This is a genomic window from Desulfovibrio sp. (assembly GCF_019424165.1).
Taxonomy (GTDB): domain Bacteria; phylum Desulfobacterota; class Desulfovibrionia; order Desulfovibrionales; family Desulfovibrionaceae; genus Desulfovibrio.
This window is the reverse complement of record NZ_JAHZAA010000006.1, coordinates 1-44,385: the sequence shown is the minus strand read 5'-3', so window position 1 is coordinate 44,385 and position 44,385 is coordinate 1. Positions and strand designations below refer to the sequence as shown.

The window sequence follows — 44,385 nt, the reverse complement described above, 5'->3', positions numbered from 1 at the left end:
ACCGGGGTGGCCGCTTATGGGGTTGCCCGCGCTGCCGGGCATGCCGCCGGGATGGCCCCCGGCGTGGTGCATGTGCTTGCTCATTATGCTTCGCCCTACCTTGCCAGCTTTTCGCGCAGCAGGGTTTCTGTAAAATAGGTGACGATCATGTCCGCCCCGGCACGCTTCAGCCCCATGAGGGATTCAAGCATGACGGCCCGTTCGTCTATCCAGCCGTTAAGCCCGGCAGCGCGTATCATCGAGTATTCGCCGCTGACCTGGTAGGCGCAGAGCGGCACGTCCACATGATCGCGCACAAGGCGGATGATGTCGGCGTATGGCCCGGCGGGCTTGACGATGAGGGCATCCGCGCCTTCTTCAAGGTCGGCATAGGCTTCACGCAAGGCTTCGCGCAGGTTGGCCGGGTCCATCTGATAGGATTTGCGGTCGCCGCTGGAAGGCGCGCTTTCGGCGGCTTCGCGAAAAGGCCCGTAATAGGCCGAGGCGTATTTGACCGCATAGGACATGAGCGGCAGCCGGGAAAAACCGGCCTGGTCCAGTGCTTCGCGGATGGCGGCTACGCGCCCGTCCATCATGTCCGAAGGGGCAACCATGTCGGCCCCGGCTCTGGCGTGGCTTACGGCTGTCTGCGCCAGCAGGGGCAGGGTAGCGTCGTTACGGATCACTCCTTCGGGCGTAAGGATGCCGCAGTGGCCGTGGCTCATGTATTCGCACAGGCATACGTCCGTCATGACAAAAAGTTTGGGCCAGCGGCGCTTGAGCAGCCGCAGGGCCTCCTGCACGATGCCGTCATCGGCGTAGGCGCCGCAGGCTTTTTCGTCCTTGGCGGCGGGAATGCCGAAAAGAATGACCGAGTGCAGGCCCGTATCCACGGCCTGCTCCACCTGTTTTTCCAACTGGCTGAGGCTCAGTTGATACTGGCCGGGCATGGAGCTGATTTCTTTGCGAAAACCGGCGTCTTCGGTTTCAACCACAAAATAGGGCTGAATAAGGTCTTCCACAAGCAGGGGCGCGGTTTCGCGCACCAGGGTACGAAGCTCGGGGGTGGCGCGCAGGCGGCGGCCGCGATGGAACGGAGTCATGGCTCTATCCTTGTTTTTCAGGCCAGGCTGCCTCTATCATAGCGAGAATGCATATAACATATGGCAGATGATGCGAAAGAGGCCCCTTTGTGAACAAGGAGCCTCCTCACAAAAGAAACTACTTCAGGCCGATTTCTTCATCAGTCAGATAGCAGGCCGGGTCCTGTGCCCATATGTCATCATAATAGGCTTCGGCGCGGGCGCGGAAGTTGCCGCCACAGATGTTCAGGAACTGACACTTGGCACAGCGGCCCTTGACGTGGGCTTTCTTGTCTTTGAGCATGTGCAGCAGTTCGATGGAGGGGTCGTCCCATATCTGCGAGAACGGGCGCTCCAGCACGTTGCCGAGCACATGGTTCCGCCAGAACTGGTCGGCGTGAACCTTTCCGTCCCAGGAAATACAGCCTATGCCCCGGCCGGAGCTGTTACCTTCATTGTACTGAAGCAGCTCAAAAACCTCTTCCGCACGCTTGGGATCTTCGCGCTTGAGGCGCATCCATACATAGGGGCCGTCGGCGTGGTTATCAACAGTGAGGATTTCCTTGCCCTTTCCGGCGTCGAACAGGGCGCGGGTTTCATCCATGATGAGGTCCAGCACCTGGCGGGTTTCCGCATGGTCCAGATCTTCCTTGATAAGCTCGGAGCCGCGGCCGGAGTACACGAGATGGTAAAAACAGGCGCGGGGAATTTCCATGTCCTTGAGCAGGCGGAAAATACCGGGAATTTCACCCGCATTGCGCTTGTTGATGGTGAGGCGCAGCCCCACCTTGAGGCCTTCGGCCTGGCAGTTGGCGATGCCTTGCAGCGCCTTGCGGAACGCGCCGGGTACGGCGCGGAACTTGTCGTGTATTTCTTCCATGCCGTCCAGGGAAATACCCACGTAGGAAAGGCCCACGGCCTTGAGTTCGCGTGCTTTTTCCTTGGTGATCAGGGTTCCGTTGGTGGAAATGACGGCCCGCATGCCCCGGGACGTAGCGTGACTGGCCAGTTCAACAAGGTCTTTGCGCACCAGCGGTTCGCCGCCGGAGAAAAGCATGACCGGAGCGCCGTAGGCGGCCAGATCGTCGATCATGGCCTTGGCCTGCTGGGTATTGATGTCATCCGTGCCGTCCACCTCAATGGCGTGGGCGTAGCAGTGCACGCACTTGAGGTTGCAGCGCTGGGTCATGTTCCAGACCACCACAGGCTTCTTGTCCTTGGAAAACTGCAGCAGGTGGGAGGGCAGCTTGCCCGACTCACGGCCATAACGCAGGGCGTCCGAAGGCTCCACCTGACCACAGTACAGCTTGGAAATGCCAATCATCACACAATCCTTATTGTTCGATACATTTTTTCAGCGCGGCAAAGGCCTCGTCCAGCCCTTCAGGCTGGCTGCCGCCTGCCTGGGCCAGGTCGGGCCTGCCGCCGCCCGAGCCGCCGCAAGGTGCGGCCACGGTCTTGATAAGGGCGGGCGCCGTGAATCTGCCGTGCAGGTCCTTGGAAACATAAACAAGCATGCCGACCTTGCCTTCTTCCACCGTGGCAAGGCAGGCCACCGCATTTTCAGAAAGCCGCGAGCGCACGTCGTCCATAACCTCGCGCAGCGCCTTGACCGGTACATTGTCCAGCCGGGCTGCCAGCAGGCGCACTCCGTTGACCTCAACGGCCCGCGCGGCCAGTTCCGCGCCGGAGGCAGGGGCAGCCGCCGCTTTTTCCGACGCCTTGCGCAGCTTTTTCACTTCGCCGTGCAGGGCCTGCACGCGTTCGGCAAGCTGGCCGGGCTTGGACTTGAGCAGGCCAGCAAGGCTGCCCAGTTCGGCGCGCTGTTCCACAGCATGACCGTAAGCGTTCCAGCCTGTGACGGCCTCAATGCGCCGCATGCCTGCGGCCACGCCGCTTTCGCTCACAATAAAGAAGGCTCCGGCTTCGCCCGTGCGGGTCAAATGTGTGCCGCCGCACAGTTCAACGGACTCAGGATCGCACATTTCTGCGCCTGCGACTGTGAGCACGCGCACAGTCGTGCCATATTTTTCGTTAAAAAGGGCAATGGCCCCGGCAGCCACGGCATCCGCCATGGGCATTTCCCTGGCGGAAACCTCAAGGTCGGCCAGAATGGCGGCATTGACCTGCCGTTCCACGGCGGCCAGCTCTTCAGGTGTGAGAGCTGCGATGTGGGAAAAGTCAAAGCGCAGGCGGCGGCCGTCAACCAGCGAACCCGCCTGTTTGACGTGGGGGCCGAGCACACGGCGCAGGGCCGCGTGCAGCAGGTGGGTGCAGGTGTGGTTGCGGGCCGTGGCCTTGCGTTCGTCAGGGTCCACAGCCAGGCGCACTTCCTTGCCCTGGAGTATTTCGCCCCGGACAACCTCGATTTCATGCACCAGCAACTGGGGCGCGGGCTTGTGGGTGGTAAGCACCCGGGCCTCGCCGGAGGTGGCGCTCATGAGGCCCGTATCGCCCGTCTGGCCGCCGCCTTCGCCGTAAAAAGGCGTGGCTTCGGTCACGGCATAGCCGTTTTCGCCTTCGCCGAGCACGTCCACGGGCTGGCCCGCAGCATCCAGCAGAATGGTCACAGGGCTTTGGGCCGTAAGGCCTTCATAGCCCACAAAGCTGCTTTCGGCGCCGCCGTCCGCCAGGGATTTGAAGGGGCTTTCTCCGTCTTCACCCTGACCCAGCAGGCCGCCTTTCTTCTGGTGGTCGCGGGCGCGTTTGCGTTGCTCCTGCATGTACTTTTCAAAGCCTTCGGCATCGGCATGAAAACCGCGCTTTTCGGCAACGTCGGTAACGATGTCCAGAGGAAAGCCGTAAGTGTCGTACAGCTTGAAGCAGAAGTCGCCGGGAATCAGCGTAATGTCACGTGCCTTGAGGGCGGCCAGTTCTTCTTCGAGCAGATCCAGTCCTTTCTTGAGTGTGAGGGAGAAGCGCTGCTCTTCCTCAAACACGGCCCGGTCGATGAAGTCCGCACTTTCCACCAGTTCGGGGTAGGCATCGCCCATAACTTCGGTGACCTTGCGGGCAACCTTGTGCATGAACGGCTCATGCACGCCCATGAGCGTGGCAAAACGCAGGGCGCGGCGGATAAGACGGCGCAGCACATAGCCGCGGTTTTCATTGGAGGGCAGCACGCCGCCCGCAATAAGAAAGGCCGCGGCGCGGCTGTGGTCGGCAATGACGCGCAGGGCCGTATCCACATCATTGGTGTCCGGGGCGCTGAAGCTGTACGTTACGCCCGCAAGCCCGGCCGCATACTGGATAATATCCTGAAAAAGATCGCAGTCGAAGTTGGAGCGTTTGCCCTGGGCCACGGCGGCCATGCGCTCAAGGCCCATGCCCGTGTCTATGTTGGGTCTGGCAAGCAGGGTGCGTGTGCCGTCGGCGCTCTGGTCAAACTGGGTGAACACGAGGTTCCATATTTCAAGAAAGCGGTCGCAGTCGCAGTTGCCGATGCCGCAGTCCGGGCCACAGGACATGTCTGCGCCCTGGTCCACATAGATTTCGGAGCACGGCCCGCAGGGGCCGGTGTCGCCCATGGTCCAGAAATTGTCTTTTTCGCCCATGCGCACAATACGTTCAGCGGGCAGCCCGGCAATTTCGGCCCACAGTTCGGCGGCTTCATCGTCCTCGCGAAAAACCGTGACCCACAGTTTTTCTTTGGGCAGCTCCAGTTCTTTGGTCACAAAATCCCAGGCCCATGTGATGGCTTCGCGCTTGAAATAGTCGCCAAAGGCAAAGTTGCCGAGCATTTCAAAAAACGTGTGGTGGCGCGCCGTGCGCCCGACGTTTTCAAGGTCGTTGTGCTTGCCCGAAACCCGCAGGCACTTCTGGCAGGTGGTGGCGCGGCTGTAGGAGCGTTTTTCCTCGCCGAGAAAGAGTTTTTTGAATTGCACCATGCCTGAGTTGGCAAAGAGCAGCGAAGGGTCGTTGGGCGGAATGATCGGCCCGGAAGCGACAATTTCGTGCTGGTGACGGTGAAAAAAGTCGAGGTAGCGGCGGCGTATTTCTTTGGCGGTGAGCATACTGGCTCCTGATGAGGGCTGCGCGGTACGGGCCGTGCCTTCAGGCGGCGGCCTTTCTGGTCATTGAGGGTACTTTCACGGCACAGGCCCGGCAACCGCATGCTTGCGCAGCGGCTGCCGGGCCTGCCGGAAAACGTCAGTCTTCGAGAACGGGGTCCTGGCTTTCCGCAATATCTTCGGCGGTGGGAGTAAATTCCTGGGGGTGAAGGCCCAGAAACTCCACAACCTTGGCTTCGATCTGATTGCGCAGGTCAATGTTTTCGTCCAGCAGGGCGCGCACTTTTTCGCGGCCCTGGCCCAGTTTTTCGGCGCCAAAGGCGAACCATGAGCCGCTCTGGTCGATGATCTTGGCCTCGATGCCGAGGTCAAGCAGTTCGCCCGCGCGTGAAATGCCCTGGCCGTACAGAATGTCGAAAATGGCGCTACGGAAGGGCGGTGCCACCTTGTTTTTCACCACCTTGACCCTGGTGCGCGAGCCGAATGACTCTTCCTTGTCCTTGAGGGTCTGGATGCGGCGGATGTCCAGGCGCACGGAAGAGTAGAACTTGAGCGCGTTGCCGCCCGTGGTGGTTTCGGGGCTGCCGTAGCCCGTAACGCCGATCTTCATGCGTATCTGGTTGATAAAGATGACCGAAGTGCGCGACTTGTGGATAGTACCCGTGAGGCGGCGCATGGCGTGCGACATGAGGCGGGCATGGCCGCCCACCTGGGTTTCGCCCATATCGCCTTCCAGTTCGGCCTGGGGAATGAGTGCCGCCACGGAGTCCACCACCACAAGGTCCACAGCGCCGGAGCGGACCAGCATGTCCGCGATGTCCAGAGCCTGTTCGCCGTAGTCGGGTTGCGAGATCAGCAGTTCATCCGTGTTGACGCCCAGCCGTCTGGCGTAAGACACGTCCAGGGCGTGCTCCGCGTCAACAAAGGCGCAGGTGCCGCCCAAACGCTGGCATTCTGCAATGATGTGCAGGGTGAGGGTGGTTTTGCCCGATGATTCGGGACCAAAAATTTCAGAGATGCGCCCGCGCGGGATGCCCCCCACGCCAAGGGCCAGATCAAGGCCGATGGAACCGGTGGGGATAACAGGTATATTCACATGGGCATCGTCAGAAAGTTTCATGACGGCGCCCTTGCCGTATTTGCGTTCAATAGTGGCAAGGGCTGTGCCCAGGGCTTCAGCGCGCGCTTCTTCAGGGCTGAGGGCCGGTTTTCTGGCCATGATTTTATGCTCCGGGTAAAGATATCTTCAAGCGCATCATTATAGCAAAGGGCGGGGGGCAAGGCAAATGCGCGGAGCCTCGGCCCATGGCCCTGTGAACGTGATATGGGGCTGATATTGTTTTGCGCTGCGGTAAAAGGCGGGCCTCCAGCCGCGGCATGCAAAATTTTTTGCCGGAAGCGGGCGCGCCTCCCTGGTCGCGCCAGGCCGCCGCTGGCGCATCCTGCGCTCTGACGCCGACCCTGCGCCAACGTGTCTGCCGCAGATATAATTTTCAATTAAAAATCCGCAGACGGTGCGTGCCGGTGGCGTGCACATTGCCTTTTGTGGCGCGGGTTGTTTTCTTTGCGGCCTGTTGAATGTAATTACTGATAGATGCTCTGGCAAGAAAATTCCCTTGCCCGCCTCTTGCATAGTACGCCTTGTCTGGCATACAAGCGCGGCATGAGCACACCTGATATTATTGCGCTGTTTTCCGGCGGTCTGGACAGTATCCTGGCGGCCAAGGTTCTGGAGCGGCAAGGCCTTTCTGTGCGTTGCCTGCACTTTATCACGCCTTTTTTCGGTTCGGCCAAGGCAGTGCCTTACTGGCACAATGTTTACGGGCTGGACATAGTCAGCCGTGACGTGAGCGAAGCCTTTGCGGCCATGCTGCGGCAGCGTCCGGAGCACGGCTTCGGCAAGGTCATGAACCCCTGTGTGGACTGCAAGATACTTCTGTTGCGCGAAGCGCGGAAATATATGGAATCCGTGGGCGCAGCCGGTCTTGCCACGGGCGAGGTACTGGGCCAGCGGCCCATGTCGCAGCGGCGGGACACCCTGCATCTTATCATGCGTGATGCGGGCGTGGCCGGTATTTTGCTGCGTCCTCTTTCCGCCACTCACTTGCCGCCCACCCAGATGGAAGAAAGCGGCCTTGTGGACCGCACGCGGCTTTTAAGCTTTTCGGGCCGGGGAAGGCGAGACCAGCTTGACCTGGCGGCGGAACTGGGTATTACGGAAATTCCCACTCCCGGAGGCGGCTGCCGCCTGACGGAAAAGGAAAATGCCCGCCGTTACTGGACGGTGCTGACCCTGCTGCCCGAAGCTTCGGGCGAGGATTTCGCCCTTGCCAATCTGGGCCGCCAGTTCTGGCATCATGAAGACGGGCGGCATTACTGGCTGTGCATCGGGCGCAACAGCGCAGACAACGACAAGCTGGCCGCCGCGGTGCGCCCCGGTGACCTGCTGCTGCGCCTGCGCGATCTGGCAGGGCCGATGGCTCTGGCGCGTTGCGGTGCGGAATGGCCGCGTCCTGTGCTTGAAAGCGCTGCGGCGCATGTGGCTTCCTATGCGCCCAAGGCCTTGGCCCATGGCGGGGCAGTGGCTGTGCGGGCGCGCCAGGGAATGGAGGATGAATCCGCGGTTGATCTGGACGTGCTGCCGCAGCGGCTGGGCGAGGCTTGGGGCGAAACGCCCTGGGACGATGTGAAGGCCGTCATCAGGGCAGAAGCCAGGGAAAGGTTTGCAGCAATGCCGCATGGGCGCGTAACAGACCGGGATGCTGCTGAAAATCAGGATCCTTCATAGATGTGACATCTGTCGGCAAAGGTTGGGAGACGTCTTTACAAAGACTTCGCTTGAAGATATAGGGGTCCATTGCGTTAATAGTTTGTGTTTGCGCCCCCAGCGGCGTCCGCCGGAGGATTACATGGATCACAAGGATTTGGAATATTTCCGTAAACTTCTTTCGGGTATGCTTGAAGAAGCCCAGCAAAAGGGCGACAGCACCATTGAAGAGCTGACTGACAGTAACGAAGTGTTCGCTGACCCTGCCGACAGGGCCACTGCCGAATCCGATCGCGCTTTTACCCTGCGTATTCGTGACCGGGAGCGACGGCTTATCCGCAAGATTCAGGCCGCATTGACCCGTATAGATGATGGAACCTATGGCATCTGCGAAGATTGCGGCGATGATATCAGCATTCCGCGCCTCAAGGCCCGCCCTGTGACCAGGCTTTGCATCAACTGCAAGGCCAAGCAGGAAGAGGACGAACACCTCAGGGGAGACTAGGCAGCCCGAAAGCAGGCCCGCCGCCCCCGTATCCGGGTTTGTCCGGCGCGTCCCGCGGGGCGCTTTGCGCGGGAATGCGGCCGGATGCGGCCTGCCGTGATATGTGTTTGCCGCTCGTGTGTACGAGTAGCGTTTGCCTTCCGGGCCGCGCCACGAAAATGGCGCGGCCCGGATTGGCCCGGGCAGGACTGCGCGCCGTGCATGCGCGCGAAATTCACGTCAGGCCGGGGCGGCACACAGGGCCGTCCACTGAGGCCGCGCGCCATTTACGCCGTTATTTTTCTGCTTTACTTTCCCGCTCTTTTTTTGTTCCGTTTGCGGTATGCGGCGCAGGGCCGTCCTTCCGTTCCGGACACAGCAACGTTCCCGCCCCTGGCGGGTTTTTTATATTTATGGACGCTCATCTTTTTCGACGTTTTTGTGAGGACCTGACGCCCCGGCTCGCCGGGGCGCGGGTAGAAAAATTGCAGGAACCTTTTCCGGGTTTTCTTGTGCTTACCTGGTATGGCGGCGGCAGCAAACGTCAGATATGCCTGCGTTACGCCCGCAAAGAACCGTTCTGTTTTTCCGGTTCGAGCCGCATCAGCGCGGGCAAGGCTCCTTCAGCCCAGATCATGCGCCTGCGTAAATATGCGGTGGGCCGCCGCATAAACGCCTGCGTGGTCAGGTTTTGCGAGAGGCGGTTGTGGCTTTTGCTGGCCGGGGGCGAAGTCGCGCAGGCCGGTGCGCCCGCAGAAAGTACGGGGCAGCCGGATGGCGCGTCGCGCCTGACCTGGCTGCTGCTGGACCTGCGGGAGGGGGCTTCGCTGCATTTTCTTGCTCACGACGAGGCCCCGGAAGAAGAGGCCCCAGCCTGGCCGGAACCGGCGCAACTGGCGCAGGCGCGGCAGAACTGGCGTGATTGGCCCGTGCTCACCCCGGCTTTGCGCCGCACACTGGCCTTTCTGGAAGAACCGGAGCAATGGGCTTTGCTTGAAGACCTGCGGGCCGGGGGCGGCGACGTATTCTGTTACGGGCCGGGTGCGCAGGAGTCTCCGGCCGTGCAGGAAGCGCCCGCTGCCCGCGCAAACGCCACAGACTGGTCAGGAGCTTCAGGGCGTGCCGTGCAGTCCATACGGGCCATCAGCGCATGGCCTCTGGCATTGGAGCAGCAGGCAGCCCTGCTGAACCCTGACGAGCTGCATTCGGGTACGCCCATAGTGGAAGAGTGCGGCGCGGATGTGCTTCGTATGGTCGAGCGGGCCGGACAGGACCTTGTGCTGTCGCGTCTTGCGGGTGACAGGGCCAGAGAGGCGGCCCTGCCTCTGGACAGGCGCGGGCGCAAGCTGACAAAACTGCTGGATAAGCTCATTGAAGAAGAAAAGCGTCTCAGGGGCATGACCGAACTTCAGGCCGATGCCCTGGCCTTGCAGGCCCACCTGTGGCAATGGCCCGCTGAATACCGGGCGGCTTCCGTTCTGGTGGATGCAGGCCCTCACGGCCCGTCGCGCGAAATACGGCTGGACCCGCGCCGGAGTGTGCGTGAGGAAATGGCGCGGTTTTTTCATACGGCGCGGCGCGGCTGGCGGGGGCTGGAACATCTTGTCCTGCGGCGCAGGGCGCTTGAGGATGAACTGGCAGCCATACATCTTGCCCGGCGCGACAGCCTGCTGGGTGTGGGGGCAACGCCCGATGAGGCCGGAGCCGCGGGCGGCCTGTCCCCCAGGGGGGCGGCTGGCGGGGGCATGCACACAGCCCTGCCCAAAAATGTGCAGCTTTTTATCAGCAGCGACGGCTTTGCCCTGCTGCGCGGGCGTGATGCCCGGGGCAACCTTGCGGTCCGCAAACTGGCCGCACCGCATGATATCTGGCTGCATGCGGAAAACGGCCCAGGATCTCACGTTATTATACGCCGCGCGCACGGCGGGCAGGAGGTTCCGGCGCGTACCCTGGACGAAGCAGGTGCTCTGGCTGCCAATAAAAGCTGGCAAAAAGACGCGGCCCGGGCCGGAATCCAGTATGCGGAAGTGCGCCACGTCAAGCCCATGCGTAATGCACCTGCGGGTACAGTGCGCATAGACAGGGTGCTGGCCTCGCGGGAGGTCCCGGTGGACGCCACGCTGGAAGAAAAACTGCTGCCGGAATAGAGCGCTCCTGTGCGTGCTGTGAGATATGCGTTGCCCGGTGAAAAACGGCAGCATGATAGCGCCTGGTACGCCGGTGGGGCGGCAGGCAAGTAAAGATGCCCCGCGTTGCGACGGAAGCTGCGTAACTTCCTGCGCAGTAACGGCTGAAGCTGCGTCTGCGTCTCTCGCGGCCGTTTGCCCGTGTTGCCGGCAGAGCACCTGCGAGGTGACAGTGCTTCAGGGCAGAGTCATGCTGAACCAGTGCCGTACTTGATGGCTGCGGCCACTGCCGGCCATCTTCGTACCAGCAGGCTCATTCCAGCATCTTGAATAAAGGTTTTCTTGACCGGAGTGGTGGGGCTTTTGCAAGAGAGTCCCTCCCCACAAAAGCATTTCAAAATGACCTTGCCCTCACACAGAAGGCCGCTTCGTGGGAAGCGGCCTTCTGTGTATTCCGGCGCGGATGCCGGCTGCGATGAGGCGGGTTTATTTGCCCAGCACTTCAACCGTGGCCATGGCTATCTGCAATTCTTCATTGGTGGGAATGATCAGCACGGGGACGGAGCTGTCGGGCGTGGAAATGGTACGCGCGCCGGCTTTACGGGTGCCGTTTTCCTTGGCGTCGATTTTGATGCCGAGGTTTTCAAGTCCGGCGCACACTTCGGCGCGCACGATATCGTCATTTTCGCCGATGCCGGCGGTAAAGACCAGGGCATCCACCTTGCCGTCCAGCAGGAAGTAGTAAGAGCCAAGGGTCTTCTTGATGCTGCGGACCAGCATGTTGAGGGCCAGGGCGGCGCGTTCGTTGCCCTTTTCCACTTCGGCATGCACGTCGCGCATGTCGGTGTGGCCGCACAGGCCGAGCAGCCCGGACTGCTTGTTCATCAGGGTGTCCACCTGCTCGGGGGTGAGGCCCTTCTTTTCCATGACAAAAGGCACAATGGCGGGGTCAATGCTGCCGCAGCGAGTACCCATGATGAGGCCTTCAAGGGGGGTCAGCCCCATGCTGGTGTCAAAGCATTTGCCGTTGCGCACGCAGCTCATGGACGAGCCGTTGCCAAGGTGCATGGTGATGGAACGCAGTTCGCTCAGGGGCTTGCCGAGGTACTTGGCGGTAGCGCCCGCGATGTACTTGTGCGACGTGCCGTGGAAGCCGTAGCGGCGGATGCGCAGGTCTTCATACAGCTCATAGGGCAGGGCGTACATGAAAGCTTCTTTGGGCATGCCCATGCCGAATTCCGTATCAAACACCGCCACGTTGGGTACACCGGGGAAGAGCTTTTCAGCCACTTCAATACCCATAAGGTTGGCGGGGTTGTGCAGGGGGCCAAGCACGGCGCATTCGCGCACGATGCCTTTCACGTGTTCGTCCACCAGCACGGGATCGCTGACGGCTTCGCCGCCATGCAGCACACGGTGACCGATGCCTGCAATTTCGCTCTTGTCCTTGATGACGCCTTTTTCAGCATCGGTGAGCAGGCCGATGACCATTTCCATCGCCTGCACATGGGTGGGAAAGTGCGCGGTCTGGACGATTTTTTCTTCTTTGTCCGTATCAGGGGCGATCTTGTGGGTCAGACGCCCTTCGCTCTGTCCGATGCGTTCGGCAAGGCCGGAGCAGAGAACGGCGTGGGTGTCCATTTCCAGCAGTTGGTACTTGCAGGACGAAGAGCCCGCGTTGATGACCAGGATTTTCATGTGTCTTCCTTTCCTTGTTAACGAAATGTGGGGAGGGCCGTCCCCTCCCCAGGATAGCTGTTTCGCGGTGTCAGCCGTGGTGGCTCTAGCCCCCGGCGGCCCTTTCTGCCGCGGCCTGAACTGCCGTGATGGCTACGGTGTTCACGATATCGGGTACGGTGCAGCCGCGCGACAGGTCGTTGACGGGCTTGTTCAGCCCCTGAAGCACCGGCCCGATGGCTACGGCTCCGGCGGCACGCTGCACGGCCTTGTAGGTGTTGTTGCCCGTGTTCAGGTCAGGGAAGATGAAGACCGTGGCCTTGCCGGCCACCTTGCTGTCGGGCATTTTTGTTTTGGCCACGCTGGGGTCGATGGCGGCATCGTACTGCAGGGGGCCTTCAAGGGCCAGGTCGGGGGCCATTTCTTTGGCAATCCTTGTGGCTTCCACAACAATGTCCACGTCCGCGCCCTTGCCGGACGTGCCGGTGGAGTACGAGAGCATGGCCACGCGCGGTTCAATGCCGAAAACTTCGGCCGTATGGGCCGATGCAATGGCGATTTCCGCAAGCTGCTGGGCCGTGGGGTTGGGGTTGACGGCGCAGTCGCCGAAAACCAGCACACGGTCCTTGAGGCACATAAGAAATACCGAAGACACCACCGAGAAGCCGGGCTTGGTCTTCACAAATTCAAAGGCCGGGCGAATGGTGTGGGCCGTGGTGTTGACCGCGCCGGAAACCATGCCGTCGGCATCGTCCTGCTTGACCATCATAGTGGCGTAGTACGTCGAATCCGCCATGGTGTCGCGGGCCTGCTCGGGCGTGATGCCCTTCTTTTTGCGCAATTCGTAATAGGTATTGGCGTATTCGTCAAACTTGGGCGAATTGACCGGGTCGATAAGGGTGGCCTTTTCCAGGTCAAGGCCGAGGGTGCTGGCCTTGGTGCGGATTTCATCCACATCGCCCAGCAGGGTGATCTCGGCCACGCTGCGGCGCAGCAGAATGTCGGTGGCGCGCAGGATGCGCTCTTCAGTGCCTTCAGCCAGCACGATGCGCATCTTGCTGGCCTTGGCCCGCTCTATCAGTTCAAACTCAAACATCATGGGCGTAATGCGCGAGCTGCGCTTGCTCACGATGCGGTTGGCAATATCCTTGCCGTTGACGTGCTGCTCAAAAAGGCCCAGCACGGTGTTGATCTTGCGCAGGTTGCCCGGCTCAATGGGAGCGATAAGTTCCTGCAAGGCCAGCATGGTATTGTAGGTGTGGCCCTTGGTCAGCAGGATGGGCAGGGGAGATGCCGTCCAGCCCTGAATAAATTCGCACACTTCCTTGGCAGGGCGGATGCCGCCGGTCAGCAGCACACCGGCTATGTCCGGCGTGGAGGAAGACAGGCGCGAGGCGATGGCGGCCAGCAGCACGTCGGCGCGGTCGCCGGGGGTGACGATAAGCTGATCCTTGGCAATATAGTGCAGCACATTGTTCACGTGCATGGCCGCGATAAGATAGTCGTCCACCAGGGCGTCCAGGCGGTCTTCGCCAAAAAGAACTTCGGCGTCCAGGCCTTTTTTCACGTCGCCCATGGTGGGCTGGCCGATGGTCGGCTCGTTGGGGACGGAGTAAATGAGGGCCTTGCGGTCTTCGGTGCTGAAATGGGTGCGCAGTTCGTCAAGCTCTGTCTGGGTGAGGTTGCGGCGGTTGATGATGGTGGCCACAACGTCCAGGGAATAGGGGGCCAGGCTGTCCATGGTGATCTGGAGAGATTCACGGATGTCTTCGGCCGTGGATTTTTGCCCGCTGGTCACAAGAATGACGGGCGTACCCAGGTTTGCGGCGATTTCGGCGTTAAGCTCGAATTCAAACACCGGATCCTTGCCCAGAAAGTCCGTACCCACGCACAGCACGAAATCGTAGGTTTCCAGCAGGTTTTTGTACTTCTGGATGATGTTTTCCATGAGCAGGTTGCGCGAACCCTGATTGATGATCTGGCGCGCTTCGCGCTGGGTGTAGGCGAAGGTGTCGGCGTAGTCGGAGTTGATCTTGAAATATTCAAGCATCAGGTTGATGTCCGGATCGCGGTCGTCCCATAGCGGTTCATTGATGATGGGACGGAAAAAAGCCACTTTACGCATGCTGCGGCTGAGTAGCTGCATGGCTCCCAGGGCAATGGCGCTTTTGCCCGTCATGGGGCCGGTGGCCGTGATATAAAGTCCGTTGTACATATGCTTCCCCTGATTTTTTCCGGGCAGGCTGGCAGGATAACGCGAAAAGGGCGCAGGCCTTCACCCGCGCCCCGGCCTCAGTTTATGGCAACAACCGCGCCCGCCGCCTGAAGCCCCCCGGAGAGGAGGCTTGCCTGGTGGCGGGCGCGGTATTCATTCGTCAGTTCCCTACTTGGTTTCGCTGGCGTCCGGGTAGGGGAGGTCGGCCAACTGCTTCAGCATGGCGTAGCGTTCGGCGTAGGCGTCAGCCAGTTCCGCGCGCAGCTCCTTGGAAGCTTCGGGATCGGTTTTTTCCAGCGAGGCAAAGCGGGTTTCGCCGCCCAGGAATTCCTGGATGTCCACAGTGGGCGCCTTGCAGTCGAGCTGGAAGGGGTTTTTCTTTTCCTTGGCCAGTTCGGGATGGTAGCGGTACAGGGGCCAGTAGCCGGTCTGCACGGCCAGCTTGGATTCTTCCTGGCTCTTGCCCATGCCCTTGCGCAGGCCCTGGTTGATGCAGGGAGCGTAAGCGATGATGAGCGAGGGACCCTTGTAGGCTTCAGCTTCGCGGAAGGCCTTGAGGGTCTGCTGCTTGTCGGCGCCCATAGCGATGGAGGCCACGTACACATAGCCGTAGGTCATGGCCATGCGACCGAGGTCTTTTTTGCCGGTGCGCTTGCCCGCAGCCGCAAACTGGGCCACAGCGCCAAGGGGCGTGGCCTTGGAGGACTGGCCGCCGGTGTTGGAGTACACTTCGGTATCCATCAGCAGGATGTTGATGTCGTCGCCGGTGGCCAGCACGTGGTCCAGGCCGCCGTAACCGATGTCGTAGCCCCAGCCGTCGCCGCCGAAGATCCACACGCTCTTCTTGGTGAAGAGGTCGTCCATGTGCCAGATTTCATGAGCCAGCGGGCTTTCAAAGGAATCAAGGTTGGCAAGCACCATGTCGCCGTACTTGCGGGAGCCTTCGGCGTCGTCCTTGTTGGCGAGCCAGCCTTCCATGGCTTCCTTGAGTTCGGAAGAGATGCCTTCTTCTTTCAGGGCTTCTTCAATCTTCATGGCCAGCAGGTTGCGGCGCTGATCGTAGGCAAGGCCCATGCCGCAGCCGTATTCGGCGGCGTCTTCAAACAGGGAGTTGCCCCAGGCCGGACCGAAGCCGTCCTTGTTGGTGCAGTAAGGCGTGGTGGGCGAAGAAGCACCCCAGATGGAGGAGCAGCCCGTGGCGTTGGCCACGATCATGCGTTCGCCAAAGAGCTGGGTGAGCACCTTGACGTAGGGGGTTTCGCCGCAACCGGCGCAGGCGCCGGAGAACTCGTGCAGGGGCTGCTGCAACTGCGAACCCTTCACGGTGTCGCGGGCCAGCAGCTTGTCCTTGAGGCTCACATGGGCTTCGGCAAAGGCAAGGTTGGCCTTCTGGTCGTCCATCTGGGTTTCAAGGGGCTTCATGATCAGAGCCTTGTTCTTGGCCGGGCATACATCAGCGCAGGAGCCGCAGCCCAGGCAGTCTTCAGGGTAGACCTGAATGCGGAACTTGAGGCCCTTGAGCTCTTTGCCCATGGCGTCCTTGGTGGCAAAGGCGGCCGGTGCGCCTTCAAGCTCTTCTTCGGTCGCCAGCACGGGCCGGATGGCGGCGTGGGGGCAGACGAAGGAGCACTGGCAGCACTGAATGCAGTTTTCCACCTGCCATTCGGGAATGGCAATGGCCACGCCGCGCTTTTCGCAGGCGGCAGTGCCGAGCGGCATGAAGCCGGCCGGATCCATTGCGGACACGGGCAGTTTGTCGCCCTGCTGGGCCAGGATGGGACGCACCACGCTGCGGATGTAATCATCGTCGTCGCAGTGGCACACTTCAGCGCCTTCGGTGGCATTGGCCCAGGTGGCGGGGTATTTGATTTCTTCAAGGGCATCCATGCCCTTGTCCACGGCGGCGATGTTCATGTTGACGATCTTGTCGCCCTTGCTGCCGTAGGTTTTCTTGATGGATTCCTTGAGCAGGGCCACGGCCTTGTCAAAATCAAGCACGTTGGCCAGCTTGAAGAAGGCCGTCTGCATGATCATGTTGATGCGGCCGCCAAGGCCCACGTCCTGGGCCACCTTCACGGCGTCCACGTTGTAGAACTTGAGCTTCTTGCGGGCGATGGTGCGCTTCATGGAGGCAGGCAGGTGCTTTTCAAGGTCGGCCAGCGACCAGTTGGAGTTCAGCACAAAGGTGCCGCCTTCCTTGATGCCTTCAAGAATGTCGTACTGGGTCACATAGGCCGACTTGTGACAGGCGACGTAGTCGGCGCTGGTGATGAGGTAGGACGAAGTGATGGGGGCCTTGCCGAAGCGCAGGTGCGACACGGTGAAGCCGCCGGACTTTTTGGAGTCATAGGCAAAGTAGGCCTGGGCGTAGAGATCGGTGTTGTCGCCGATGATCTTGATGGCCTGCTTGTTGGCGCCCACGGTGCCGTCGGCGCCGAGGCCGAAGAACTTGCACTGCACGGTGCCGGCGGGCACGGTGTCGATTTCTTCTTCCACTTCAAGGGAAAGATTGGTCACGTCGTCGGTGATGCCCACGGTGAAGTGGTTTTTGGGCTGGAGGCCCAGCATGTTGTCGTACACGGCCTTGGCCATGCCCGGGGTGAAGTCCTTGGAGCCGAGGCCGTAGCGACCGGCCACAATGGTGGGAGCTTCGCCCTTTTCAAGGAAGGCGGTGCACACGTCCTGATACAGGGGATCGCCCAGGGAGCCACTTTCCTTGGTGCGGTCAAGCACGGTGATGCAGGTGGTGGTGGCGGGCAGGGCGCGCAGCAGGTGCTCGGCGGAGAACGGACGGTACAGGCGCACTTTCACAAGACCCACGCGCTGGCCCTGGCTGTTCAGGTAGTTGACCGTTTCTTCGGCCACTTCACAGGAAGAACCTATGGAAATAACAACGCGGTCGGCTTCGGGGTGGCCCACATAGTCGAACAGGCGGTATTTGCGGCCGGTGATGGACTCAACCTTCTTCATGTTTTCAAGCACGATGCCGGGTACGGCGTCGTAGAAGAGGTTGGAGGCTTCGCGGTTCTGGAAGTAAATGTCGGGGTTCTGGGCGGTGCCGCGAATGTGCGGATGTTCGGGATTCATTGCGGTGGCGCGGAATTCGTCCACCTTGTCCCAGTTCACCAGGCCGCGGATGTCTTCGTAGTCGATGGTTTCGATTTTTTGCACTTCATGCGAGGTGCGGAAACCGTCGAAAAAGTGGCAGAAAGGCAGGCTGGAGTCGATGGCCGAAAGGTGAGCCACCAGGGCCAGGTCCATACATTCCTGCACAGAGGCCGAGGCGAGGAAACAGAAGCCCGTCTGACGGGCGGCCATGACGTCCTGATGGTCACCAAAAATGGACAGGGCGTGAGAGGCCAGGGCGCGGGCAGACACGTGAAAAACGCCGGGGAGCAGTTCGCCGGCGATTTTGTACATGTTGGGGATCATCAGAAGCAGGCCCTGGGAAGCCGTGTAGGTAGAGGTCAGGGCGCCGGCGGAAAGCATGCCGTGCACAGCGCCGGCGGCACCGGCCTCGGACTGCATTTCACGCACGATCACTTTCTGGCCGAGCAGGTTCTTCATGCCCTTGGCAGCCATCTGGTCCATCACCTCGCCCATGACGGACGAGGGCGTAATGGGGTAAATGGCCGCCGTTTCCGACAGAGCGTAGGCAATATGCGTCGTCGCGTTATTGCCGTCCATGGTTTTCATGTGAGCCATCTGTTCCTCCTTGGCGCCCTGGGGCGCACAAATAGTATTTCCAAATTTCTGCATGGCCGGTCCGGCCGGGGTAGGTCCCGCACGAAAAAAGCGGTGCGGGCGCGACGTGTTCAGGGAACATAAGGTTTACGCTGAAGAAAGCGTTTGGATTAAAAATACCGCATCAGGTCATGGGCGTCCATAAAAGAATACTGCTGTGGAGGCTCCTGGGCGGCATCTGAAACCGCGATTTTTCGTTGCAGAGAATCCTTACCATAAAACTGGTTGTTTGAACAGTTAAATAAGGCCTGGCTGCAAAATTTTTTCGGGCAGGTCGATGGGAATATTTTATCAGATATTCCCGGTACATCACGTATTTTAGGGGGCAGATGCATTTTTTACGCCGAAAAAATGTGGAAAAGGCGACAGTAATCCCGCCGCTTTTTTTGCTGTTCCCACATGCAGAACGCATCGGCGGATCGTGCCCATCCGCTTTGCGGTACGAACTATAACGCATATCTTTATTTATTGCAGCCCCTGTGAGTGCCTTTTTACGACAATTGCCGGAGAGAAGGTAAAAATATCTGGATGACCATATTTATTCCGAATGGTTATGAACCATGCGGGAACCGCCGCGCGGCAAAATCAGGGTGTAATCAATACCCATTATGGGGCCTTTGCCGCTTGACAACAGGCAGCCCTCCCCGTAGGGGTCATTTTACAAATAGTAACTGATGCGCCTGCACAGCAATGCTGCGGACAGGCGAAAGGGCAGCGCGCTTTATGCGCGCCATGCTCGTGTTGGCGTGCCGGATTTACGGTAGCAGGATTTTGTCGCCCAAATTTCGGCAATGTAAAATATGATATATTATCTGTAATTTATAGATAGCTAATGTTTCCAGGAGGAATCATGTTCTGGAAAAATCTTTCCATCGGAAAGAAACTGTGTTTTGGCTTCGGCATCAGCCTGGCAGGCATCATCTGTTTTGCCGTGGTTGCCTGGTATGCGACCAATCTGGTCATGACCATGGCGGACAGCGCTTTGCAAAAACAGAGCAACGCCCTGGTTTTTGCCATGCGCGAGGCCGATCACCTGCACTGGAAGGAGCGGGTCAGCAGTTTTGTCGCCATGCCGCCCGCGGATGGCAAGCTTGACGTGCAGAAAGACGGTCACAAATGCCTTTTCGGGCAGTGGTTTTATAACGGCGGGCGTGAAGAGGTGGAAGCCATTTTGCCCGGCACGTCCAGCTATTTTAAAAGTATGGAAGCCGATCACCTGGACCTGCACCGCAGCGCTTCGGATATTGAGCGGCTTGTGCAGGCCGGTGACCTGCAGGGAGCCAGAGCGCATTTTAATGCCGTTACGCTGGCCAAATCGTCGGCGGTTGTGGAAACCCTCGGGCAGTTGCGCAAAATGGTGCTGCATGCCGCCGAAGCTGACAGGGAAAGCTACAGGCAGATCATGGCCCGTGAGGAATATGTGGTTATCGCCCTGCTGCTGGCAGTGCTGGCGGGCATGCTTGTTTCCGGCGTAGCCATTACGCGGTCCATCCGCAATCCGTTGCGCGGCCTTGTGGACAAATCGGCCGAAGTGGTGGCGGGAAATCTGGATGTGGACCTGCGCTTGCGGCGTCAGGATGAAATCGGCGCGCTGTCGCGTGCCTTGGGCGCCTTGCTGGACAACCTCAAGCTCAAGCTGGCCGAAAACGAGAAAAAATCCGAAGAAGCGCAGGCCAGTGCTGAGCACACCCGCAATGCCCTGAAGGATGCAGAGGAAAAAGAAGCGCGCATTGCCAGCCTGCTGAGCGATATGAACGCCATCGCCACGCAGGCCGATGTTATTGCCGCAGACCTTGCCGACCACTCCGCCACCCTGGCCCAGCGCGTGGAAACGGTCTACCGGGGCAGCGAAGACCAGCATAATCTCATGCGCAGCAGCCTTGATGACCTGGAGCAGCTCGCCTCCGCCGCCGGTGAAATTGCCGCCAGCGCGGAACATTCGGCCCACGGCGCGCGCAGCTCCAAGGAGCATGCCGGAAGCGGCGTGGATGTGGTGACCCGCTGCGCCCAGGCCATCAGCCGGGTCAACGATCTTGCGGCCAAGCAGAACGGGCAGGTTGCCGAGCTGGGCGAAATGGCCCAGGGCATTACCGGCATCATGAGTGTTATTACCGATATTGCGGACCAGACCAACCTGCTGGCCCTGAACGCCGCCATTGAGGCGGCCCGCGCAGGCGATGCCGGACGCGGTTTTTCCGTGGTTGCCGATGAGGTGAGAAAGCTGGCAGAAAAAACGGTCACCGCCACGCAGGCCGTGGGTGCCAAAATCACCGGCATTCAGGAATCCATCCATGCCAGCGTGTCCTTTATGGGGCAAACCAGCGACGCTGTGCATGAATCCAATGATCTTGCGCAGCAGTCCGGAACGGCGCTTTCGCAGATTCTGGATCTGGCCGCCGCCAACGTGGACAGCGCCGCGGGCATGGCCGTGGCCGCGCAGCAGCAGAGCGATACTGTGGTACATGTGGCCCAGGGCATGAAAAACGTGCAGGACATCGCTGAATCCAGCCGTGCGGCCATGAGTGAAGCCGACAGCCAGGTACGGGCCGTGGCCAAGATGGCCGGCGAGCTGCGTGAACTGATCGACAGGCTCAAAAGCAGAGCCTAATTTTTAAAAACAGCATGCTTTTGTAACCGCCCTGCCGCCGGAAAACGTCTTTTCCGGTGGCAGGGCGGTTTTGCCATATGCGGCTCCGCAAGTGTGTATTGTGCTGCCGCCACGATGCTTGCCGTACTGGGCGCATCGCGCCCCCTGCGGAGGCCGCGCGTTTTTCTGGCGGATTGCGTTTGCGAATCTTTTTTTATATCTCCCGTCTGGTTGCTAAAGCTACTCGGAGAAATTACCGAAAAGATTGTTGCGAGCGCTGACATTGTATATGCGTTTGCTGTTGAAAAAAAATGATGCCCGTTAACCAATGGAGCCTTTATGTTCGCCTGGTACCGATCCTTGCGCATGACACCCAAGATTGTAATTCCCGTGGCGCTTGCCCTTGTTGTGTGCCTGGGACTGCTGACCTGGCAGATTCAGGCGCGAAGCAGCGCCGCCATTGAAGATGTTGCCCGTCGTGAACTGGTCGCTCTCGGCGGGGCCGAGGGAAACTCCATGGCCCGGTTTCTGAACATGGCTGTTGACGAGGCGTCGGCCCTGGCTGCCGCCCTGGGGCAGAGTGTGGCCGAAAACGAAGCGCCCACCAGACAGGGCGTTATTGCCATGATCAAGGGCATGCTTATGGGCAATCCCGATATTTTCGGGGTGGGCATTATCTGGGAGCCCAACCTGTTCGACAACCGCGACATGCTCTATGCGGGCGCGCCGGGCAGTGACGATAAGGGGCGCTTCATGCCCTATCTTTCCAGAGGGGCCGACCTTGTGGAACTTGGCGGGCAGGTCGGCGAGCCTTACTATGTCATCCCCCGTAAAACCCGGCAGACCTACGTTTCCGATCCCATTCCTTTCAAGGTCAATGGTCAGGACGTGTTCATGTCCACGGTGGCCTGTCCCATACTGCGCGGCAATGACCTGCTTGGTGTGGTGCTGGTGGATATTTCTCTTGCCCAACTGCAACAGATGGTGGCGGCGATCAGCCTGTACGGCAGCGGCTATGCTTCGCTCGTCAGCGAGCAGGGAACTATTCTGGCGCACCGTGAAGAAGGCCTGATCGGCAAAAGCATCTTTGACCTTGGCATTGTCAGGCAAAAAGGGGCGGTCACGGATGCATTTGCCGCCGGCAAGCCGTATATGGAAGACGTGAGCGACGCGCAGGGCGTGCTGCTGCGTTATTTTCATCCCGTTGATTTCAGGGGTGGCAGCCAGCACTGGTACCTCAGCGTGACCGTGCCGCAACACGAAGTGCTGGCGCAAGCCAGGGATATCAGCCGCATTACCGTCATTATCTCGGCCATAACCCTGCTGGTGCTGCTCGGCATAAGCTACCTTGTCATACGCAGCGCGTTGCGCCCGGTGAACTATCTGGCGGAAACAGCCGGAATCATCGCCGGAGGCAAGCTGGAGCAGAATATTGAAGACAGCCGCTTCGGCGGTGAAATGAAGGCGCTCAGCACCGCGTTGAAAAAAATGATCGCCTCTTTGCTGGAGGGTATAAGCAAGGCTGAAGCCCTTACCGGGGCCGCGCGCGAAGAATCGGAAAAGGCCCGCGTAGCCATGCTGGAGGCCGAGGATGCCCGCAGGGCTGCTGAAAGCGCCCGCCGGGACGGCATGCTGGCTGCGGCGGGGCAGCTTGAAGGGGTTGTGTCGGTGCTTTCATCAGCCTCCACAGAGCTTTCGGCCCAGATCGAGCAGTCGGACCGGGGGGCGGCGGAATCCGCCCAGCGCCTTGCCGAAGCGGCCACGGCCATGAACGAGATGAACTCCACCGTGCAGGAGGTGGCCCGCAATGCCAGCCAGGCTTCAGAGGCCTCGGCGGAAACCAGAAGAAGGGCGCTGGCGGGGGCGCATATAGTGGAGCAGTCATTGCAGAGCATACAGCAGGTGCATGAGGTTTCAGGCGCGTTGCGACAGGATATGGCGCTTCTGAACACGCATGCCCAGGACATCAGCCGGATCATGAGCGTCATTTCCGACATTGCTGACCAGACCAACCTTCTGGCGCTTAATGCGGCCATTGAGGCTGCCCGTGCAGGCGACGCCGGGCGCGGATTCGCCGTGGTGGCCGACGAGGTGCGCAAACTGGCGGAAAAAACCATGTCCTCCACCACTGATGTGGGCAATGCCATCAGGGCCATTCAGGAAAGCACCGCAAAAAGCATGTCCGGTATGGATGAGGCCGTGCGGCAGGTGGAGCAGGCGACGGATTATGCCGGTCAGTCCGGCCAGGCCTTGAGCGCAATCGTCGGCACGGTGGAAGCCACGGCGGACCAGGTAAACGCCATTGCCACGGCCAGTGAGGAGCAGTCTGCCGCCAGTGAAGAGATCAATCAGACCATCGTGCAGATCAACAGCATGTCACGGCAGATGGCCGAAGCCATGGCCGAGGCCGCCAAGGCTGTTGTCGACCTTGCGGCCCAGGCCCAGGCGCTGGACAGCCTTATTGATGATATGAAGCGCGGCTGACGCCCTGAACAGGCAACTTCTGCCATGCCGCCCCTGTAGTCCGCAATACCAATGAAACCGGCCGGATTTTCCCGTATACGTCAGGAAAGTCCGGCCGGTTGATTTTGCCCTAAAAGCGCTTTTAGCCTTGCGGGCGCAGGGGGCTGCGGCAGCTCCGTTGGCCCGGCCACGGTACGGGGCCGTACGTCAAGTATACCAACTGGTAGGGCCGCGGGGGGCGCCATTCCGGCAGTGACAGCCGTACGCTGTACGCCTGACCGCTCTTCGGCGCGCGGGTTTGAGCCGCGCGTACCCCTCGAAGGAGGCCTTATTGCGGGGTTTCGGCTCCGTCGGCCGCGCCCTGGTCAGCATTTTTATTGGCCGCGTGAATGGCGGTTCCGATTTCGCGGGCCAGGGCTTCTGTAAACAGGGTGGGCGCTCCGGCATCCATACGCACCTGCCCGGGCAACAGCACGGCTATACGCATCTGACTGTTGGAAAGGGCATTACGGCTGGAAATGTTCTTGAGTTTGGCCCTGCTTGGCCTTTGGGCGCTGGGAACGCGGCGCTGCACCAGCAGCACGTCGGCCATGACCGCGGCGGCGCCACTGCCTTTGAGTGCAGATGGCGTGTCGTAGCCTGCGTCAACCATCTGCCTCAGGTGCGCCGGTTCTGTATTTCCGGCAGACAGCACCGTAAGCTGCACAATGTATCCGGCTTCACTGGGATTGCCCACAATGGTGAACCCGCTGCGCTGTAGCCAGGATTCAGTTTGCGCGCGCAAACCGAAAACACGGTTGGTATTGTCACGCACGCTTACATAGACAGTGTCCGCGATTGTATCATCGTCTTGTGCTTCCTGCAGCTTGCCCGAACGCAGCACTTCCAGCTTGTCCGGGTCAGCGGCCTGACGCACGCAGGCCGCAAGCGGCACAAGGGTCAGGCAAAGCAGCAGTGCAATAAAACGCAGTTTTTTCAAAGTCATAAAAACCTCGGTCCTTGCCGCCAGGGGCGCGGCTGGTATTGAATGCGAAAGCGTGGGGCTTTCGCCATGTCTGTTCCCGGCATTTGCATTTTTCGGGCCAGTGAACAAATCTGTAAAAATATTTCCGCGCGGCAGGGCTGCTGCACGCATGGGCGCGGTCTGCTGTAAATCCTCTGGATGTGGTATGTTTTAGGAGGATTTCAGATGGCTGTGGGCAACGGTGCCTCGCTCTTTAGTATATGTGTTGCAGACAATGTTTCAGAATAGCCAGAATGACCGGTATGTTTTGCCCGGTTGCAAGGCATCACTTCTGCTACAGCGCAGCGTGAGCATATGGGGGGAGCGGTCGCTTTTCGTCCGGCAGAAGGGGGAGCCGGGCGGGCTTTGGGCTGTAGCTGAAGTAAAAGCAATGTCCGCTGCGGCATCCTGGCTGGACGGCGGGCTTGTCAGGGCTTTACGGCCTTGACTATTTCACTGCTCAGCTTGTCCTCCAGGGCGGGAAGAATATCGTCGCGCCCCATGTTGGCGCCTTCAGCGCTGACGCTTACCGTGTACATCTCCTGAGGCTGCTTGCCGTTACGGCCTGCGCCCACGCGGGCGCGCATGCCCCAGATGTTGCTTGTGCCGCCATCAAGCATGCTGACGCCAAGGCCCAGCAACAGGCCGCCGCCAACGCCCCAGGCCGCGCCGCGTCCGCCGCCGGTAGCACCGCCCACAAGCGCGCCCAGCATGGCGCCGGTAGCGGTATGCCCCAGGGCTCTGCCAGCATCGGGTGGCGTGCTGCGCGAACCCAGAGGAACGACCTCGTCCACTGCAACGCGCAGCAGCAGGTCAGACCCCTTGGCCGAATCCGCGGGCACAAGTTCCCGTTCGCTTTGCAGGTAGGCTGTAAGCATTGACTGAAGGTCGGCATTGAATGTGGGGCTGCCGCCGCTCACGTCCACAAAAACGCTTTGCCCTGGGCTTGCCTTGATGGCGGGTAGCGGTCCGGGCCTGGCTTCGGCCTGGCTGGAGCGCGGGTCAGCGGGCGATCCGGGGGGAAAGTCCGGGTTGCCGGACGCATCCGGGCCGGTATTGTGACGCGACGAGCAGCCCGCAGCCAGCAGGCAGAGCATGGTCAGGCAGATTGCCGCCACAAGGCGGTATGGTATTGGACATATGCGCATATATCCCTCATTTTGACTGGAAATTACTATGATACTACCGCAAGTGACGCATCCCTGTCCAGTTGGGCCTGTTATGCTGTCATGGTTGTGGAATTGATGTGTCATCTGCCCAATAATCCAATATATTTTTCTTCTGCGCCTGCCTGGCGGCCATACGTTGTGGCGGGTATTTTTTTGCTCTTGCCGGTTCCGGGCAGCAGCCCCGGCCTGACGGCCCGCACTTGACGCCTTCGGGTTTTATCGTATCTTGCCGTTACATAAAGGGCGCGCAGGACATTTTTGGCGCAGCCGGAAAGCCAATTGAGGGCAGCATGGGCAAACAGTTGATAATAGTGGAATCACCGGCCAAGGTTAAGACCATCAAGAAATTTCTGGGACCGGCATATATGGTGCAGGCCAGTGTGGGCCATGTACGCGACTTGCCCGCCAAAACGCTTGGCGTGGACGAAGAGCACGATTTCGCACCGCATTATGAAGTTATAGAAAATAAAAAAAATGTGGTCAGCGACCTGCGCGCGGCCGCATCCAAGGCCGAAACCGTATATCTGGCCCCTGACCCCGACCGCGAAGGCGAGGCCATTGCCTGGCATGTGGCTGAGCTGATCCGCGACAAGGCCAAGGATATCAAGCGTATCCAGTTTAACGAAATTACGGCCAAGGCCGTCAAGGAAGCATTGGCTCACCCGCGAGAGCTTGATGCCGACCTTTTCGACGCCCAGCAGGCCCGCCGTATTCTGGACAGGCTGGTGGGCTACAAGATTTCACCCCTGCTGTGGAAGACCATCAAGCGGGGCATATCCGCAGGCCGGGTACAGTCCGTTGCCCTGCGCCTGATTGTGGAGCGCGAGGAAGAGCGCGAGGTCTTCAAGCCAGAGGAATACTGGCTGTTCAAGGCACTGCTTTCGGGCGAAGTGCCGCCTCCATTTAAGGCCGATCTGGTCAAGGTCAACGGTAAAAAGGCCGTCATCGGCAATGCCGAAGAGGCACAGACCCTTGAGGCCGCCCTCAAGGGGCAGCCCTTTGTGGTGGAAAATGTGGAGCAGAAGGAGCGCGAGCGTGCGCCCCAGCCCCCTTTCATCACCTCCACCTTGCAGCAGGCGGCCAACCAGCGTCTTTCCTATTCGGCCAAGCGCACAATGAATATTGCCCAGCGCCTTTATGAAGGCGTGGAACTGGGCGACCGCGGCCTTACCGCCCTCATCACTTATATGCGTACGGACTCCACGCGCATTGCCGACGAGGCCCGGGACGCGGCCAAGAAATTTATTGGCGAGCACTTCGGCAAGGACTACCTGCCCAAGCGCGCCCGCGTGTACAAGACCAAGGGCAGCGCCCAGGACGCCCACGAAGCCATACGCCCCGTGGATGTGTCCATCACGCCCGATGAGGTCAAGCAGCACCTGCCCCCTGACCAGTATAATCTTTACCGGCTTGTCTGGTCGCGCTTTGTGGCTTCGCAGATGGCCGGAGCGCGCTTTCACGACACCACGGTCACCATTGCCTGTGCTCACAGCCAGTGGCGCGCCAAGGGCGAGCGCCTGCTTTTCCCCGGCTTTATGGCGGCCCTGCCCCGTGCCGGAGAAGACGCCGATTCCGATCTGCCGCCTGTGGAGGTCGGGCAGACTCTCAAGCTGGAAAAGATGGACAAGGAACAAAAGTTCACCCAGCCCCCGCCGCGATACAGCGAAGCCAGCCTGGTGCGCGAGCTTGAAGAACGCGGCATCGGGCGTCCGTCCACATATGCGGCCATTATTTCCACATTGCAGGACAGGGAATATGTAAGCCTGGCCGAAAGGCACTTTGTGCCTACAGATCTCGGCCGTGTGGTTTGCGGCCAACTGACCGAGCATTTTTCGCGGCTGATGGACGTGGGTTTTACCGCCCAGATGGAAGAGGGGCTGGACAAGGTGGCCGAGGGCAAGGAGCACTGGGTAGAGCTTTTGCGCGCCTTTGCCGATGATTTCAACCCCACCCTTACGGCCGCTGCCAAAAACATGCAGAGCGTCAAGGGCGGCATTCCCGCCGATCTGGCCTGCCCGGAATGCGGCAAGCCGCTCATGATCAAGTTCGGCAAGGCCGGTGCGTTTCTGGCCTGTTCCGGCTATCCTGACTGCAACTTCACCAGTAACTTCTCCCGTAACGAGGAGGGCAAGGTGGAGGCCGTGGCTGCCGAAAAGCCGCAGTATGAGAAGGTGGGGCAGTGCCCCAAGTGCGGGCGCGATCTTGTCATCAAAAAAGCCCGCACGGGCAGCAGCTTTATCGCCTGCACGGGCTATCCCGAATGCAGGCATGCGGCCCCTCTGTCCACGGGCGTACCCTGTCCGCGTTGCGAAAAAGGGCAGTTGGTGGAAAAAAGCACCAAGCGCGGCAAGATATTCTATTCCTGCGACCAGTATCCGCAGTGCGATTTCGCCTTGTGGGACAGGCCCGTACCCGGCCCCTGCCCGCGCTGCAACTCGCCCTACCTGGTGGAAAAGAAAAGCCGGGACGGCCTGAAGGTCATATGCCCGGTCAAGGGCTGCGGCTATGTGAAGGAGGAAGGTCATGAACAGGAGTGACGAATCTGGCGGCGGCCCCGCCAGCACCGGCCCGGCAGGGACCAGCCCCGCGAGCGCCGGTTCTGCTGATGCTGCCGGCTGCGGCGGCATGAGCGCCCCCTGGCCCGATACGCTGGAAGCCCGCGTGGCCCGCTTGCTGGGGGAAGGGGAAAGCGTGGTGCTGGTAACCGTTATCAGCCGCACAGGCTCGGCCCCCCGTGATGCCGGAACCCGCGCCCTGTATACGCAGGCCGGGCCGGAAGGCACGGTGGGCGGTGGTCTGCTTGAAGCCCGGGCCATGGAGGCCGCGGCCCAGAGCCTGTTCATGGGACGTTCGGCTCGGGTAAGCTGCGATCTCAGCGGTTTTACTCCTGACAGCGACATGATTTGCGGCGGCGGCATGGAAGTGCTGTGTGAAGTGCTGCTGCCGGAACAGGCAGACCTGTTCAGGCTGGCTGCCCTGGCCCTGAACGAAGGCGTGGGTGGCGTGTGGGTGGTGGACGTGAGCCATGAAGCGCCCTCGCGCAGCCTTTGCCTCGACAGTCTGCCCCAGGGCGGCGCGCTGGCCGCTGGCGCGAGCCTGAACACGGCATCAGCGCGTGAGCTGGCCGCCCGGCGCAAGGGCCGCGCCGGACTGGTGGAAAAAGGGGAGTTCAGCGTTTATGTGGAGCCTTTGGCCGCCCCCACAATACTGCTGCTTTGCGGGGGCGGGCATGTTTCGCTTGAGGTGGCACGCCTGGCGCATGCTTGCGGCTTTATTGTCGACGTTGCGGACGACAGGCCGGAATTTTCCAATCCACAGCGCTTTCCCATGGCGCGGCGTTGCTATGTGCTGCCGGAATATGAAAACCTGGTGAGCGCCTGCGGCATCGGCCGCCATCATTATGTCGCCATCATCACGCGCGGGCATGGCTTTGACCGCGAAACCCTGGCTCAGGCGCTGACAAGCCACGCCCAGTATATAGGCATGATCGGCAGCAGGACCAAGCGCGACCAGATTTATGCGCTGCTGCGCAGCCAGGGGGTTCCCGCCGCCGAGCTGGCCGCCGTATGCTGCCCCATCGGCCTGACCATCGAGGCCGAAACGCCGCAGCAGATAGCGGTATCCATTGTTGCCGAACTGCTGGCCGCACAGGCGGGAACGCTGAAACGGCTGCGCTTTGAGGAATAGATCTTCTTTGCCCCCTTGCCCGTAGCGCAAGCGGCTTTTTGCCGTATCCGGCGCGCCGCGTGTCAAGGCATGCGGGCGTCGTTTATGTCTTTTCCTGCTTGTCGCGCTGTCAGGCGGCCTGGCCGGACAGCAGTATTTTGCCTTTGCACGGGCCGTTCTTCGATTTTTTTCTGGTTTTTCTACATCAAGGGCCGCATTCTGCGCGCTTCCTTGACATTTCCTGACGCTCAAGACACTGTGAGTATGCGGAGGCGTGTTGCATGAATTTTACCATTGTCGCCGCGCTCATTGTGTTTTTGGTCTTCATCTATGTGGATGCCAGGCGCAGAACAGCGCAACATCTTCAATGCATTGCCGAAGAAAAGAGCAGTGTCGCCACTGCTTCGGGCATGACGGCCAGTGTGGGTGTTTTTTATCCGGATGTGCGCACGGCTGTGGTCATGGGGGCTTCGGAAGATACCGGAGCCTGCTATTACAGGGTGTTGCGCGAAGGAAAGGTCATCAACCGCAGCAAAATCAATCTTGCCAATATCGTGCGGGTTGACCTGCTGCTCAACGGTTCTCCCCGGGATTTGCCGCTGGAGTCCCAGCAGGCCACCAGCTTCCTCAAGGCCACAGAAATTGCCGGTAAAGGCATCAGCACATTTTCTACAGCAGAATTGCGGGCGCTGCAAAAAGCAGCGCTGCGTCTGGTCTTTCTGGATGGAAACGGTGCGGAAAAAATGTTGGAAATCACCGTATTGCGCATGGGCGATGAACGGCACAGATTCAAGCGGCTGGAATTGCTCAAAGACGGCATCTGGTGGTATGCCTTTCTGAACAGTGCTGCCTATAATGCCAGCCTGTGGCATGATGAGCACGAATTGGCGGAACATGCCGGCACAGGCGGGCAGGAATAGGGTATAAATTTTTATCCAATAAAATCAGCATGTTGCAAGAAAACAATACGGTATTGTAACATATTGATTTTATTATATATTTTTGCAGTCTTGCTTTGGCTCCCTTGCGGGGCGGCTCGATTGCTTTTTGCAATGAACTGTGTTTTTTACATTGATGCTTCGCCCGATTATGTATGCCGGGCGGTTTTTTCAGCGTGCCGAGTCACGCGTCTTATGGAGTAGTTCATGACAAGCAGACAGCTGTTCTCTCTTCCTCTTGCCCTGGCACTTTGCCTTGCGCTGGTCGCCTGCGATAGTGACAAAAAAGCCCAGCAGGGGGCCATGCGGTTGCCCGTGGCAATTTTTGACGTTGTAGCCCGCGATGAACCGTGGCCTGCCGAATATCAGGCTCAGGCATCCGGCTCGCGGGCTGTTGAAGTGCGCGCGCGAGTTGAAGCCATTATCGAAAAGCGGCTGTATGAAGAAGGCGATTATGTGGAGCAGGGCCAACTGCTTTTCCAGTTGGAACGCGACCATTACGAGGCGCTCATGCAGCAGGCTCAGGCCCAGTTTACCAATGCCGAGCGGGAATGGCGGCGGGTGCGCCCGCTGTATGAAAAAAATGCCGTGTCGCAGAAAGAGCGCGACAATGCTCTTGCCGCGTATGAAAGCGCCAAGGCATCCATGCGCCAGGCCAAGATCAATCTGGATTACTGCCAGGTGACGGCCCCGGTTTCCGGCTACAGCAGTAAGGAAAACTACACCCCGGGCAACCTCGTGGGCAACAATTCCCTGCTCACCTACGTGAACCAGACCGACCCGATGTACATCGACTTTTCCATTGCCGCTCCCGAGCGCATGACGCGCCAGAATCTGGCCGCTGATGGCCGCCTGGTGCTGCCTGCCGACGGCCGTTACAAGGCGCAGTTGCGGCTGCTTGACGGCAGCATGTACAAGGGCGAGGGCGAGGTGACCTTTATTGACAGCCAGGTGCAGCCAAGCACCGGTGTTATCAAGGCCCGTGCGGTTTTTGCCAATGCCGACCGCAGTATCATGCCCGGCCAGTACGTCCGGCTGTATATGAATGGCGATATCCTTAAAAACGCCGTGCTTGTTCCACAAAAGTGCGTTCTGCTGACCCAGAAGGGTTCGCTGGTTATGGGCGTGGACAAGGACGACAAGGTGTATCCCATTCCCGTGGTCGTTGGTGTGTCCGTTGGCGACAGATATCTTGTGCTTGAGGGCCTCAAGGGCGGCGAACGCATTATCAGCGAAGGCATCATCAAGGCCCGTCCCGGCACGCAAGTGAGCATAATGCCCTCCGGGGGCGAACAGCCCCGGGAAGGCGCGGCTAAGAAGTAGGTAAATATGGCTGTTTCCACAAAGCCGAATTTCTTTTTACGCAGACCAATTCTTTCGGCGGTCATATCCATTGTCATCACCCTGGTGGGGGCGCTGGCCATGCGGGCATTGCCCGTGGCCCAGTACCCCGACCTGGTGCCTCCCACGGTCAACGTCAGCGTGGTGTATCCCGGAGCCTCCGCGGAAACCATCGCGTCTACCGTGCTGGCCCCCCTGGAAGTCAATATCAACGGCGTGGAAAACATGCTCTACATGACTTCCACGGCGGCTTCCGGTTCCGGCTCGGGCAGCATCAACGTCTATTTTTCGTTGGGTACAGACCCGGATATGGCCCTTGTCAACGTCAACAACAAGGTCAACCTGGCCCAGACGGTGCTGCCCGAAGCGGTGCGCCGCCAGGGCGTAAGCGTACTCAAGCGTTCGCCGGCCATGCTGCTGGTGTTTTCGTATTTTTCGCCTGACGGCCGCTACGACCAGGTGTTCATCAACAACTGGGCGCAGATCAACGTGGTGGACGCGCTCAAGCGCGTGGAAGGCGTGGGCGACGTAACCATATTCGGCAGCATGGACTATGCCATGCGCATCTGGTTGCAGCCCGACAAGCTGGCGAAGTATGGCGTGTCCGTCAACGAGGTTGCCGCCGCCATCCAGGAGCAGAACTCACAGTATGCGCCCGGACGCCTGGGCGAAATGCCCTCGCCCGACGCCACCCAGCTTACCTGGCAGATTGACACCCAGGGCCGCCTGGTCACGCCGGAAGAGTTCGGCGAGATCATCGTGCGCAGCGGGCCGGACAGTGCCATGCTGCGCCTCAAGGATGTGGCCCGCGTGGAGCTGGGCGGCAAGGACTACAGCGTTACCTCGCGCTATAACGGCATGGTGGCGCGTATGGGCGCCGTCTACCTGCTGCCCGGGGCCAACGCCATTGCCACTGGCGACCGTGTGCTGGACAAGCTGGCCGAAATCGGCCTGACCATGCCCGACGGCCTTGACTATACCATCCTTGTGAACACCAACGACTTCGTGCTTGAATCCATCCACGAAGTGGTCTCCACCCTGGTGGAAGCCATGATACTGGTGTTCATCGTCGTGTACGTGTTTCTGCAAAGCTGGCGCGCCACCATCATTCCCTGCGTGGCTGTGCCGGTCTCCATTATCGGCACGTTCGCCGGGCTGTACGCCTTTGGCTATACCATCAATACTCTTACGCTTTTTGCCATGGTGCTTTCCATCGGCATCGTGGTGGACGACGCCATCGTGGTGCTGGAAAACGTGGAACGTATCATGACCACGGAGCACCTGCCGCCCAAGGAGGCCACGGCCAAGGCCATGAACGAGGTCACGGCCCCCATTGTGGCCATCGTGCTCGTGCTGTGCGCCGTGTTTATTCCCGTATCCTTTATGGGCGGCCTGGCAGGGCAGATGTACAAGCAGTTCGCCATCACCATTTCGGTGTCGGTGGTTCTGTCGGGCGTGGTGGCGCTGACGCTCACCCCCGCCCTCTGCGCCCTGCTGCTCAAGCCCCACGACCACAGCTACAAACCGCCCAAAACCTTTGTGTGGTTCAACAGGTTTTTTGACGGTGTGACTACAAACTATGTGAGCATCGTCAACTACCTCAAGGCTTCCAGCCTGCGGGCCTTGTCGCTGTTTGCCGTCATGATCCTCATTTGCGTATGGCTGTTCAGGGTGGTTCCCGGCGGGCTCGTGCCCAACGAAGACCAGGGCTATATCCTGGGTATGGCCATTCTGGACGACGGCGCCTCGCAGCACCGCACAACGGCCGTCAACAAGGTTCTCAACGACTTTTTGCTCAGCAATCCCGCTGTGCAGAGTATGGGGACCCTGTCCGGCCTGGACATCACGTCCATTTCGGTCAAGAGCAACTACGGCACCTTCTTTGCCCTGCTCAAGCCCTGGGGTGAACGCAAAAAGCCCGAAATGTCGTCAGACGCCGTGTTGCAGACTGTGGGCGCGGTTACGCTCATGCAGCCCGAAGCCGTGGTTATGGGCTTTGCGCCGCCGCCCATCAGCGGCATGAGCACCACGGGCGGCTTTGAAGGCTACATTCAGATGCGTGGCACCGGCAGCCTTCAGGACCTGGAAAATGAGACCAACCGTCTTGTACAGGAAATTATGTCTGTGGATGCCGACGGCAAGCGCAAATATCCGGCCATCGGCATGCTGCGCAACCTGTTCTCCACCGGCTCGCCCCAGTTGTACGCCAATCTTGACCGTGACCGCTGCAAGGATATGGGTGTTCAGATCAGCGACGTGTTCACGGCTATGGGCGGCACTTTCGGTGGCGCGTACGTGAACGACTTCAACTATATGGGCCGCACCTTCCAGGTTCGTCTGCAGTCCGAGGCCCAGTACAGGATCCTGCCCGAAGACCTTGGCAACGTATATGTGCCCAACAACAAGGGTGAAATGATTCCGCTCACTGCGGTCATGACCCTTGAGCGTCGCACCGCCCCCCAGGTGGTGGAACGCTACAACGTCTTCCCTGCGGCCCACGTCATGGGCGCACCCGCCCCGGGCTTTTCATCGGGGCAGGCGCTGGACCAGATGGAAGCCGCAGCCAAGGCCATTCTGCCCACAGACTACAGCCTGGGCTGGGTGGGTTCGGCCCTTCAGGAAAAACTCGCCAGCACAGACACCACGGTGATCTTTGTTCTGGCCCTGGTCATGGTCTTCCTGATTCTGGCGGCGCAGTACGAGTCGTGGTCCCTGCCCCTTTCGGTGCTCACGGCCGTGCCTTTTGGCGTGTTCGGCGCGTTGCTGGCAACCTGGGCGCGCGGCCTTTCCAACGACGTGTACTTTCAGGTGGCTCTGGTCACGCTGGTGGGCCTGGCAGCCAAAAACGCCATTCTTATCGTGGAATTCGCGGTAGAGGCATGGCGCGGTGGCCGCAGTCTTGACGCGGCGGCAACCTTTGCCTCGCGGCTGCGCTTCAGGCCCATTGTCATGACCTCTCTGGCCTTTATTCTTGGCTGCGTGCCTTTGGCCATCAGCACAGGCGCGGGTGCCAACAGCCGCCACGCCCTGGGTACGGCCGTTATTGGCGGCATGCTGGCGGCCACGTGCATCGCCACGCTTTTTGTGCCGTACTTCTTTAAGATAATCATGCAGATATCACTGAAAATACAGGGCAAGACAGATCCCAACGCCGGTAAGGACTTTACCGGGGATGGACAGGAGGATCTATGAGTTCCATCAGTAATGCCGGTCGCATGCGTCTGACGGGGGCAGTGTTTGCCCTGTCGGTATTCATGCTTTCGGCCTGCTCCCTTGCGCCGCGCTACGAACGGCCTGAAATGGATATGCCCGCCCAGTGGCGCACGGTGGATATGGGCGCGGCCCCGCTGAACACCGACTGGTGGAACCGCTTCAATGACCCGGTGCTTACCGCCCTGGTGGACGAGGCGCTGAAGAATAACCAGGATATTGCCGAATCCCTTGCCAAGATTGATTCAGCGGCCTCGCAGGTGGGCATAGCCACTGCGGACCTGCTGCCTTCGGTCAGCGGCTCGGCTTCGTCAATGGCTCAGGGCGCTTCGGAAAAAACGCCCAATACCATGCCCTTTGACAAAAGCGGTCTTTCCCGCACCACGGCCACCAACCAGGCCGCGCTTAGCGCCTCGTGGGAGCTGGATCTCTGGGGCAAGAACCGCAATAACTACACCATGCTCAGTGATGTGCTCATGAGCACGGTCATCGGGCATGAGGCCCTGCGCCTTTCGGTGGCAGGGCAGACGGCCCAGAACTACTTTGCCCTGCTGGCCCTGGACATGCAGCTGGACACGGCCCGCCGTACGCTTAAAACCCGTGAGGATGCCTTCAGCATCTACAGCAGCCGTTACAAGCAGGGCGACATTACCGAGCTTGACTGGCAGCGCGCCCGTGCCGAGGTTGAAATAGCCCGCGCCCAGGTGCACACCAGCACCGTGGCCGTGGACAGGGCCGAAGCCGGACTGGCCGTGCTGCTTGGGCGTTCGCCCCGCGATATTATGGAACGCGGCATGCCGCGCGGGCAGGCTATCGGCATGCTGCCGTCGCCCCCCGTGCTGCCTGAAGGCCTGCCCTCCGACCTGCTGCAACGCAGGCCGGACGTGCGTGCCGCCGAGTTCATGCTTATGGCCAATAACGCCAATATCGGCGTGGCCCGCGCCCAGTTCTTCCCCTCGGTGTCCCTTACGGGCATGCTTGGTACGGTCAGCGCGGCCGTGGGCAGCCTGTTTACCGGCCCTGCCGGAGCCTGGAGCTACGGCGTCACCGGCTCCATGCCCCTGCTGGATTTTGGCCGCACCTGGTACAACGTCAAGGATGCCGAAGCGCGTAAAAAGGCCTCTGTGGCCGTATACCGCAAAACCGTGCAGACGGCCTTTGAAGACATGCGCACATCGCTGACCGCGCAGCGCGAGGCTGACGCCATTGTACGCAGCATGCAGATCCAGGTGGAAAGCCTGCGCCGTGCTACCACCATTGCCCGGCTGCAGTACGACAACGGGTATACGGACTACCTGACCGTTCTGGATGCGGAGCGCCAGCTTTTTGCTGCCGAACTGCAACTGGCATCGGCCCTGCGCGACCGCCTGGACAACGTCGTGGGCGTTTGCATGGCCCTTGGCGGCGGTTGGAACGACCCCGGCGCCAGCCCGAGCTTTCCCGTGGTCAATACCGAAAAGCTGCTGAATCAGGAAACCAGCGCCGGGGCATCCGGCAAGTCTTCGGGCAAGGCTGCGGCCGAGTCCGCACCTGTCGCGCCTGAGGCCAAACCGCAGGGTGGGGTGAGCCTGTAAGGCTCCCGGCAGACTGCGCGTATGAACTGTACTGCCCCCCGGCCTCTTGGCCGGGGGGCTTCGTTTTTTGCGCGTTTGCACCTTTTTGTTTTGGGCCGGGCTGTCCGGCGGGCAGTCATATTTTCTGTAAGGTCGCCAAGGTCAGAGGATATACAAAAGTGTGTATGTGACGGTAATTTTTAACGAAAACAATGATCCGCATTTCGCGTTGTTCCTTTGGGTAAAAAAACTTTCACAGTGTTGCGGTCAGCTTTACAAGCCTGGGGGACTATCGTAAGAGCAGGTATGGTCAAGCCGGTAATCACCATCATTTTTTTGTGCAGTGTCTTGTTGGCCGCCCCGTTGACGGCCTCTCGCGCTGTTGCCGCCTCTGATCAGGGGGCAAAATCCCAGGTGGCCGACAAGGCGAAAAAAGGCGTCCCCTGTGTGGACAGAGCAAAGGCGCGCACAGATCAGAGCCGCACCGTTACCGTGAAAAAAAGAAAGGATGCCGTCCACGCCAGAGCCTGGACTTTTCGCGAGGGCAGCAGTCTTGATGCCTGGCAGGCCCAGGGTACGCCCACAGACAATCTGCACAGCCGCGCGGTTAATGCCCCTGCCGGGGGCAAGGCCGTAGATACGGCCAAGGGGATCGACAGCGCCCTGAATGCGGCCTCCGGATCGAACAAAAATAAATCCGCCCTGGCCCTGAGTGTGGAAGACGAAAGTTCCTCCTGGCGTGAGCCGGGGGCGGGCTGCATTACCCCTGACGAAAACCTGAGCATGGAAAGCAGGCACGTGGTGCGGGCCTATGCCGATACCACCGTGGGGGACGACTTGAGCATCAGCCTCGGGCCGGAGCTTATTCTCAGAAATGAACAGCGCGAACGGCCATCCAGCAACAAGCAGCCGGACTCCGCCCTGGGGTTGGGCATGCAGTTCAAGCTCGATTTTTAACGTCTTTTTCCTTCCCTCCCATATGTTCCCCACAGGGGGCGGCCCCTTGCTTGTCGCGTATGCAGGCGTGCGCTGCGTTTCTGCCCGTATTGCCGGGGCATATAAGGCTTGCAACACTTTCATTTCCATTGGGGCCGCCGTGTTGCCCGCGTGAAACCTGCTTTTACCCGTAGCGTGTCGGCATTCTGGCGCGTTGCCTGCCGTATTGCGTGGTTCTTTCGCCCACGTGGCGCAGCCGCGGCATTGCTGCGGATTCAACTCGTTGCAATGCCTTGGCTTTAGCGTCTTGGCACTGTACTTGCTGTCCTTCCTGCGCGGTATCAGATCAGCCGCTCAGGAGGAACACATGGCGCTTTCCAATTTTCTTATACGTCCCCCCAGCGAGGCCCAGCAAGGGCAGCCTGCCGGCCAGCGCCGCGCCGTGCCGGCGGCGGGCGGAGCCAGCTTTGCCGCTGTTATGCAGGGGCAGGCGCGTCAGGCTGAAGGGGCTGCCCCGCTGCCGCAGTCCGCGCAGGCCATGAGCGGCCAGGAACTTTCGGCTCAGGTGCGCCCAGCGGAACTTGCGGGCATGCAGGCCCCCGCGCGTAATCTCGTGCTTGCGGGGCGCAGCCCCAGCGACCTCATGCGCGCTCAGGTCTTTGGCAAGGCCCAGGCTGATCTGCGTCAGACACAGGCTATTGAAGGTCTTATGCAAAGTGTTTCCGGCAATGGCTCTACCCTTGATCTGGCCCGCAGCATGGGGGCGGCGCGCCAGTTGCACTCGCTCGCCAGCACTGTGGGCGAACGGCTTGGCGGTCTGAACGGCGGAGACTTCATTCATGGTCGTTCTGCGGCTCCGGGGCAGGACAAGGCACGGCAAAAGCGGCGGCAGCCGGATGCAGCCGAGATGGAGCTGGGCAAGCTTTCCGCCCGGTTTGAATCCGGCCGCGACGGCATAGCGGCCATAGGCTACGACCGTAACGGCGGAACCTCGTACGGCAAGTACCAGGTATCGTCACGCGCGGGCAGCCTTAATGATTTTCTTGCATTTCTGGACGGTGAAGCCCCGGACATTTCCAAAAGACTGCGCTCGGCGGGGCCAGGCAATACGGGCAGCCGCAAGGGAGCCATGCCCGACATGTGGCGCGCCATTGCCGATGAGCAGCCGGAGCGCTTTGAAGCGCTGCAGGAAGCCTATGTGCGCGAAAGCCATTACAAGCCTGCTGTGGAAGGCATAAGCCAGCGGACCTCTCTGGAGGCGGACAGCCTGTCGCCTGCCATGCGCGAGGTTATCTGGAGCACATCCGTGCAGCATGGCCCCACAGGCGCCACGCGCATTTTTGCCCGCGCTGAAGCCATGAGCGGCGACCCCGGCGACCCGGCCTATGAGCGCAGACTTATCACCAATGTATACAAGGTGCGGTCCGGCCAGTTCGGCTCGTCCACCAGCGAGGTGCAGGCCGCTGTGCAAAACCGTTTTCGTCAGGAACGCACCCTGGCCCTCAATCTTCTGGATGGCGGACACAAGGCCAACCTGGCCTGACGGCCCTGATCTCTCATGAAGACAGAACTTTCCCGCGCCCATATCCAGCAGCCACATGCTCCCACGCCCGGCGAACGCCCGGCAGGCGGGGGTGATGTTGTCATCATCAACCTGACACGTTTTGGCGACCTGCTGCAAAGCCAGGCGCTTGTGCACGACCTGCGCCGCGCCGGATTGCGTGTGGGGCTTGTCTGCCTGGAAAACTTCGCTTCGGCCTTGCCGTTGCTGCAACATGTGGACATGGCCTGGCCCCTGCCCGGCGCGCGCATCATGGCGGATGTGGAAGGCGACTGGCGGCGGGCCGCTCTGCGGCTGCTGGCCCTTGTGCATGAAATCCGGCGGAGCATGCCAGCCGCCCGGGTTATCAATCTTACAGCCACGCTGCCCGCGCGTCTGCTCGCTCGCCTTTTGGCCCCGCGCCCCGGCGAGATTACCGGATTCGGCATGGATGCCCAAGGCTTTGGTTTCAGCGGTGGCGCCTGGGCCTCCTTTCTTGCGGGAACGGTGCTGCGGCGTTTGAACACGCCCTTCAACCTTGTGGACACGTTCCGCATGGTGGGGGCAAACGCCATGACAGGTACGGAAAAGGCACGGCTTGCGGCAAGCAGCACAACACCCGGCAGCAGGCCCGGTTTGCAGCCACCACCCGAAGCGGCGCGGGAATTTGCCCGCGCCCTGCTGGAAGAAGGTACGCTGAGGGCAGGTATTGCTGCGTCCTGTAAGGGCTTTGTGGCTTTGCAACTGGGAGCCAGCGAAGCAAAAAGGCAGTGGCCCGCAGCCTCTTTTGCCGCCCTGGGTGACAGGTTGTGGCGCGAGGCAGGGCTTTGCCCTGTGTTGCTTGGCAGCCGGGCGGAACAGCCCCTTGCCGAAGAGTATCTGCGGGCAACCCGCGGCCCCTGCATCACTGCCGTGGGGCGCACCGATATCGCGCAACTGGCGGGCCTGCTTGCCCATTGCCGCCTTCTTGTCACCAATGACACCGGTACGATGCATCTGGCCGCAGGCCTGGCCGTACCTTGCCTTGCCATATTTCTGGCCACGGCCCAACCCTGGGATACCGGGCCGTATCTGCCGGGCTGCTGCTGCCTTGAGCCTGCCATGCCATGCCACCCCTGCCCTTACGGGCGCGCCTGCCCCCACGGCCATGCCTGCCTCGGGCGGATCAGCCCCGAGGGCGTGGGCGACCTTGTTTGTGGCTGGCTCGCAACCGGGCGGTGGGATGCGGCGCTTGAGGCAGGGGAGTCCTGCATTGGCCGTGAGGCCCGCGTGTGGCAGACGGAAACGGACAGTTGCGGCTTTGCCGCCTTGCGCTGTCTTTCGGACCACGGCGGTGAAGACCGCAGCCAATGGCTTGATGCGCAGCGTTTTTTGTGGCGTCAGATGTTTGACAAACTGGGAGAGAGCGTGCCTTCAGACGGGCAGGGCTGCGCCATGCCGGCAAAAGTGGTCCTCAGCCCGTCATTTGCGGCAGCCGTGGGGGACGCCCTGTCCCAGGCGCTGCAATTGCTGGCCTTGCTGGAAGAGCAGGCGGGCCTGGTGGGTAAAAGCTCCATGGCCGGACAGCTTTTTTTGCGTAATTGCGAGCGCTTGCAAAGCCTGCTGGACGCCAGCCCGGCGCTTACCGCCCTGGGCGGATTCTGGCGTGAGCTGCGGCAGCAGCGGGGCGGTGATATGGCAGACCTGACGCAATTGATACAATGTTTACGCTCTGCTCTAATGGAATGGAAAAACAGTATATAAATAAAATGGCATACAGTTTGCTTTAACTGGTGCAGCCTTATGGCGGCAAATTCTTCCCCGTGGGGACAGGAGGAACACTATGATAATCATTGATGGTAATGAAAGCGTCAAAAGCATATCCACCTTTGAAAACCTTGAGCAGGCGCTGACCAGCATCATGCGGGACGAAGAAATGGAAGGGCGCGTGATTACCGACGTTCTGGTAAATGACGAGGCCTTTTCGGAAATTTATCCGCACCAGGCAGAAGACATCACATGCGACGCCATTTCGCGCCTTGAGGTGCGCTCTGTACCCAACAGCGAACTGGCCGTGGATATTGCCGGAGAAATGGGCAAGGTCACCCTGATGATGGAACACGGCGCCCGCCAGGTTGCCCGCCTGTTTCGCGAAGCCTCGGATACGGACGCTCTTGAACTTTTGCAGGACCTGCTGGACGTCACCCGTGATTTCATGAATATGCTCGGTGACCTGCGCGGACGCTACGCCGAAGGCGATTCTGATGCCTTTGCTGAAAAGACCGAAAAGCTCTCGAACCTGATTTCTGAAATGAGCGACGGCCTTGAAAACGAAGACTGGATTCTGCTTTCCGACCTGCTGGAATACGAATTTTTGCCCATCTGCGCCGAATGGCGTGAAGTAAGCGAACAACTGCGCCAGCAGATCATCCAGCGTGTCGCCCAGTAGGGCGCAAGGAGTTGTTATGGCCCAGGGACTCAGTTTGCTGGATCAGGCCCTTGATCTCGCCCGGCAGGAAATGAACGCTCTTGAAGACGGGGCGTATGACCAAGCGGTGATTCTTGCGGAAAAACGCAACGAGGTCACCAGCATGGCCTGGCATATGCTGGAAGACGGCCGCGCCGAAGAGTACCGGGGGCATCTTGTGGAGCTTGCCCGTGTGCAGGAGCATCTGACAGGGCTTGCCACCAGAGCGCGGGATGCCCTGCGGCAGGATCTGCAACGCTCCCGCCTTGAGCGGCAGCGCATGAACGGTTACCAGCAGTCCATAGGGCAGGCCTTGCAATAATATCCTGTTTCTGCCGGGGATGCCCGCGCACCGTGTGCAGGGCAATCTGGGGCTGTGGGGCGGATATTCGCCATAAAGCTATCATGCGCTGTGCATCTGCGTGATGAAACACCGAATAAACGGCGCAACTGCCTGTTCACATGGCTGCAATATAATCAAAAAACGCGTACCGGAACTGCCGGTGCGCGTTTTTTGATTATGGGCCTGATCCGTCGGGCGCGGCAGCGCGCTAAACAAAAAACCACCTGCCATGCGGGTGGTGCTGATTATTGCTGTTGTAACAGGGGATGTGCGCAGGCAGGCGGCAATGCCGTTCCGGGGCAAGCCCGCTGCCCGCGCCGGAATGCCCTGTGCTTCAGGAAGAACTTGCGGAAAAATTTGTAATTGGGCAGCATCACTTTCGCGTATACGGCAGGAAATCGCGCCAGGGAGTGCATGCCTGCAAATTTTCAGCAAGGCCTGGGTTGCCGCGCAAACCGGCCCGCCAGAATTTTTGGTGGGGGGAGCGCCGCCTTTGTGCCTGCGCAGTTTACATAAAGAAACCACGCCATAAAAATGGAGAGTAGAGCATGAACCTGGTGTACCGTGGCAAAACCAAAGACGTGTATGACAACGGCGAAGACGGTTTGCGTTTGATTTTCTCAGACCGGGTGACAAAAAATGCTGCGGGAGAAATCGATCCCGGCGGAAATACGGTGGCGGAAAGCACCGCGCCCGGGCAGGGAGAGGCCTGTCTGCTCATGGCTTCGGCCATATTTGAAGAACTGGCTGAAAAAAACGGCGTCTTCACGCATATGATCGCATACGATCTGCCGTCACTGTCAATGGATGTGCGCAGGGGAACCATGTTCAATCCCGGCATTGAGTGGATTGCCCGCTGGGTTTGCACAGGAAGCTTTTTGCGCCGGTACGGCATGGTGCCGGGCGTGCATGACGGCATGCGTTTTGCCGATCCCGTGTTTGAAATAACCCTCAAGGATGATGCCGCCGGCGATCCGCTTATTGTCCCTTCCGCCCTTGTGGCTCTGGGGGTTGTGGATGCCCGGACCATGAATGCCCTTCTGGACAGCAACGCAAAAGCCATGCAGGCCATACACGCCATGTTTGCGGCGCGGGACCTGGATCTCTGGGATATCAAGATTGAATGGGCGCTTGATGCCAAGGGCGCGCCCATGCTGATTGACGAAGTTTCGCCCGGTTGCTGCAGGGCCTTTGACATGAAGACCAAAAAACGTGTTTCGGGCATAGAGCTGGCAGAGCGCTTTCGTCGTTAAGCTGGCTTGCGTAAGGTACGGGATGCCTTCCGGCAAGCCTGCCTGAGGCTTTTTTACTGCTCCAGCCGCCTGAACCCCGGTTTTCGTATCCCGGATTTCAGGCGGCTGGCTGTTCAGGCAACGCATACAGGCAGGCACCCACTGCCCGGCCGTACGCTTTTTACAGATATTTTTCAGGCTGTTCACTCTTTTCATTACCTGATCTGTTGGCGCCGCAGCGGCGTTATGGATCGGAAAAGAGTGAACAGCCTTTATAGGTATTTGCCTAGCAGGTTGTCATTTCTCTTGCGGCGCTGTCCGTGGCCTCCTGGCAGGAGTCCATTACGCTGGGAATAGCGCTGACTTCGCTGACTGCGGCGGCAACGCCCTCAGCAGCGGCGGCAGGGCCGTTGGCTGCCGCAGGCCCGGTGATGAGGCTCTGGTCAGGAGCCGCGTTCATGTCCGTCAGGCCCATGCCATGCAATTCACCCTCTGCAATATCCGCCCCGCTTTTTTCTGGGTCTTGCCCGCTCGTGGCCGCGAACAGGTTGTCGAGGCTTTCATCGCCGTAAGTCAGGGTGATGGGGGCATGGAGCACGGCAAAATCGCCGCTGTTTTCCCCTTCATTGCCGAGATAGCCGTTATGCAGGGCGTCATCACCTTCTTCAAAGGCTACGCCTGCGGGCATGTCCGCGGCATGATCATCCAGGAAGGCGAAAATCGGCTGAATCTGTTCCTCTTCATCGGCAAAGCCCGTTTGTGCTGTGGCGTCAGGCCCAGGAACATTCATATGCGCCCCGGTATTGTCCGCCTGCGTATTGAAGCCGGTATTCAGCCCGTCATCCGTCAGAAGGGCCGGGCCGTGGTGAGCGGCCAGCGTCGGGTCCTGCGCCGAATTTTGCGCGGCATCCTCCCCGTCAGCATGCTGCACGCCCTGTGTGTGGTGATCTGCGCCGGTTTCCACAAGCGCTGCGGCCAAAGGCGCGGCAAAGGGCGCGGCGGGGTCATGCAACTGGGTGACAAGCTCCGGCGGCTGAATGTCGACAAGCTTATCCTTCAGGTACCAGAGAACGTCATTAAACACATCCAGGAATTCCGCCAGGTTCGAGCCGCTCAGTCCTTCAAAATTGATGGCCTCCAGGCCACCGGAAAAAAGGAAGCTGGCGCGGACGGCATCGAGCCATCCACCATATTGCGCGATAAAGCCTTGTGTGTCAGCGGCTTGCAGTATCAAGGTGTAGGTTCCGCCAGTAGCAATGACATTCAGGCTGCCGGGCTGCACCATTCCGTTGATGGTGAGGACATTGCTGCCGCCGCCCAGGTTGATTTCATTGCCATCGCCGACAATGTTCCCGTTAATGAACACCCTGTCGTCGCCCGCACCGGTGGTGATGATGTTTCTACCGCCGTTTTCGGTCTGCATGGCGGTCCCCTGACCGTTATTGGCGGTCAGGGTGATGCTGTCGCCCGTGCCGCCTGCCTGGGAATGGCCGGTGATGTAGTTTACAGAGCCGCCCCCGCTGGCCCACATGGCAATGGCCTTTTCAGCGGTATCGGCCGATGCCGTGATGGTCACGGTCAGGGGCGATCCCTGAGCGGATTCAAGCGTATTCACGCCGCCGTCTGTGGCGGCAAGCCCCTTGCCGCACTGATTGTCGATGGAAATTTCACCTGCGGACAGGGTGTTGTGGCTGCCTGCGCCGTCAGCCCTGACGGAAGCCGTGTCGTTGATGCTGGTTGAATACGGGTCCCGCTCGCTGCCGGTTGCGGCTGCGGTCGTAATGGTGATGGCGCCGTCAGATGAGGCCGTCAGTGTGTTGTGGCCGCCAGTTTCGGCATTGACGGTGGCAACAGACCTGTCAGCGTACACCTTG

The 44,385-nt window shown here is 60.0% G+C and carries 28 protein-coding genes; 17 read left to right on the top strand and 11 right to left on the bottom strand.

Annotation, left to right across the window (positions count from 1 at the left end; all coding sequences use genetic code 11):
* Positions 1-95: 95 nt before the first annotated feature.
* The 4 genes from hemB to recA form a co-directional block, all read right to left on the bottom strand.
* Complete coding sequence (gene hemB / locus QZ377_RS04205) at positions 96-1,082, bottom strand: porphobilinogen synthase (RefSeq protein ID WP_291439814.1); 987 nt, start codon at positions 1,080-1,082, stop codon at positions 96-98.
* A 118-nt stretch (positions 1,083-1,200) separates the two neighbouring features.
* Positions 1,201-2,385, bottom strand: a complete 1,185-nt coding sequence (ahbC, locus tag QZ377_RS04200) for a 12,18-didecarboxysiroheme deacetylase (RefSeq protein WP_291439812.1) — start codon at positions 2,383-2,385, stop codon at positions 1,201-1,203.
* Positions 2,386-2,395: 10 nt separating this feature from the next.
* The gene (alaS, locus tag QZ377_RS04195) at positions 2,396-5,074 is read right to left on the bottom strand and encodes an alanine--tRNA ligase (RefSeq protein ID WP_291439810.1); all 2,679 of its coding nucleotides are present in this window, start codon (positions 5,072-5,074) and stop codon (positions 2,396-2,398) included.
* Positions 5,075-5,210: 136 nt separating this feature from the next.
* A complete protein-coding gene (recA, locus tag QZ377_RS04190; RefSeq protein WP_291439808.1) occupies positions 5,211-6,290 on the bottom strand; it encodes a recombinase RecA in 1,080 nt (359 codons plus the stop codon).
* 444 nt (positions 6,291-6,734) lie between these two features.
* On the opposite strand from recA, the gene QZ377_RS04185 reads away from it, so the two are divergent.
* The 3 genes from QZ377_RS04185 (at position 6,735) to QZ377_RS04175 (ending at position 10,469) form a co-directional block, all read left to right on the top strand.
* Positions 6,735-7,859, top strand: coding sequence for a tRNA(5-methylaminomethyl-2-thiouridylate) methyltransferase (locus QZ377_RS04185; protein WP_291439806.1), 1,125 nt, complete (start codon positions 6,735-6,737; stop codon positions 7,857-7,859).
* A gap of 121 nt (positions 7,860-7,980) precedes the next feature.
* Positions 7,981-8,343, top strand: coding sequence for an RNA polymerase-binding protein DksA (gene dksA, locus QZ377_RS04180; RefSeq protein ID WP_012623938.1), 363 nt, complete (start codon positions 7,981-7,983; stop codon positions 8,341-8,343).
* 392 nt (positions 8,344-8,735) lie between these two features.
* The gene (locus QZ377_RS04175) at positions 8,736-10,469 is read left to right on the top strand and encodes an NFACT RNA binding domain-containing protein (protein WP_291439803.1); all 1,734 of its coding nucleotides are present in this window, start codon (positions 8,736-8,738) and stop codon (positions 10,467-10,469) included.
* A 465-nt stretch (positions 10,470-10,934) separates the two neighbouring features.
* Here the strand turns inward: QZ377_RS04175 and QZ377_RS04170 are convergent, their stop codons facing one another.
* From QZ377_RS04170 to nifJ, 3 genes are all read right to left on the bottom strand, one after another.
* Entirely contained in the window at positions 10,935-12,146 is a 1,212-nt protein-coding gene (locus tag QZ377_RS04170) for an acetate kinase (RefSeq protein WP_291439801.1), read from the bottom strand.
* Positions 12,147-12,231: 85 nt separating this feature from the next.
* The gene (pta, locus tag QZ377_RS04165) at positions 12,232-14,340 is read right to left on the bottom strand and encodes a phosphate acetyltransferase (RefSeq protein WP_291439799.1); all 2,109 of its coding nucleotides are present in this window, start codon (positions 14,338-14,340) and stop codon (positions 12,232-12,234) included.
* Between the two features lie 168 nt (positions 14,341-14,508).
* The gene (gene nifJ / locus QZ377_RS04160; RefSeq protein ID WP_291439797.1) at positions 14,509-18,045 is read right to left on the bottom strand and encodes a pyruvate:ferredoxin (flavodoxin) oxidoreductase; all 3,537 of its coding nucleotides are present in this window, start codon (positions 18,043-18,045) and stop codon (positions 14,509-14,511) included.
* Positions 18,046-18,934: 889 nt separating this feature from the next.
* Here nifJ and QZ377_RS04155 point away from each other — a divergent pair.
* Both QZ377_RS04155 and QZ377_RS04150 read left to right on the top strand, forming a co-directional pair.
* A complete protein-coding gene (locus QZ377_RS04155; RefSeq protein WP_291439795.1) occupies positions 18,935-20,692 on the top strand; it encodes a methyl-accepting chemotaxis protein in 1,758 nt (585 codons plus the stop codon).
* Positions 20,693-21,010: 318 nt separating this feature from the next.
* Entirely contained in the window at positions 21,011-23,155 is a 2,145-nt protein-coding gene (locus QZ377_RS04150; protein ID WP_291439793.1) for a methyl-accepting chemotaxis protein, read from the top strand.
* Between the two features lie 307 nt (positions 23,156-23,462).
* Here QZ377_RS04150 and traT read toward each other — a convergent pair whose 3' ends face one another.
* Both traT and QZ377_RS04140 read right to left on the bottom strand, forming a co-directional pair.
* Positions 23,463-24,119: a complement resistance protein TraT gene (traT, locus tag QZ377_RS04145; RefSeq protein ID WP_291439791.1), complete on the bottom strand. Its 657-nt coding sequence runs from the start codon at positions 24,117-24,119 to the stop codon at positions 23,463-23,465.
* 446 nt (positions 24,120-24,565) lie between these two features.
* The gene (locus QZ377_RS04140; protein WP_291439789.1) at positions 24,566-25,285 is read right to left on the bottom strand and encodes a hypothetical protein; all 720 of its coding nucleotides are present in this window, start codon (positions 25,283-25,285) and stop codon (positions 24,566-24,568) included.
* Between the two features lie 311 nt (positions 25,286-25,596).
* Here QZ377_RS04140 and topA point away from each other — a divergent pair, with 311 nt between their 5' ends.
* The 11 genes from topA to QZ377_RS04085 all read left to right on the top strand — a co-directional run bounded on the left by topA (position 25,597) and on the right by QZ377_RS04085 (position 41,258).
* Complete coding sequence (gene topA, locus QZ377_RS04135; protein WP_291439788.1) at positions 25,597-27,843, top strand: type I DNA topoisomerase; 2,247 nt, start codon at positions 25,597-25,599, stop codon at positions 27,841-27,843.
* Positions 27,830-28,993 carry an XdhC/CoxI family protein gene (locus tag QZ377_RS04130; protein ID WP_291439785.1) on the top strand — a complete coding sequence of 388 codons (1,164 nt, stop codon included), beginning with the start codon at positions 27,830-27,832 and terminating at the stop codon, positions 28,991-28,993. The genes topA and QZ377_RS04130 overlap by 14 nt, the downstream gene beginning before the upstream one ends.
* A gap of 260 nt (positions 28,994-29,253) precedes the next feature.
* Positions 29,254-29,892 carry a thioredoxin gene (locus tag QZ377_RS04125; protein WP_291439783.1) on the top strand — a complete coding sequence of 213 codons (639 nt, stop codon included), beginning with the start codon at positions 29,254-29,256 and terminating at the stop codon, positions 29,890-29,892.
* Positions 29,893-30,117: 225 nt separating this feature from the next.
* A complete protein-coding gene (locus QZ377_RS04120; protein WP_291439782.1) occupies positions 30,118-31,233 on the top strand; it encodes an efflux RND transporter periplasmic adaptor subunit in 1,116 nt (371 codons plus the stop codon).
* Positions 31,234-31,239: 6 nt separating this feature from the next.
* Positions 31,240-34,443 (top strand): multidrug efflux RND transporter permease subunit, encoded by a 3,204-nt coding sequence (locus QZ377_RS04115; RefSeq protein WP_291439780.1) that lies wholly within the window; start codon positions 31,240-31,242, stop codon positions 34,441-34,443.
* Positions 34,440-36,035: an efflux transporter outer membrane subunit gene (locus QZ377_RS04110; protein WP_291439778.1), complete on the top strand. Its 1,596-nt coding sequence runs from the start codon at positions 34,440-34,442 to the stop codon at positions 36,033-36,035. Before QZ377_RS04115 ends, QZ377_RS04110 begins: the two co-directional genes overlap by 4 nt.
* Positions 36,036-36,320: 285 nt before the next feature.
* Complete coding sequence (locus QZ377_RS04105) at positions 36,321-36,971, top strand: hypothetical protein (RefSeq protein WP_291439776.1); 651 nt, start codon at positions 36,321-36,323, stop codon at positions 36,969-36,971.
* A gap of 346 nt (positions 36,972-37,317) precedes the next feature.
* Positions 37,318-38,493 (top strand): hypothetical protein, encoded by a 1,176-nt coding sequence (locus QZ377_RS04100; protein WP_291439774.1) that lies wholly within the window; start codon positions 37,318-37,320, stop codon positions 38,491-38,493.
* Positions 38,494-38,508: 15 nt separating this feature from the next.
* Positions 38,509-40,233: a glycosyltransferase family 9 protein gene (locus QZ377_RS04095; RefSeq protein ID WP_291439773.1), complete on the top strand. Its 1,725-nt coding sequence runs from the start codon at positions 38,509-38,511 to the stop codon at positions 40,231-40,233.
* Between the two features lie 79 nt (positions 40,234-40,312).
* Complete coding sequence (locus tag QZ377_RS04090; RefSeq protein ID WP_291439771.1) at positions 40,313-40,918, top strand: hypothetical protein; 606 nt, start codon at positions 40,313-40,315, stop codon at positions 40,916-40,918.
* A 16-nt stretch (positions 40,919-40,934) separates the two neighbouring features.
* Positions 40,935-41,258 (top strand): hypothetical protein, encoded by a 324-nt coding sequence (locus tag QZ377_RS04085; protein WP_291439769.1) that lies wholly within the window; start codon positions 40,935-40,937, stop codon positions 41,256-41,258.
* Between the two features lie 81 nt (positions 41,259-41,339).
* On the opposite strand, the gene QZ377_RS04080 is transcribed toward QZ377_RS04085, so the two are convergent.
* Positions 41,340-41,714 (bottom strand): hypothetical protein, encoded by a 375-nt coding sequence (locus QZ377_RS04080; RefSeq protein ID WP_291439767.1) that lies wholly within the window; start codon positions 41,712-41,714, stop codon positions 41,340-41,342.
* A gap of 113 nt (positions 41,715-41,827) precedes the next feature.
* Between QZ377_RS04080 and QZ377_RS04075 the strand changes: the two genes are divergently transcribed.
* On the top strand, positions 41,828-42,532 hold the full coding sequence (locus tag QZ377_RS04075; protein ID WP_291439765.1) for a phosphoribosylaminoimidazolesuccinocarboxamide synthase: 705 nt from the start codon (positions 41,828-41,830) through the stop codon (positions 42,530-42,532).
* 265 nt (positions 42,533-42,797) lie between these two features.
* Here the strand turns inward: QZ377_RS04075 and QZ377_RS04070 are convergent.
* A partial coding sequence (locus tag QZ377_RS04070; protein WP_291439763.1) for a hypothetical protein occupies positions 42,798-44,385 on the bottom strand: 1,588 nt, incomplete at its 5' end.

What these genes read in the sequence shown, in the direction of transcription:
- QZ377_RS04085 (WP_291439769.1), top strand. Translation starts at nt 40,935, where the DNA reads ATGGCCCAGGGACTCAGTTTGCTGGATCAGGCCCTTGATCTCGCCCGG.
- QZ377_RS04130 (WP_291439785.1), top strand. Translation starts at nt 27,830, where the DNA reads ATGAACAGGAGTGACGAATCTGGCGGCGGCCCCGCCAGCACCGGCCCG.
- topA (WP_291439788.1), top strand. Translation starts at nt 25,597, where the DNA reads ATGGGCAAACAGTTGATAATAGTGGAATCACCGGCCAAGGTTAAGACC.
- QZ377_RS04115 (WP_291439780.1), top strand. Translation starts at nt 31,240, where the DNA reads ATGGCTGTTTCCACAAAGCCGAATTTCTTTTTACGCAGACCAATTCTT.
- QZ377_RS04155 (WP_291439795.1), top strand. Translation starts at nt 18,935, where the DNA reads ATGTTCTGGAAAAATCTTTCCATCGGAAAGAAACTGTGTTTTGGCTTC.
- QZ377_RS04095 (WP_291439773.1), top strand. Translation starts at nt 38,509, where the DNA reads ATGAAGACAGAACTTTCCCGCGCCCATATCCAGCAGCCACATGCTCCC.
- ahbC (WP_291439812.1), bottom strand. Translation starts at nt 2,385, where the DNA reads ATGATTGGCATTTCCAAGCTGTACTGTGGTCAGGTGGAGCCTTCGGAC.
- QZ377_RS04125 (WP_291439783.1), top strand. Translation starts at nt 29,254, where the DNA reads ATGAATTTTACCATTGTCGCCGCGCTCATTGTGTTTTTGGTCTTCATC.
- nifJ (WP_291439797.1), bottom strand. Translation starts at nt 18,045, where the DNA reads ATGGCTCACATGAAAACCATGGACGGCAATAACGCGACGACGCATATT.
- QZ377_RS04105 (WP_291439776.1), top strand. Translation starts at nt 36,321, where the DNA reads ATGGTCAAGCCGGTAATCACCATCATTTTTTTGTGCAGTGTCTTGTTG.
- QZ377_RS04075 (WP_291439765.1), top strand. Translation starts at nt 41,828, where the DNA reads ATGAACCTGGTGTACCGTGGCAAAACCAAAGACGTGTATGACAACGGC.
- QZ377_RS04110 (WP_291439778.1), top strand. Translation starts at nt 34,440, where the DNA reads ATGAGTTCCATCAGTAATGCCGGTCGCATGCGTCTGACGGGGGCAGTG.
- QZ377_RS04090 (WP_291439771.1), top strand. Translation starts at nt 40,313, where the DNA reads ATGATAATCATTGATGGTAATGAAAGCGTCAAAAGCATATCCACCTTT.
- recA (WP_291439808.1), bottom strand. Translation starts at nt 6,290, where the DNA reads ATGGCCAGAAAACCGGCCCTCAGCCCTGAAGAAGCGCGCGCTGAAGCC.
- alaS (WP_291439810.1), bottom strand. Translation starts at nt 5,074, where the DNA reads ATGCTCACCGCCAAAGAAATACGCCGCCGCTACCTCGACTTTTTTCAC.
- pta (WP_291439799.1), bottom strand. Translation starts at nt 14,340, where the DNA reads ATGTACAACGGACTTTATATCACGGCCACCGGCCCCATGACGGGCAAA.
- hemB (WP_291439814.1), bottom strand. Translation starts at nt 1,082, where the DNA reads ATGACTCCGTTCCATCGCGGCCGCCGCCTGCGCGCCACCCCCGAGCTT.
- QZ377_RS04175 (WP_291439803.1), top strand. Translation starts at nt 8,736, where the DNA reads ATGGACGCTCATCTTTTTCGACGTTTTTGTGAGGACCTGACGCCCCGG.
- QZ377_RS04100 (WP_291439774.1), top strand. Translation starts at nt 37,318, where the DNA reads ATGGCGCTTTCCAATTTTCTTATACGTCCCCCCAGCGAGGCCCAGCAA.
- QZ377_RS04185 (WP_291439806.1), top strand. Translation starts at nt 6,735, where the DNA reads ATGAGCACACCTGATATTATTGCGCTGTTTTCCGGCGGTCTGGACAGT.
- traT (WP_291439791.1), bottom strand. Translation starts at nt 24,119, where the DNA reads ATGACTTTGAAAAAACTGCGTTTTATTGCACTGCTGCTTTGCCTGACC.
- QZ377_RS04170 (WP_291439801.1), bottom strand. Translation starts at nt 12,146, where the DNA reads ATGAAAATCCTGGTCATCAACGCGGGCTCTTCGTCCTGCAAGTACCAA.
- QZ377_RS04140 (WP_291439789.1), bottom strand. Translation starts at nt 25,285, where the DNA reads ATGCGCATATGTCCAATACCATACCGCCTTGTGGCGGCAATCTGCCTG.
- QZ377_RS04150 (WP_291439793.1), top strand. Translation starts at nt 21,011, where the DNA reads ATGTTCGCCTGGTACCGATCCTTGCGCATGACACCCAAGATTGTAATT.
- dksA (WP_012623938.1), top strand. Translation starts at nt 7,981, where the DNA reads ATGGATCACAAGGATTTGGAATATTTCCGTAAACTTCTTTCGGGTATG.
- QZ377_RS04120 (WP_291439782.1), top strand. Translation starts at nt 30,118, where the DNA reads ATGACAAGCAGACAGCTGTTCTCTCTTCCTCTTGCCCTGGCACTTTGC.